This window comes from Hahella sp. CCB-MM4 (assembly GCF_002260525.1).
Classification (GTDB): Bacteria; Pseudomonadota; Gammaproteobacteria; order Pseudomonadales; family Oleiphilaceae; genus Hahella.
The window spans coordinates 57,672-114,462 of record NZ_MRYI01000019.1; the positions used below are offsets into that span (position 1 = coordinate 57,672).

General features: G+C 50.6%; 55 protein-coding genes (2 of these 55 only partly in view). 35 read left to right on the forward strand and 20 right to left on the reverse strand.

Translation table 11 applies throughout. From position 1 onward, the window contains the following. From BTA51_RS24350 to BTA51_RS24370, 5 genes are all read left to right on the forward strand, one after another. On the forward strand, positions 1–1,382 hold the 3' portion of the coding sequence (locus tag BTA51_RS24350; RefSeq protein ID WP_094711681.1) for a cytochrome c oxidase subunit II. 100 nt of this gene lie to the left of the window's left edge; the window shows 1,382 of its 1,482 coding nt (coding positions 101–1,482); the start codon falls outside the window, past its left edge; its stop codon occupies positions 1,380–1,382. Between the two features lie 73 nt (positions 1,383–1,455). Continuing rightward, positions 1,456–3,261 (forward strand): cytochrome c oxidase subunit I, encoded by a 1,806-nt coding sequence (gene ctaD, locus BTA51_RS24355; RefSeq protein ID WP_094711682.1) that lies wholly within the window; start codon positions 1,456–1,458, stop codon positions 3,259–3,261. Further along, entirely contained in the window at positions 3,261–3,944 is a 684-nt protein-coding gene (locus BTA51_RS24360; protein WP_246841177.1) for a cytochrome c oxidase subunit 3, read from the forward strand. The genes ctaD and BTA51_RS24360 overlap by 1 nt, the downstream gene beginning before the upstream one ends. Before the next feature lie 4 nt (positions 3,945–3,948). Then, the gene (locus tag BTA51_RS24365; RefSeq protein ID WP_094711684.1) at positions 3,949–4,632 is read left to right on the forward strand and encodes a heme-copper oxidase subunit III family protein; all 684 of its coding nucleotides are present in this window, start codon (positions 3,949–3,951) and stop codon (positions 4,630–4,632) included. Positions 4,633–4,736: 104 nt separating this feature from the next. Then, positions 4,737–5,081, forward strand: coding sequence for a cytochrome C oxidase subunit IV family protein (locus BTA51_RS24370; RefSeq protein ID WP_094711685.1), 345 nt, complete (start codon positions 4,737–4,739; stop codon positions 5,079–5,081). Positions 5,082–5,103: 22 nt separating this feature from the next. Here BTA51_RS24370 and BTA51_RS24375 read toward each other — a convergent pair whose 3' ends face one another. From BTA51_RS24375 to BTA51_RS24385, 3 genes are all read right to left on the reverse strand, one after another. After that, a complete protein-coding gene (locus BTA51_RS24375; RefSeq protein ID WP_094711686.1) occupies positions 5,104–5,658 on the reverse strand; it encodes a hypothetical protein in 555 nt (184 codons plus the stop codon). A 232-nt stretch (positions 5,659–5,890) separates the two neighbouring features. Then, positions 5,891–7,021, reverse strand: coding sequence for a hypothetical protein (locus BTA51_RS24380; protein ID WP_094711687.1), 1,131 nt, complete (start codon positions 7,019–7,021; stop codon positions 5,891–5,893). A gap of 159 nt (positions 7,022–7,180) precedes the next feature. Next, positions 7,181–8,962 carry a thiamine pyrophosphate-binding protein gene (locus BTA51_RS24385; RefSeq protein WP_094711688.1) on the reverse strand — a complete coding sequence of 594 codons (1,782 nt, stop codon included), beginning with the start codon at positions 8,960–8,962 and terminating at the stop codon, positions 7,181–7,183. Between the two features lie 358 nt (positions 8,963–9,320). On the opposite strand from BTA51_RS24385, the gene BTA51_RS24390 reads away from it, so the two are divergent. Further along, a complete protein-coding gene (locus BTA51_RS24390; RefSeq protein WP_094711689.1) occupies positions 9,321–9,902 on the forward strand; it encodes a DUF6624 domain-containing protein in 582 nt (193 codons plus the stop codon). Positions 9,903–9,951: 49 nt separating this feature from the next. Here the strand turns inward: BTA51_RS24390 and BTA51_RS24395 are convergent, their stop codons facing one another. Beyond that, positions 9,952–11,184 (reverse strand): NADH:flavin oxidoreductase/NADH oxidase family protein, encoded by a 1,233-nt coding sequence (locus BTA51_RS24395; protein WP_094711690.1) that lies wholly within the window; start codon positions 11,182–11,184, stop codon positions 9,952–9,954. A gap of 98 nt (positions 11,185–11,282) precedes the next feature. Here BTA51_RS24395 and BTA51_RS24400 point away from each other — a divergent pair, with 98 nt between their 5' ends. Next, complete coding sequence (locus BTA51_RS24400; RefSeq protein ID WP_168188281.1) at positions 11,283–11,735, forward strand: MerR family transcriptional regulator; 453 nt, start codon at positions 11,283–11,285, stop codon at positions 11,733–11,735. Between the two features lie 40 nt (positions 11,736–11,775). Here BTA51_RS24400 and BTA51_RS24405 read toward each other — a convergent pair whose 3' ends face one another. Continuing rightward, positions 11,776–12,840 (reverse strand): AraC family transcriptional regulator, encoded by a 1,065-nt coding sequence (locus tag BTA51_RS24405; RefSeq protein WP_094711692.1) that lies wholly within the window; start codon positions 12,838–12,840, stop codon positions 11,776–11,778. Between the two features lie 383 nt (positions 12,841–13,223). On the opposite strand from BTA51_RS24405, the gene BTA51_RS24410 reads away from it, so the two are divergent. The 5 genes from BTA51_RS24410 to BTA51_RS24430 all read left to right on the forward strand — a co-directional run bounded on the left by BTA51_RS24410 (position 13,224) and on the right by BTA51_RS24430 (position 18,136). Continuing rightward, positions 13,224–15,035, forward strand: a complete 1,812-nt coding sequence (locus BTA51_RS24410; RefSeq protein ID WP_246841178.1) for a choice-of-anchor D domain-containing protein — start codon at positions 13,224–13,226, stop codon at positions 15,033–15,035. 196 nt (positions 15,036–15,231) lie between these two features. Continuing rightward, on the forward strand, positions 15,232–15,858 hold the full coding sequence (locus BTA51_RS24415; protein ID WP_094711694.1) for a DUF6160 family protein: 627 nt from the start codon (positions 15,232–15,234) through the stop codon (positions 15,856–15,858). A 126-nt stretch (positions 15,859–15,984) separates the two neighbouring features. Beyond that, a complete protein-coding gene (locus BTA51_RS24420) occupies positions 15,985–16,782 on the forward strand; it encodes an AraC family transcriptional regulator (RefSeq protein WP_094711695.1) in 798 nt (265 codons plus the stop codon). Between the two features lie 191 nt (positions 16,783–16,973). After that, on the forward strand, positions 16,974–17,726 hold the full coding sequence (locus BTA51_RS24425) for a transglutaminase family protein (protein ID WP_094711696.1): 753 nt from the start codon (positions 16,974–16,976) through the stop codon (positions 17,724–17,726). After that, positions 17,723–18,136: a hypothetical protein gene (locus BTA51_RS24430; protein ID WP_094711697.1), complete on the forward strand. Its 414-nt coding sequence runs from the start codon at positions 17,723–17,725 to the stop codon at positions 18,134–18,136. The genes BTA51_RS24425 and BTA51_RS24430 overlap by 4 nt, the downstream gene beginning before the upstream one ends. Positions 18,137–18,230: 94 nt before the next feature. Here the strand turns inward: BTA51_RS24430 and BTA51_RS24435 are convergent, their stop codons facing one another. Together BTA51_RS24435 and BTA51_RS24440 are read right to left on the reverse strand one after the other, a co-directional pair. Next, entirely contained in the window at positions 18,231–19,217 is a 987-nt protein-coding gene (locus BTA51_RS24435) for a lipin/Ned1/Smp2 family protein (protein ID WP_210404914.1), read from the reverse strand. Between the two features lie 294 nt (positions 19,218–19,511). Then, positions 19,512–20,267, reverse strand: a complete 756-nt coding sequence (locus tag BTA51_RS24440; protein WP_094711698.1) for a hypothetical protein — start codon at positions 20,265–20,267, stop codon at positions 19,512–19,514. A 493-nt stretch (positions 20,268–20,760) separates the two neighbouring features. Between BTA51_RS24440 and BTA51_RS24445 the strand changes: the two genes are divergently transcribed. Continuing rightward, positions 20,761–21,495, forward strand: a complete 735-nt coding sequence (locus BTA51_RS24445) for a YdiY family protein (protein WP_094711699.1) — start codon at positions 20,761–20,763, stop codon at positions 21,493–21,495. A gap of 77 nt (positions 21,496–21,572) precedes the next feature. Further along, positions 21,573–22,343, forward strand: coding sequence for an MBL fold metallo-hydrolase (locus BTA51_RS24450; protein WP_094711700.1), 771 nt, complete (start codon positions 21,573–21,575; stop codon positions 22,341–22,343). A gap of 81 nt (positions 22,344–22,424) precedes the next feature. On the opposite strand, the gene BTA51_RS24455 is transcribed toward BTA51_RS24450, so the two are convergent. Next, the gene (locus BTA51_RS24455; protein WP_210404915.1) at positions 22,425–22,832 is read right to left on the reverse strand and encodes a GFA family protein; all 408 of its coding nucleotides are present in this window, start codon (positions 22,830–22,832) and stop codon (positions 22,425–22,427) included. Between the two features lie 95 nt (positions 22,833–22,927). Further along, positions 22,928–23,605 carry an HTH-type transcriptional repressor FabR gene (fabR, locus tag BTA51_RS24460; RefSeq protein WP_094711701.1) on the reverse strand — a complete coding sequence of 226 codons (678 nt, stop codon included), beginning with the start codon at positions 23,603–23,605 and terminating at the stop codon, positions 22,928–22,930. 196 nt (positions 23,606–23,801) lie between these two features. Between fabR and BTA51_RS24465 the strand changes: the two genes are divergently transcribed. The 6 genes from BTA51_RS24465 to BTA51_RS24490 all read left to right on the forward strand — a co-directional run bounded on the left by BTA51_RS24465 (position 23,802) and on the right by BTA51_RS24490 (position 29,715). Next, positions 23,802–24,971 carry a ferredoxin reductase gene (locus BTA51_RS24465; protein WP_094711702.1) on the forward strand — a complete coding sequence of 390 codons (1,170 nt, stop codon included), beginning with the start codon at positions 23,802–23,804 and terminating at the stop codon, positions 24,969–24,971. Between the two features lie 137 nt (positions 24,972–25,108). Continuing rightward, a complete protein-coding gene (locus tag BTA51_RS24470) occupies positions 25,109–26,206 on the forward strand; it encodes an acyl-CoA desaturase (protein WP_246841179.1) in 1,098 nt (365 codons plus the stop codon). Between the two features lie 55 nt (positions 26,207–26,261). Then, positions 26,262–27,293 (forward strand): hypothetical protein, encoded by a 1,032-nt coding sequence (locus tag BTA51_RS24475; protein WP_094711703.1) that lies wholly within the window; start codon positions 26,262–26,264, stop codon positions 27,291–27,293. 259 nt (positions 27,294–27,552) lie between these two features. After that, a complete protein-coding gene (locus tag BTA51_RS24480) occupies positions 27,553–28,551 on the forward strand; it encodes an amidoligase family protein (protein WP_094711704.1) in 999 nt (332 codons plus the stop codon). Continuing rightward, positions 28,530–29,228, forward strand: a complete 699-nt coding sequence (locus BTA51_RS24485; RefSeq protein ID WP_094711705.1) for a gamma-glutamyl-gamma-aminobutyrate hydrolase family protein — start codon at positions 28,530–28,532, stop codon at positions 29,226–29,228. The genes BTA51_RS24480 and BTA51_RS24485 overlap by 22 nt, the downstream gene beginning before the upstream one ends. A 49-nt stretch (positions 29,229–29,277) precedes the next feature. Continuing rightward, positions 29,278–29,715 (forward strand): YqaA family protein, encoded by a 438-nt coding sequence (locus BTA51_RS24490; RefSeq protein ID WP_210404916.1) that lies wholly within the window; start codon positions 29,278–29,280, stop codon positions 29,713–29,715. 50 nt (positions 29,716–29,765) lie between these two features. On the opposite strand, the gene BTA51_RS24495 is transcribed toward BTA51_RS24490, so the two are convergent. Continuing rightward, a complete protein-coding gene (locus BTA51_RS24495) occupies positions 29,766–30,671 on the reverse strand; it encodes an aldo/keto reductase family oxidoreductase (RefSeq protein WP_094711706.1) in 906 nt (301 codons plus the stop codon). A 446-nt stretch (positions 30,672–31,117) separates the two neighbouring features. Here BTA51_RS24495 and BTA51_RS24500 point away from each other — a divergent pair, with 446 nt between their 5' ends. The 3 genes from BTA51_RS24500 (at position 31,118) to BTA51_RS24510 (ending at position 36,000) form a co-directional block, all read left to right on the forward strand. Next, the gene (locus tag BTA51_RS24500) at positions 31,118–32,344 is read left to right on the forward strand and encodes a multidrug effflux MFS transporter (RefSeq protein WP_094711707.1); all 1,227 of its coding nucleotides are present in this window, start codon (positions 31,118–31,120) and stop codon (positions 32,342–32,344) included. A 52-nt stretch (positions 32,345–32,396) separates the two neighbouring features. After that, positions 32,397–33,188, forward strand: coding sequence for an SDR family oxidoreductase (locus BTA51_RS24505; RefSeq protein ID WP_094711708.1), 792 nt, complete (start codon positions 32,397–32,399; stop codon positions 33,186–33,188). A gap of 163 nt (positions 33,189–33,351) precedes the next feature. Continuing rightward, positions 33,352–36,000, forward strand: coding sequence for a response regulator (locus tag BTA51_RS24510; RefSeq protein ID WP_246841180.1), 2,649 nt, complete (start codon positions 33,352–33,354; stop codon positions 35,998–36,000). Positions 36,001–36,031: 31 nt separating this feature from the next. Here the strand turns inward: BTA51_RS24510 and upp (BTA51_RS24515) are convergent, their stop codons facing one another. The 3 genes from upp (BTA51_RS24515) to BTA51_RS24525 form a co-directional block, all read right to left on the reverse strand. Further along, positions 36,032–36,688, reverse strand: a complete 657-nt coding sequence (gene upp / locus BTA51_RS24515; RefSeq protein WP_094711709.1) for a uracil phosphoribosyltransferase — start codon at positions 36,686–36,688, stop codon at positions 36,032–36,034. A gap of 80 nt (positions 36,689–36,768) precedes the next feature. Next, positions 36,769–38,061, reverse strand: coding sequence for a DUF1688 family protein (locus BTA51_RS24520; RefSeq protein WP_168188282.1), 1,293 nt, complete (start codon positions 38,059–38,061; stop codon positions 36,769–36,771). Between the two features lies 1 nt (position 38,062). Next, positions 38,063–39,316: a GTP cyclohydrolase II gene (locus BTA51_RS24525; RefSeq protein ID WP_094711711.1), complete on the reverse strand. Its 1,254-nt coding sequence runs from the start codon at positions 39,314–39,316 to the stop codon at positions 38,063–38,065. 730 nt (positions 39,317–40,046) lie between these two features. On the opposite strand from BTA51_RS24525, the gene upp (BTA51_RS24530) reads away from it, so the two are divergent. The 3 genes from upp (BTA51_RS24530) to BTA51_RS24540 all read left to right on the forward strand — a co-directional run bounded on the left by upp (BTA51_RS24530) (position 40,047) and on the right by BTA51_RS24540 (position 43,869). Beyond that, complete coding sequence (upp, locus tag BTA51_RS24530) at positions 40,047–40,685, forward strand: uracil phosphoribosyltransferase (protein ID WP_094711712.1); 639 nt, start codon at positions 40,047–40,049, stop codon at positions 40,683–40,685. A gap of 2 nt (positions 40,686–40,687) precedes the next feature. Next, on the forward strand, positions 40,688–42,004 hold the full coding sequence (locus BTA51_RS24535; RefSeq protein WP_094711713.1) for a uracil-xanthine permease family protein: 1,317 nt from the start codon (positions 40,688–40,690) through the stop codon (positions 42,002–42,004). Between the two features lie 443 nt (positions 42,005–42,447). Then, positions 42,448–43,869, forward strand: a complete 1,422-nt coding sequence (locus BTA51_RS24540; protein ID WP_305794074.1) for a M28 family metallopeptidase — start codon at positions 42,448–42,450, stop codon at positions 43,867–43,869. 60 nt (positions 43,870–43,929) lie between these two features. On the opposite strand, the gene leuA is transcribed toward BTA51_RS24540, so the two are convergent. Then, entirely contained in the window at positions 43,930–45,612 is a 1,683-nt protein-coding gene (gene leuA, locus BTA51_RS24545; protein WP_094711715.1) for a 2-isopropylmalate synthase, read from the reverse strand. On the opposite strand from leuA, the gene BTA51_RS24550 reads away from it, so the two are divergent. The 3 genes from BTA51_RS24550 to BTA51_RS24560 all read left to right on the forward strand — a co-directional run bounded on the left by BTA51_RS24550 (position 45,598) and on the right by BTA51_RS24560 (position 47,058). Further along, entirely contained in the window at positions 45,598–45,816 is a 219-nt protein-coding gene (locus BTA51_RS24550; RefSeq protein WP_094711716.1) for a hypothetical protein, read from the forward strand. The two genes, leuA and BTA51_RS24550, sit on opposite strands and share 15 nt — an antisense overlap. Before the next feature lie 131 nt (positions 45,817–45,947). Then, entirely contained in the window at positions 45,948–46,433 is a 486-nt protein-coding gene (locus tag BTA51_RS24555) for an Lrp/AsnC family transcriptional regulator (RefSeq protein ID WP_094711717.1), read from the forward strand. 184 nt (positions 46,434–46,617) lie between these two features. Beyond that, a complete protein-coding gene (locus tag BTA51_RS24560) occupies positions 46,618–47,058 on the forward strand; it encodes a VOC family protein (RefSeq protein ID WP_094711718.1) in 441 nt (146 codons plus the stop codon). A gap of 4 nt (positions 47,059–47,062) precedes the next feature. Here the strand turns inward: BTA51_RS24560 and BTA51_RS24565 are convergent, their stop codons facing one another. Next, positions 47,063–48,103 carry a hydrolase gene (locus BTA51_RS24565; RefSeq protein WP_094711719.1) on the reverse strand — a complete coding sequence of 347 codons (1,041 nt, stop codon included), beginning with the start codon at positions 48,101–48,103 and terminating at the stop codon, positions 47,063–47,065. A 145-nt stretch (positions 48,104–48,248) separates the two neighbouring features. On the opposite strand from BTA51_RS24565, the gene BTA51_RS24570 reads away from it, so the two are divergent. Further along, positions 48,249–48,686: a nucleoside deaminase gene (locus tag BTA51_RS24570; protein ID WP_094711720.1), complete on the forward strand. Its 438-nt coding sequence runs from the start codon at positions 48,249–48,251 to the stop codon at positions 48,684–48,686. 239 nt (positions 48,687–48,925) lie between these two features. Then, the gene (locus tag BTA51_RS24575; RefSeq protein ID WP_094711721.1) at positions 48,926–50,578 is read left to right on the forward strand and encodes an acyl-CoA dehydrogenase family protein; all 1,653 of its coding nucleotides are present in this window, start codon (positions 48,926–48,928) and stop codon (positions 50,576–50,578) included. A gap of 108 nt (positions 50,579–50,686) precedes the next feature. Here the strand turns inward: BTA51_RS24575 and BTA51_RS24580 are convergent, their stop codons facing one another. Then, positions 50,687–51,100 carry a hypothetical protein gene (locus BTA51_RS24580; RefSeq protein ID WP_094711722.1) on the reverse strand — a complete coding sequence of 138 codons (414 nt, stop codon included), beginning with the start codon at positions 51,098–51,100 and terminating at the stop codon, positions 50,687–50,689. A 7-nt stretch (positions 51,101–51,107) separates the two neighbouring features. Continuing rightward, entirely contained in the window at positions 51,108–51,416 is a 309-nt protein-coding gene (locus BTA51_RS24585) for a hypothetical protein (RefSeq protein WP_141215671.1), read from the reverse strand. A 51-nt stretch (positions 51,417–51,467) separates the two neighbouring features. Between BTA51_RS24585 and BTA51_RS24590 the strand changes: the two genes are divergently transcribed. Continuing rightward, complete coding sequence (locus BTA51_RS24590) at positions 51,468–52,250, forward strand: ABC transporter substrate-binding protein (RefSeq protein ID WP_168188283.1); 783 nt, start codon at positions 51,468–51,470, stop codon at positions 52,248–52,250. An 18-nt stretch (positions 52,251–52,268) separates the two neighbouring features. On the opposite strand, the gene BTA51_RS24595 is transcribed toward BTA51_RS24590, so the two are convergent. Further along, positions 52,269–53,162, reverse strand: coding sequence for a hypothetical protein (locus tag BTA51_RS24595; protein WP_168188284.1), 894 nt, complete (start codon positions 53,160–53,162; stop codon positions 52,269–52,271). Positions 53,163–53,329: 167 nt separating this feature from the next. Beyond that, positions 53,330–54,088, reverse strand: coding sequence for an SDR family NAD(P)-dependent oxidoreductase (locus BTA51_RS24600; RefSeq protein ID WP_094711726.1), 759 nt, complete (start codon positions 54,086–54,088; stop codon positions 53,330–53,332). 222 nt (positions 54,089–54,310) lie between these two features. On the opposite strand from BTA51_RS24600, the gene BTA51_RS24605 reads away from it, so the two are divergent. Beyond that, complete coding sequence (locus tag BTA51_RS24605; RefSeq protein ID WP_094711727.1) at positions 54,311–55,240, forward strand: LysR family transcriptional regulator; 930 nt, start codon at positions 54,311–54,313, stop codon at positions 55,238–55,240. 16 nt (positions 55,241–55,256) lie between these two features. Here the strand turns inward: BTA51_RS24605 and BTA51_RS24610 are convergent, their stop codons facing one another. Next, positions 55,257–56,147 (reverse strand): LysR family transcriptional regulator, encoded by an 891-nt coding sequence (locus tag BTA51_RS24610; protein WP_094711728.1) that lies wholly within the window; start codon positions 56,145–56,147, stop codon positions 55,257–55,259. Positions 56,148–56,301: 154 nt separating this feature from the next. On the opposite strand from BTA51_RS24610, the gene BTA51_RS24615 reads away from it, so the two are divergent. Together BTA51_RS24615 and BTA51_RS24620 are read left to right on the forward strand one after the other, a co-directional pair. Next, entirely contained in the window at positions 56,302–56,595 is a 294-nt protein-coding gene (locus tag BTA51_RS24615; RefSeq protein WP_094711729.1) for a putative quinol monooxygenase, read from the forward strand. Between the two features lie 2 nt (positions 56,596–56,597). Next, positions 56,598–56,791 carry the 5' portion of a DUF2798 domain-containing protein gene (locus tag BTA51_RS24620; RefSeq protein ID WP_094711730.1) on the forward strand. It continues 64 nt past the right edge of the window, so 194 of the gene's 258 nt are visible here — the first part of the coding sequence; the start codon lies at positions 56,598–56,600; its stop codon lies off the right edge, out of view.

Sequence of the window (56,791 nt, forward strand, 5' to 3'; positions counted from 1 at the left end):
CAATTGATCATGCGTTGTTGATAACGATCGTGATAACGGGGATTTTCTTTGTGGCGGTTGGGATTTTTGTGGCGGTGGCTATATGGCGCTTTCACCATAAGCACGGTAAGCGCGCGGCCTATGAACCCGAGAACCGTAAGCTTGAGTGGTGGCTGATCATCATCACTTCTATCGGCATTATGGGGATGCTGGCGCCAGGGTTGGTGGTTTATAACGATTTTGTTCATGTCCCGGAGGATGCTGCCATTGTTGAAGTGTTCGGGCAGCAGTGGCAATGGTCCTACCGATTGCCCGGAGAGGACGGGGAGCTGGGCACTTCGGAAATAAAGTGGGTATCGGCGGACAACCCTCTTGGGGTGAGTCCGGAGGATCCTAAAGGACAGGACGACCTGATTGTTGTCAGCAATGAGATCCACCTTCCGCTGGGGCAGCCTGTGAAGGTGTTGTTACGATCGAAAGATGTTTTACACAACTTCTACATCCCCCAGATCCGCTCCAAGATGGACATGGTTCCCGGACTGGTGTCCTACTTCTGGTTCACACCTACCAAAGCCGGTAAATACGAAATTCTGTGCGCGGAATTTTGCGGCGTCGGACATTACAACATGCGCGGCATCATGTGGGTGGATGAGGCTGAGGATTATCAGCAATGGTTGGGAAATCAAACCACCTTTGCTTCCTCTCAGAGCAGCAAGTCGATGGCGGCCTCTTCCAATCGTCAGATACAGGGGCGGCAGCTGGCAGAAAATCTGGGGTGCACGGCCTGTCACAGCCTGGATGGAAGTAACAGCCTGGGGCCAAGCTGGAAAGACCTCTACGGCAAGACAGAAACGCTGACGGATGGTTCTACCATTGTTGTCGATGAGGACTACATCAAAGAGTCCATCTCCCAACCCAAGGCCAAAATTGTGCAGGGATTCCCTCCTGTGATGGTGGCCTACAACCTGGACGATGAGAATCTGGCGGCATTGATAGCTCTGATCAAGTCTCTGGCTCAGCCGTCGGAAGAGAGTAAGGATTCCGGTTCACAGGGAGCTACTGATCAGAAGGGTCATGGAGAGAAGACGGACCCTGGAGAGCTGGTAGGTCATGGAGAGCAGGCGGCTCTTGGAAAACGGCTAGTGCAAAACCTTGGGTGTACTGCCTGTCACTCAACTGATGGTCGTCAGGGTGTCGGGCCGACCTGGAAAAATCTGTTCGGAAAGAGTGAAACGCTGGCTGACGGAAGTACGGTGATAGCGGATGAGCAGTACCTTGAGGATTCCATCCTCCATCCTGGGGCTCAGGTGGTGAAAGGGTTTTCTCCAGTGATGCCGACATACTCCATGAATGAAGAGGATCTGGCTGCTGTGCTTGCCTATCTGGAGTCATTAAGCGAGTAAGCCGAAACCTGATTGCAAAAGTTGTGGAAAAGGAGACGAATCAGACAGGGGCATTTGAGAAGAGGACGATGTAATGGCCTATGCAGAACTTGCGGAAACTGAAGAGCTTCACGAACCGAAGAGCTTCATTACCAAATATATCTGGAGTCAGGATCACAAGGTGATCGCGATACAGTACTCCCTGACGGCGATTTTTGTCGGGCTGATTGCATTGGTGTTGTCCGGACTGATGCGCATGCAGATCGGTTTTCCCGGTAGTCTCGAATTTATGGATGCCTCCACCTACTATCAGGCCATGACCATGCACGGCATGATCATGGTGATCTACCTGCTGACGGCGCTGTTCCTGGGTGGATTCGGCAACTACCTGATCCCCTTGATGGTCGGTGCCCGGGACATGGTGTTCCCCTACGTCAATATGCTCAGCTATTGGTTCTATCTGGTTTCGGTTATTGTCCTGATTGCCAGTTTCTTTGCTCCGGGAGGCCCCACTGGCGCAGGCTGGACATTGTACCCACCCCAGGCGATCACGCAGGGAACGCCCGGTGCGGATTGGGGAATCGTTCTGATGCTGGTGTCCCTGGCCATATTTATCGTGGCTGCCACCATGGGAGGGCTGAACTACGTGACGACTGTCCTGCAGGCGCGAACCCATGGAATGACCCTGTTTCGTATGCCATTGGCGGTATGGGGAATATTTGTTGCCACCATTCTCGCGTTACTGGCCTTTCCTGCATTATTTGTCAGTGCGGTGATGATGTTGTTCGACCGGTTGTTGGGCACCAGTTTCTTTATTCCCGCGATCATTTCCCTGGGGCAACCGCTGGATCACCAGGGAGGCAGCCCGATTCTGTTCCAGCACCTGTTCTGGTTTTTCGGACATCCGGAGGTCTACATCGTTGCGCTGCCGGCGTTTGGTCTGGTCTCCGACCTGATCAGCACCCATGCCAGAAAGAATATTTTCGGGTACAGGATGATGGTATGGGCCATTATTGCGATTGGCGTGCTGAGTTTTATTGTGTGGGCGCACCATATGTACGTTAGCGGGATGAATCCCTATTTCGGATTTTTCTTTGCTACCACCACGCTGATTATTGCCGTACCAACGGCCCTGAAGGTCTATAACTGGGTATTAACGCTGTGGCGGGGAAGTATCCATCTGACCGTGCCCATGTTGTTTGCTCTGGCATTTATCCTGACCTTCCTGGTCGGTGGCCTGACCGGTCTGTTTCTGGGGAATGTCATTATTGATGTGCCCTTGTCAGATACCTATTTTGTCGTGGCCCATTTTCATATGGTGATGGGAGTCGCCCCGATACTGGTGGTGTTCGGGTCCATATATCACTGGTATCCCAAAATTACCGGCAGAATGCTGAATGAGAGACTGGGACAAGTGCATTTCTGGATTACCTTCCTGGGGACTTATGCCGTCTACTTTCCCATGCACTACCTCGGATTTCTGGGCATGCCCCGTCGCTACTATGCGTATGAAAACTTTGAATTCATTCCCCAATCAGCCCATGACCTGAATGCCTTTATTACTGTCGCAGCGCTGATTGTCGGCGTCAGCCAGATCCTGTTTTTGTTCAACCTGTTCTGGAGTTTGAAACACGGTCGGAAGTCCGGCGGCAACCCCTGGCATGCCAACTCTCTGGAATGGCAGACACCGGAAACACCACCCAAACATGGTAACTGGGGATACAAATTGCCGGTTGTGCACCGCTGGGCATATGACTATAGCGTGCCGGGAATTGAGCAGGATTACCTGCCACAGACCGTATCCGAAGAAGAGTTGATACGTCTCAGGGAGAGTGAAGGCGGCCAGAAATCAACGGACCAGGAAATGACAGGAAACGCAGATTCCGAGGGAGGTGAATAATGGCGCATTCTCCTCAGATGCGAACCCTGGATCTTGGTGAGCCAGGGGGATGGTCTTCGCCAGACCCGGCGGGCGGGTTGTTATGGCGTTTTCAGGCGACAAAGGTGGCTGTCAGAATATTGTTGGCGGTTGTCACGTCTCTGTTCATGCTCTTTGTGGTGACCTTTATCGGCCGTTCCCAGTTCAGCGACTGGCAGAGTCTGACGGGGCCTCTCGGCCCGTTGGGGAATACCTCGGCATTATGGGTCAACACGGCGTTTCTGGTACTCGCCAGTATCAGTATTCAGGTGGCACGGATGGCCTCCAGGAAACACCTCCGGTCAACGGTGGCTGCCGCAACCGTGATCGCCGGAATGATGGCGGCGGCCTTTATTGTGGGACAGGCAATACTGTGGGGGCGGCTGGCGGAGTTTGGATTTACCGTATCCGTGAATCCGGCCATTAGTTTCTTCTATCTGTTAACCGGGCTCCATGCCATCCATATTGCCGGTGGCCTGATCGCCTGGATGCGCTCTATGGAAAGGGTCTGGCAGCGCCAGGCCATGCCGGTTGTCAACGCAGGGTTAGAGCTCTGCGCAATCTATTGGCACTACTTACTGTTCGTCTGGCTGGTTCTGTTCGCTTTACTGACCAGTAAACCGGAAACCTATGCAGCCATTGCGGCTCTTTGCGGATTGAGGTGAGATCATGGCAGCAGATTCCACTTTGAACCCTTCTACCAGCTCAGGCTGGAAACAGTTATCCCAGGATTGGGCTTCCGATAAAGAAGCCTTTAAGGGAGTACCCTGGGGTAAAGCCATGATGTGGATATTCCTGCTGAGCGACACGTTTATCTTTTCCTGTTTCCTGGTGGGGTACATGTCCGTCCGGATGACGACCACCGATCCCTGGCCGATCCCCAGCGAAGTCTTTGCCCTGGATATCGCAGGACGATCCATTCCCCTGATCCTGATTGCCATTATGACATTCGTCCTGATCTCCAGCAGCGGCACCATGGCTATGGCCGTCAATTTCGGTTATCGGCGGGACCGCCGGAGAACGGCGGCACTCATGGTGATCACCGCGATGTTTGGGGCGACGTTTGTTGGCATGCAGGCGTTCGAATGGAGCAAGCTGATCGCCGAAGGAGTTCGCCCCTGGTGGAATCCCATGGGCGCGGCCCAATTCGGCTCATGTTTCTTCATGATTACAGGATTTCACGGTCTGCATGTGTCCATTGGCGTTATCTATCTGTTAACCGTCGCTTTCAAGGTGTTTCGCGGTGACTATGAGCGACGGGGCAACTACCAGATTGTCGAAATTGCCGGACTGTACTGGCACTTTGTGGATCTGGTATGGGTGTTTATTTTTGCATTCTTCTACCTGTGGTGACCCAGGGAAAATCTGGTAGTTCTGTTCACTCGGGATTAGGAAGACTTCTCTAAGGTTAGATAAAGGGAGACTTCTAAAAGGTCAGAAAAGAGGAGGGTAAGGTGATGCCACATATTGAAGGCCAACAGCACCCCATCGGTCTCTACCTGAAAATCTGGGGATTATTGTTCGTGTTGAGCACCATGTCCTATCTGGTGGACTATTTCCATTTGCATGGAATGCTGCGTTGGTCGCTGATCATCTTGTTCATGTTGCTGAAAGCGGGATTGATCGTTTCGATCTTCATGCACATGGCTTGGGAAAGGCTCGCCATCATTTACGCCATATTGATCCCACCGCTATGCCTGTTGGTACTGATTGGGTTGATGGCGTCCGAGGCGGACTACATTTTCTGGGCACGAGTCTTCTTCTTTGGACAACCCGCCGAGGCGTTGGCAGGTCATCCATAAGAAGAGATTTAGCGGCAGGTTCTTATATCAGTTGTTTGAACTGATGCCACTTGTGTTGCCAGAACACGGCCCAGTGAGGGGAGGCCGCGCCGGTACCGGCGACCTGAAGAGAATGATGATGGCTGACGACCCGGTCCAGAATCTCTTCCTGGGAGGGTTCTACATCCACAAAGAATATATGTTTACCTTCTTTCAGGATCTTCTGGAATTTGCGGAAGTGCTCATTGGGTTCCTGTATGCCGCGTAATCCGCCTTCCCAGATAGAGAAGCCCAGAATGACGATTGACAGGAATATAAACGGAACCCAGCCTGCTGCGGTTTCCGTCAGTCCGGTCAGATAGGCTCCAACCAGAATTACGATGGCAAGGCTGACGCCAACGACGGCTCCAATCTCACCTGAGTGGACGACATCCTTTTTCATAAAAGATGTAACGTCGTGAAGATGGTGTTGTTCGACTTCGGCATCGTTTTCGCTAAGAACATGGATCTGTTCCGTATTGATACCATTAGCTTCCAGTTCGTCTTCAACGCTTTCGAGGTCATCCAGGTCATCGCTGATGTAATAGTGCCGATTCATGACACACCTCCCATCGCATATTTTTAATGATAACCCTGCATCCAGGCGTCTTTATGGTCTTCAGGTTCTCACCGTCGCCCAAAGGCCAAAGGTGCACAACGACGTCGGAATTCACTTTCCTGTGTGCCCTGTATAAGTCTAGCACCACCCTGAACGATTGTCAGAGTGGTGCTGGGGCGTTGAACTGCCGAAAGCCCTATAGTTTCTGGGGCTGGAGCTGTTCTTCAAGTGTTCAGGAGCGGCACTTATTGAAAGCTCCGACTGCAGCCCGCAGATCCTTCAGGTTGATCTCAGTGTGCGTCACCCTGGATTGCAAGTCTCCAATCATTACGTAGAGATGAAGCTTTTGGCTCTTCGCCAGCCGATTGATCAGATCGTCTGACAACACTGCATGCGAGGGAATGGCTTGACCGGTAAAGGGAATCAGCTGTCCTTTATCGAGCCGGACGCCGCTGCCGCTGGCATTCAGATGTATCTCGGAAGATGCGTTGAGAATTAAATGCTGTGGCTGAACGGAGACCCAGATTTGAGAGGTAAACCGGTCATCATCCACTTGAATGGTGTGGGTGCTCAGACGGCAGCCACTTTCGTTGCCGTTCCAGACCTTGCGCAGCTCCCATATTCCGTAGGTTCCCAATATCTGGTCCGGCTTGGAAGGCTGTTCCAGGTTTTGCAGCAGTTTGTGCAATGAGTCCTTGGTATTCTGTTTAGGTGCCGCCGCCTGGGCCACGGCCTCTTCAGTTACTGCGTCCTGCCCGGCATTGCTGGAGGGCATGGCAGTAATCGCCTGTCCTGCCGCAGGTGCCGGAGCACTATTCAGATCTTTGATAATCTCACGATTCTGAATACTGTCTTCCTCCGATGCAGAGGATACCTGCGTCGTGGAAGAGGTTGTTTCATGGGGGCTTTGGGTGGAGGCTTGAGCCGTTTCAGGCGCAGTAGCCACAGACACATAAGTCAAAGCCTTTGCGATGTCTTTTGAAGTGGGCTCCGGGATTGTTGGATCCGCGGCTGCGGTCTTCTCAGTGACAGCATCTTCAGGCTTGTCCGGCGCGGGCGCAGGTTGAGAAGAGACTTCGACAATCGTTTCCTGCGTCGGCTCGTTGTTGGTGTCTTTGGATACCAATGTTTGAGAGCCGACGGTTTCTGTTGTAGCCGGAGCAGATGAGACAGGAGTCGCTTCTTCCAGGATCTGTGCCTGGGATGACTCTGTCTCGATTCCAGGCGATTCCTGGAACAGGCTGCACCCTTGCAGGGTGTTTAAGAACATACCACCGGCCAGCATCAAAAGTGATGTGCGGACATATGGGATAGAGATGGTGTTGATATAAACGGATACAGCATTATTTGCTTCAGACTTCATCCTGACCGTCTCCAGCTGGTTATCGAACTTCGTTATTGTTGAGGTTGTCGGGAGTCGTTTACCACATTGATAACTTCCCTAACATGGCAGGCTATCACCTGTTAGGGCATAAAAATGTTGTCTGTGTCTCAAAAAGTGCGAGAAACGACTGGTTTTTGATCAGACGGGTTTTACCTTGCTGTCATTGCCTGCTCCCCGTCCCAGTGCATTGATTCGTTGTCCTATTGGAGGGGCAACATCGCCATTGATCACCAGATCCAGAATTACCGGATCTCTCTGATTGAGAATCGCTCCCCAGTTGATCTGTCGGAGCTGGTCCATCGTGCAGACACGATAGGATTCGATTCCCATTGCCCTGCCCATCAGGGCATAGTTGACTTCAGGCAGCGTGTTGGCGGTGTTTTCAAAGCCCCGTAGTTTCTGTCCGTGACGTATCGTCCCGAGACTTCCATTGTTCATCACCATAAATACAACATTGAGACGATTCTGCCCCGACACCGTAAATTCCAGGCTGGACATCAATACCGAGCCGTCCCCGGTTATACAGAGTACCGGGGCTTCCGGGTGACCGAACTTGCAACCGATGGATGCGCCAATTGCCCAGCCCATGGTGGCGAATCCCATGGATATATTGACCAGGTTATGTGTCGTGAAGTCGGGAATATTCTGCATCCAGTAATGGGTCGACCAGTAGAAACTGTTACCGGTATCCACGTACACCCGGGTATTGCCGGGAATCTGGCTGCTGACGTAAGTAAATACCTGGCGTGGATTCAACGGGCTGGCATCCGTAATACAATCCTCCCAATGCATGACAGAAAAGTTGTCCGGTTTTTCCCGGGGATTGGGAGGGATCTGTGTGGGTCTGCTTTCCGATTGCCGGTTCAGCTTCATATCTTTTACCAGAGTGTTGAATACCACTCTGGGGCTTCCCAGAACATTCAACCTGGCCATATAGGAACGGGACAGCTGCTCCGGATTGTTACTGACGTGGATCATCCGGGAACTCAGAATGGTGGTGCCGTCCCACCCACAGGTCGCGGTCTCATCCAGGTCCGCGCCCACAACAAATACCAAAGGAGCGGATTCCCGGGATAACGCCAGACGAGCCGATTCGTGCCCGGCGGTTCCGAAGACACCTCGAAACAGGGGGTGGCGAGCGTTAATCAATCCTCTCGACATGGGGAATGTCACGATCGGCCAGTTCAGGGTTTCTGCGATTTTAAGTATCGAAGACATGGCTTCTTCAGCCCCTGGACCGAGAGCAAACACCGCTTTGGAAGCGCCGCTGATCAGGTTTCTCAGCTGATTTAGCAGCTGTTTATCCGGCGTCGCCTCCATTGGGCGGTTGATATAAGGATAATCATTGAATGCGGCTGAGATCGGCATGGTCAGAATGTCGGAAGGGATGCTCAGATGGACTGGCCCCGGAGTCAGGCCCAAAGCGTTGGACAGGGCCAGATGCAGCTTGTGAATCAATTGATCCGGGTGCGATACCAGCGAGTTGTAACGGGTACAACCTTCGAACATCAGCATGCTGTCTATGCCGGCACCGCTGGTTTCCTGCATGGCACCCCGGCCAAAGGTACTGATCGGTGTCTGGGCAGTGATCGCAAGCAGCGGGATATTGTCGACAAAAGCATTGGCAATGGGAGTCAGCAGGTTGGTAGCGCCGGGGCCGGAGGTGGTTCCACATACGCCGATTTTGCCGGTTTCCCGGAAATAGCCGTCAGCCATATAGGCTGCTCCAGCTTCACTGCGTGTCAGAATCCAGCGGGGTATTGGTTCGGCACGGCGCTGCGCCAGCCGGTGACAAAGCGGGTCAATGTTTCCACCCGGGACGCCAAAGATATAGCGAATATCAAGTAAAGAGAAAAAGTCGATCAGGAGATCCGTACAGGTTGAAGACGGAGACTTCATAACACGAGGCAATGGTTCCATGGTTACTCTCCTTTGCCGCAATTCCCGGCATGTCGCAACCTTTGGTCGGAAATGGTGGGCCGACCTTCGGATGTAACACCTATAGGCAGTTTAGCATAGTCTTTTTGGATTACTCGCGAAGCGCAAAAATACCTAAATTGTGAAAATCGATGAACTGATTTGATGTCAGTATGACTGCCAAAGCTGGATTGTTTTGCTTTTGCCAGAGCCAGATAAATATGATCGTGCCAATGCCCTAATGCAGACATGGATGAAGTCGGAAGCTATCATCCCCCCCCCAAGGATAATTATTAAAAGTATAACGATTAAAAGCACGAAGACTAAAAGTACGACAATTATATGAAAAAGGAGTGATTTCATGCGTGTTATGTGTGGTTTGATGATTCTACTTGCTTCATTTTGGGCACAAGCCCAATTGAATTTAGAGCTCCAGCAGGAGCTGCTAAATATGGAGACGGAGGATCAGGGCATTAGAAAAGTGTTTGAAGAGAAGGGATGGGAGAATATTTCAACTGAGCTGCATGAAGAGATGCTCAGGATTGACGAGAAAAATACAAAGAGAGTGAAGGAAATACTGGATCAGCATGGATGGCCCACCAAGGACCTGATTGGCGAGGAGGGGATGCTGGCGGTATTTCTAATAATCCAACACTCTCCGGATATTGATTTTCAACGCTCTATGCTACCACTGTTAACATCGTCCTACGAAAACAATGAGGGAATCAGTGGGCAGGACGTTGCCTTGCTAACTGACAGGGTTCGGGTGAATCTGGGGCAAAAACAGCTCTACGGTACACAGCTTGAAGTTGTTGAGGGCAGGCTCGTTTTCCTCCCCATTGAAGACGAGGAAAACGTGGACCAGCGTCGGGCTAAAATGGACATGATTCCGCTGGCCGAGTATCTAAAGATGGTGGAAGAGGTTTATCAGTCCAGGGAGTGACTGAGAATTCTCGTCATCAGAAGCTGTTTATGCAGGATATCTCTCCCTGTCAGGAGGCTTGCGCTAGTGTCCGGCGATATCGCCTGACTAACTTTGCTGCTCTGAACTGATCAAAAATCAGGCTGGTCAGAGGATCAAGGGATTTATGATGCTTGTTCTGGCTCCAACGATTCAGGTATCGACGAATGGTCGACATGACGGCAAGGCTGCTCATGGTTTTGTCCTTCCAGGCAGGGCGGGGAATCTCCGGGGTAAAACCGCTATTCCTTTGCCATAAATTGGGCAACTCAGGACAAATCGCCAAAGCGCTGGCAATTCCGGCGAGATCAACACCGGCTGCGATCACTTTTTCTGCCGTCTCGTGGCGGCTGATGCCGCCGGTACTCATCACAGGAACCTGGCTGACCGTGGCGATATCTTTAGCGAACTCCAGAAAGTAAGCTTCTCTGGCCAGCGTTCTATCGTCGGCAGTGCGTCCTTGCATTGCAGGGGCTTCGTAGTTGCCTCCGGAAATTTCAATCAGGTCAACGCCCAACGGATTGAGCATGGAAACCACGTTTTTGGCGTCTTCCAGATCGAAGCCTCCCCGCTGAAAGTCCGCAGAGTTGAGTTTTACCGCCACGGCAAAACTTTCAGGTACCGATTTCCTGATGCCACGGACAATGTCCAGAAGTAGTCGGGCTCTGTTTTCGAGACTGCCACCCCATTGGTCATTACGTTGATTCGTCAGTGGAGAGAGGAACTGATTCAACAGGTAACCGTGGGCAGCATGCACTTCGACACCATCGAAGCCGGCTTGATGGGCTTTCTTCGCGGTCGTGATAAAGCGCTGAATCACATCCTGGATTTCCTCTTCGGTCATCGCCCGGGGAGTATCGAAGAGCCCTGAATGTTTACCCAGATCCAGTGGTACCGCGGAGGCTGACAGTGCCTTTCCTCCCATCTTCTTAAATACCTGACGGCCTGGATGGTTGATCTGCATCCAGACCCGGGTGTCATTCTGCTTGGCTGACTCAGACCAACGCTTGAAACCTTCCAGTTCAGTGTTCGCTTCCAGAGCAACCCCGCCGGGGCCTGTCATGGCGAATCGGTCTACCATGACATTTCCGGTGATGATCAGGCCCACTCCGCCTTGAGCCCATTTACTGTAGAGGTTGACCAGCCGCCCATCTGGAACCAGAGACCGGTTGCCAAGATTTTCTTCCATTGCGGCTTTCACCAGCCGGTTCTTGATTTGCTGTCCATTAGGCAGAGTGATGGAGGAGAAAACGTTTGATGTCATGGGCTGATTCCACAGGGTTGTTGGTCATGGTGGTGAGGATGTTAAACTTGAAGTCAGGTTTAAATTCAAGCGAAAATTAAAATCGAATGAGCAGCCAAATGAGCAGCCAAATGAGCAGCCAGTCTGCCGGGAGTCACACCATGATGAGAATCGGTCAGCTTGCCGAAATGACCGGGGTACCGGCATCTACCATTCGTTACTATGAACGGTTGAACATTTTAACCGGTATACAACGGACCAGTGGGGGAGATCGCCGTTACACTGAAGAAGCTGTATTGCGATTGCAGATGATTCGTGGAATGCAGTCTCTTGGATTTTCCCTGGCCGACATACCGGTTCTGCTAAAAGATGAAGGTAAAGAGCTGGATCATCAGCGGGTCATGCAGGCCATCGATATCAGGCTGCAGGAACTTGGAACGTTGATCGATGAATTGACGGCAAAGCACAGTACGCTCGCTGGTATCAAACAACTGCTGCAGAAAACCTGGGCCAGGGGAGGCTGCTTGAGTGACGCTGAACTGAGAGCTCTCACCAACGGTCTTCCCCTGTAAGCTATTTGTTTAGTTGGACATCAGCTTGCTCAGCTGGACGTCAGTGAGCTGTACTCTTGGCCTGGCGCCTGTAGTCTCCCGGTGTGTTCCCGGTCCAGCTCCGGTAGGCCCGGGTAAAACTGGCCTGATCACTGAACCCCAGTTTACGGGCAATGTCCTCCAGGGGAACCGGTGTTTCTGCCAAATAAAGATCCGCGTAGCTGCGGCGTATTTCATTGTGCATTTCACGAAACGATGTACCGGCGTGGGACAGGTGATTGCGTAAATTGCGCGCACTCATATTAAGTTGCTGGGCGGTCCGCTCCAAAGTCGCTCTGCCGGGTGACTTCAGAATATATTCCCGCACCTGGATGGCAATTTCGCTGCTTTCCTTTCTTTCCCTACTTTCATTTCTTTCTCTGCTTTCACTTCTTTCTCTGCCGATGGAGGCATTCTCGCGACAGCGTTCCTTGGCCAGGGAGTAGGCAACCCGGTGATGGTCTACCTGGCTGTGACGTCCAATGAGTGGAAGAGTGACCTGATTGTATTCGCTGCCAAACTGCCAATCGGCATCAGGTGCGATGGCATGCCAGGCGTCGCCGTCCAGTTCACTGTCAAAATCAAACTCGAATCTCATGTTGCGGGAGATTTGAGAGGCGACAGTGTAGATGCTGCCCATGTAAATCTTGGCAAGAAAAGGTCGTGCTTTGCCCATCTTCCAGGTGTCGTGCAATCGGATTCGGGCGTCGGTGCCAACAATGCTGAATTCCATGTCTATGAGAGGCAGGCAAACCCGCAGGTGCTCAACGACCATCTCGACGAGTTTGTAGTAATCGTCCCTGCTCAGCAGTACGTATCCAAACAGCCCGTGGGCAATCAGATCCAGTTGTTGTCCGAACTGGAACGCGGCTCGTTCATCCGCTACCAGCCATTCTGCATGTTCAAGAACCCTGATAACCTGATTAACTGACAGGAATGCATCGGGGTTGTTGAGAGTATCAGCGTCTACCTCGCTGTTGGACAGGAGTACATCAGCGCTTACACCTTTTGATTCCATGAAACGCAGAAATCGGCGTGCATACCTCGTGGAAACGAGAGGAACATCATAGGTTAAAGCGTTAGTCATAATTCCGTTTTCAATAAGTCCTGGTTACTGGGGGCGTTATGCAATACCGGAAGCCGGTATGATTATTTTTATGGTACCCATGGCCAGATTCTAGTGCCCCGACTCTTCAATTGGAAAGGACTCTGTCGATTTTTTCATTTTTAAAATTTGATCAATTTCACGAAACCGGAGATCAGTCCCACAGGTTTCCGTTTTTAACAAAACCCCTGCCGTTTAAGTCAATGACCACAACCTTTGCCTGTCGGCTTAATAGTGGCACTGGTCTGGTTACTTCAATACAAAATCTTGTGTCTGTTTGTGGCACCCATAGCAAGGCACGCAGCAGATGGCATGTCGTATCGCTACCTGTGTTTCATAAAAAAATAGAAAAGAGAGGATGAAACATGAACCATACAGCAACTCCCTTCCCAAGGAATCGATTACGAGCGGCAATAGCCGGCGTCGTCTTGATGACGGCACATGGTGCAGCCAATGCCGATCCCGTTTCACTGGTTCTGCAAATGCAGTGTCCGTTCCCGTTGATTGGCGATCAGCCCATCCTCGCGACCATTAATGCGGACTATCCGGCAGAAGTTAAAGTGGGCGAGAGTCTGGGTCCTATCACGGTCAGCACGATTACCCGGGTTAACGATACCTCTCGACAGGGGCTGTCGCTCATGCAGGCTAAGACTGTGACCGGCGAGGCTACCAGTATTACAACGATTTCCACCGTTAATCGTGATATTCCAAATGAAGTGCTTCTGACGATTGAGCCAACTGCGGTGCCAGAAGTCACCGGAGACTTTGATGTGCCGGCCGTAGGTGATGCGCCGGCGGTTGATTTTACCCTGGCGGATGTGGGCACGGCCAAACTCACGATTGATGATCTGGTTCTTGATCTGGTTAATCTGAAAAGTGACGGTACTCCCGCGAATCCTCCGATTGGCGAGTTCACCTCTGACTGTACTGTCGAGGAAGGGCAGAATAATGTACTTCACACGTTTGAGATCGTCGAAGGCGATGTGAATATTCCTCAGGATATCAGCGTAGATCCGGCTTCTATAGATTTTGGCGATGTACAGCTGGGCATGTCTGAACAGACGGATGTGACGGTCAGCAATAAAGGCGGAGATATTCTTGGTATCAATGGTGTGACGCTTTCTGGCGCGGATGCCAGTGAATTTGTCCAAACCAACAACTGTACCACTCTGGCAGCAGGCGAAAGCTGCAACATCAGTGTCACCTACGCCGCTTCAGAGGAAGGTGCTCAGAATGCTGTCTTGAGCATTGCGTCTGACGATCCTGATACGCCTAATGTCACGATTGATCTAAGCGGCAATGGATTGGTAGAGCCCGTATCCGATATTGAACTGAGCGCAGAGGAAATCGACTTCGGTGTCATTGAAATCGGTAACTCAGCCGAACGTACCCTGACGGTGACAAATACCGGCGGTGCCAGTCTGAATGTCACCAGTGTCGCGTTGGCCAATAATGGTGATTTCATTATCACCGGTACGGATTGCGACATTGTCGCTCCAGAAGGTAGCTGCTCCGTGACAATGACCTATACTGCCAATTCCTCCGATGCCAGCAGTGATGTCCTGACGATTGAATCCAACGATCCGGATGAAGCTTCTGTCGCCGTTGCGCTGAGCGGTAGCGGAAGAGACCCGGTGGACAATACATTGCCTATCGTCATGGATGTGGATGGCAGTACCTATGTGGCTGCATCGGACAACACACTGTCCTTGACCGGCACCATTGACAGCATATTGGACCTGTCCACCGGTATGATCACTGCCGATATGATGCTGAATCCTACTAGTGGCACTTTCCATATTTCCCAATTGTTCCGTAAGTTGACTGCCACGGCATACGTTGAGTTTGAACCCGTTGGGCAAACCACCGGAAGCCTGGTAAACGGTAAACTGACAGCGGACTCCACCGCCTATGTCAAAGTACCGAAAGTCACCGTGAATATCTTCGGATTGCCCATTCCAATTGGCGGAGGCGACAGCTGCCGCACCATGGATCCGGTGACCTTTACCGTGGCAACTCCTGATGGCGAAATCTTCCAGCCTCTCAATGGCGGAAGACTCGTGGGTAACTACGAGCTTCCAGCGCTGGATAACTGTGGATTGCTGACCAGCGTTCTCAGTCAGTTCCTTGCCGGTCCCGGAAACTCTATCGACCTGGACCTGAAGCCGCAGCAGTGAAGGAGACTATTTAAGTGTAAGGCCGAGGCCGCTCGTTGAGTCCTCCCAGCTCTGTATGAGCGGCCCTTTTTTTCAGGAGTGAGAATTCATCAGGGAATTGCACAGGCAGTTCCTGGGTGACGACGCCACGGGCAAGTGCTGAATTTGGCCGGGCATAATAAAAACTAAGATAAAACAATAGATTGGAGAACAGAAAATGAAAGGGCTGAGAAAAAGTGTGTTGTTACTGACAGCCGCTGCGGTTTCTTTTACTGCACAGGCCGAACTCAAATCCATTGATGACACTAAATTGGCGGATGTTACCGGTCAAAGCGGGCTGGTTATTGAAGCCGGATTTGGTTCCATTTCAGGTGTGGATGCCAGCACCGGGGACTTTTATGGCATTGACTGGAGTGGCGCCGGCATCACGATTGATGCTTTCAAATGGATTGTCGACATCGAAGGCGGTTGGGATCAGGACACCAACCTGGGCGTGAATACCCGCCTGTTGCCTCTCCAGGACAGTCTGGTTGAAACACCTTATGCTGGTTTTCTGGCTGAAGATATTTCTATTGCCGGTTCGGTGGATATGACCATCGACGCCACCGCTGACCTGGCCAACGTGATTGGAAACGGCGGCGCGGTGTCTGAAGGCGATGGTGGTATCGGTATTACCTTTGCCAACTCGGATATTAACTTCAGAGTGGGCAATATGGGCGTGTTCGTTGAAGATTATGACGGCCTTCAGATTGTTGGTCATGAGGTCAGCAGCTTTGGCGGCGTGGAATTGATCGGAATGAATATTGATGGCCTGAGTCTGGTGGTTCGAGGTAACGGGCTCTAAGCAATTCGTTTGAGACTCCTAAGCTTTTTATAAACTCTTTAGTCACCCGTTTCCCGATGGATTGTCCGATCCATCGGGTTTTTTCGTTTCAATAGGCCTCTTTAGTTTCTATGGAACAGCTCTATCGTGATTGTTGTTCATGCAAGAGATGCCAATATTGATCAGGATAGCTATCATCACACCATGGATAGTTCATTCTGGATTAAACCGGGTCTTCTGGTATTTTGTGGTGAGGCATTTGATGTGTCTCCTCATGCTCATCATGCTCTACAGGTGGTAATTCCTGAGCCCGGAGCCGATCTGTCGTGCCGATTTGAAAACAGTGTAGTCAGTGGAGGGGTGGTGATAGCGGCGGCCGTCACTCATGAACTGCGTATGTCAGGAGGCTGGATTATTCTGGTCGAACCGCAGAGCCGGCTGGGCCGTAAACTATCAACCTTTTTGGCGACAATGCCCTATAAGCCTGTCAATGATTCCCTTGTTGAGATGTCGCGTTCTAAAGATCCGATGCTCAATCTGGATAGCTTTTTCAGGTTTCTGGATTTGAAGCAAGATGAGATAGCCGAAGAGTTAAGGTCAGATCATTCGCTGGACTCCCGATTGCAAAAATTGCTGTCCCGGTTGGATGCCTGTTTCCAGGGGGAGTGTCTGAAACCTTCCCATTGGCGCGCTTCGGAAATTGCCGGTGAACTGGCGCTATCCGAGAGCCGCTTCCTGCATCTGTTTCGCGAACAAATGGGAGTTGCATGGCGTCCTTATCTGCTATGGAGAAGGTTGATCTGTGCTGTGCAGGCTATGCGGCTAGGAGCAACGGCAACAGAAGCGGCCTATAAAGCAGGGTTTTCCGATAGCGCGCATTTGAGCCGCAACTTCCGTCGACATTTCGGAATCAATATTCGCGAAGCGACCCGCATGTTTTCCTGAAAGCGCCAATTTCTCTAGTGAGAAGCCCAATGTCTTGTGATAAACCTGGTCTCCTGAAAACAGCTGGTCTCCTGAAAACAGCTGGTCTCCTGAAAACACCTGGTATCCAGAGAAGAGAATAGCCGGTTTATTCAATTCACTCATTCCAGAAAGACTTATTCTCTAGCTTGATTATCCAACCGGAGAAAGACATGAACCTGGACGACAGAGAGTATTTAATACCAACGCGAATGCTGGACTATCAGCATCCACAGATGCAGAAGCTGGTGGAGGGGAGAGGTTGGAGAAAGCTGGCGCCGTTCGACGCCATTGGTGCAATATATGCCTTTGTCCGGGATGAGATTCGATTTGGCTACAATAGGGACGACAGCATACCTGCCAGCGCAGTATTAACGGATGGATATGGCCAATGTAATACCAAGGGCACCTTACTGATGGCGTTGCTGAGGGCAGTGGGTATTCCGGCTCGAATTCACGGTTTCACCATATATAACGAACTGCAAAGAGGGGCGATCCCAAATTATTTGATGCCTTTGGCTCCTGAGCGAATTATCCATAGCTGGGTGGAAGTGCTGCTGGAAAAACAGTGGATTAACCTGGAGGGCTATATTATTGACCGGGACTATCTTGACCAGGTGCAGCGGACATTCGCAGACCAATGTGATGAGTTCAGTGGCTATGGAGTCGCCACAACATGCCTGAAGCGCCCTCAGGTAGACTGGTCTGGAAAAGATACTTATATCCAGAAAGAGGGGATCGCAGATGATTATGGTGTGTTTGCACAGCCTGATGAGTTTTATCAAAAATATGGTAGTAATCTGTCAGGTTTGAAGCGGCGGCTGTTTCGCTATCTGCTGCGCCATCTATTGAACTGGAATGTGGATAGGATACGCCGAAAGGGCCTGCCGGTTAGAAAGACAACATCTATAGGGAGTACACATTGATAGCAAAGATTCTGATGATCGCCAGTGCAGGCGTTATTCTGTTATTGGGGGCGATACACCTGTTGTATACGTTTTTCGGTAGTAAATTTGACCCCCGGGATAATGCACTTAAGGCGGGGATGGAACAGGTCGCACCGGTGATTACACGTCAAACGACGATGTGGAGGGCCTGGATTGGCTTTAATGCGAGCCATAGTATGGGAGGCATCTTGTTTGGTTTGATATACGGGTATCTGTCACTGTATTACGACACCCTGTTATTTCAATCGTCCTTTTTACTCGCCACGGGCCTGGCGATGCTGATCGGATTACTGGCTCTGGCGAAGCGTTACTGGTTCCGGATTCCCTTCACCGGCATCAGTATTTCACTGGCTTTATACATTGCCGGAATCATTATCGCATTGGCTTGAGCCAGGACAGAGACTGTAGATTCTTTAGAGCGTGTGGGTATACCCACACGCTCTTTTTGTTCTCGCCTTTTGTTCACATAGCGCCATTCTACTCTTAACGCCAAGTACAACCGGAGGCGGGAGTGTCCATGACGATAGTTGAGTAGTGGTAGGAATAGTCCCCGTCAATCGGTTGTGTACCGTCATGACCCGCTTCAGGCCCGATAATATAGGTTTCGGATTTGGGCAGTCCGGCATCGGCATAAGCAGCGATATCAGTATCTGCATTGCCGTAAGCTCGCACAATGTCCAGGTTTACATCGTTGAGCAAATAGCGGATGTAGTCAGTTTTATACGCTTGGGTTTGCGGTGAAAGCGGATTTTCAGCATTGCTGTCTGTCCGCAAATGCCATTGGAATAACCCTTTGGAGTTGAACCACTGACGTGTGGTTTTGGCCATCCAGTACTGACGGCCAGTCAGATAAATAATCTGGTAACCTTTCTCGACATAGTCCCAGACGACCTCTGAGGCATAAGCGTGCATTTGGGCCGTATCGATGCCCAGATAGTCTCCCACCGCTTCAAAATCATTCAAGGTCAGGGTTCCGTCAATATCAAACAGCACCGCTTTACGGCCAGGCTGTACAACCGTCAGGTAGCCCGTGGCTTCAGACAGATCGCCTTCCACGACCATGCGGATCTGATAGTCACCCTCAGGCTTGTTGACATCCACATAGATTTTGCCGTCACCGTTGGTGCGGTATTCACCCAGATATTCCCAGTTGGTCATGCCTGAACCGTAGATATAAACGTGAATATCTTCGTCTTCCAGATCCTTGTGATAAATACTGGAGTAGTCGAACTTTCCGATCACGGTGGTCGACGTGCCTGCTTTGACAATTTGGTCATGGACCATGTGAAAGGGACGGTGGAAGCTGGATAACCAGCGGCTACCCCAATGGCGGAAGGATTTTTGGGAGGGGCCCGCCAGAGAGGGGGAGTTCACTACGCTGTTGTAGTCCGGACAGTATTCTGCAGAGGAGGTTCCGCTCAGGCTGGTGGCCAGTACTCCGCAGGCAACCAGTGAAAGTGCTTTGTTCATTCGATATATCCTTGCCTGGTCTCATTGTTTTTATGGTTAATCGGCAAAGCCAATTTAACCTTGTTCAGTGATGAAAGAATGTGAAAAAGACCGGATTTTTACAGGAACATGTGAAATTTGGATGAAACCCTGAACTCTTAAGGTTAACTGCCGGGCGGCGTTGGATAAATCGTGATTAAGGGATAGGAATTATGGGTGGGTCTTTAGGGGCAAGGGGCAAGGGGCAAGGGGCAAGGGGCAAGGAGCGGAAAATCCAGGCGAGTCCCGGGACCCGCCTGGAAAGATAAGGATGGATCAGGCTGATGCCATCTTGGAAAAGATCCAGTAGCCTGCCTCATCGCTGTCCATAGCCTGAATAGCCTTCATCTCATCGGGGCTCCACAATTCAGACACAATGTCTTCTGCCAGATTACAGGTGCAGGAAACCAGGTGCACAGTCAGTGCCTGTGCCATGTGGTGACGCTGCTTGCCACGATTCCCACTGAGCCGCTTATAGACACTGCGCACGCCTTCTTCGGCGGTGGTTAACGCGCTGCCGAGCAGTGGTACAGTTTCTTCACCCTTCCGGCGCATTTTGCGTTTTTTCTGTTGGATGATGTAAGGCAAAACCACACTCAATATGTATTTGTGCTGTTGATTTTCACCATCACAGAATTTAACGCCCTGTTGAAGCTGTATTTTCTCCAGGTTTCTGATGTGCTCCAACGTTTTGCAGAATGATACACCGGCGGCAACAGAGCTTCCTAAAGCGACTGCTCCGGCAGTGGCGACAGCGCCAATACCTGTTGCCGATAATGCTACTGCACCCCCGGTTGCGGCCCCATAGGCCAGGGTGCTAAATCCGGTGTTGGTTGCAGTACTGAAAGCGGTGGAGCCGGCATTGATGAGGCCTTTGCCTACCATCTTGGCCATTCCCCAGTCGCCATGAACGTGATCACAACGGTGAACGCTCTTAACGTGTCCCCAGTTGTGCATGTCTACACTAGATCTGTCGAACCATTCCCTGTCGACGTGGTTAAAGGCGTTGTAAATTTTGTCACCGAGTCCCATTAAATACCTCCGGGGCGTGAGACAGATTTATAGAATAGCCAGTGTCAGTGACACAACCGGTGAGTTGTTGTCGATAGACGTGAATGGATATAGTGTTCATGATGCCTAGCGCCAATTTCAGCGCAATCCCGTCATTGTAAATGATGTTTTGTTTTGTATTGCCTGTTTCAAACATAAAAGACTGTCAAATCTGAGCGGTCACCGCGACGGATAACCCTTTGTTCTGCAAGCCGGAGGAAGGAATATCGCGAGCGGGCCACATTGCGAAAAAGACACTTAACTTGTTCATCCTCCTGACTTATTGTTGGCTACCAAATACGGCACCCAGAAATTCCAATAATTTAACGCCTGTCCTGATATCGACACCAACAGCCTGCGTGGACGATGCTCCGCGTCTGAAACAAAACCGAACGCTTCCGGATTGAAATGATCAAGCATGACTGCCGGCCATATACAGGTCGGGGCATGCCTGATTGAACGTTAAGGAGTTAACATGCGGTTAGTTCATACGGCTGTGGCGGGTGTTTTGCTGGCCATGTCGTTCTGTGTTTGTGCGCAAACGGGAAACTGGGAAGGGGAAACGGAACTGGGAGTGTTGGTGACTTCCGGTAATACCAGGCAAACCAATGTCAAGGGGCATGTTGCCTTGAAGCATGATGATGCTCCCTGGAGAAACAGCGCAGATTTGCGGGTGATATACACCGAAGCGGAAGGTCGGACAACCGCGGAAAAATACCGCGGTGAATTGAAGACGGATTATAAATATACCGACAAAAAATACTGGTTCATGCATGAAACCTACGCCAACGAACGATTTTCCGGATATGATTTTGAGGCCTCTGCCACCCTAGGGCTGGGGTATCGGTTTTGGCAGAGTGGTAAGCGGTCGGGTCTGGATGTGTCGGCGGGTGGCGGATACCGGTTTGGCAAATTGGAGTCTGCACAGGTTAACGGAAGCCGGAATGAGCATGAGGCCATTGTCAGGCTTGCGGGTATACTTGATTTTGAGCTTTCTGAATCTGCTGTTTTCCGCCAGAAGGTCAGCTCTGAAATGGGGTTGGAAAAAGAAGATGTGGTGACGGAGTCTGAGACTTCATTGCTGACGAACATTACTGATAGTTTGTCCATGAAGCTTTCATACTATGTGAAATACCGCTCAGATCCACCGGCCGGATCTGAAACAACGAATACAGAAACCGCATTAACGGTATTATATGTTTTTTTGTAGAAAACCATGGAGGGCGGTTGGTGCGCTTGTACTGCCATTCGCCATAGGATTTGCTGTCAACGTAAGGGATGACATACATGCATCAACTAAAAATTGTCGGTAATGGGGAAGCCTTTTCGGCGACCAACTTTAATACCAGTTATCTGTTCAAATTGATAAAAGGTTCAATCCTCATCGATTGTGGATACCAGATTCCTGCACGGTTATGGTTAACCGGCGACCATCAGGAAATTGACCTGATTCTTTTGACTCATTTTCACGCGGATCATGCCTTCGGTATTGTGCCTTTGATGGTCAGGTATCTGGAGGAGAAGAGAACGCGTCCTTTGCATATCTGGGGGCCGGTGGGGGTCAGGAAGTATGTCATGGAGCTCCTTCAGATGGGGTATCCCAATGTGTCCAAGTATTTTCAATATCCCCTTGAATTTGCTGAGTTTCAGGAAGAAATTCAGGACCATCGGACATTTGGGGGGATCAGCATCAGGAGTGCTCCGGCGATTCATTCCATCACCAATCTCGTCTATCGGCTGGATTTTGATGCGGGCTCCTTCTCAGTATCCGGTGATGGAAAGCCCACGGAACTGGCAAGGGAGCTCATTGCAGGGGTGGAAATTCACTTCCAGGAAACCTATGAGATGGAAGATAGAATTCCCAGTCACTGTTCATTTGAGGAGGTGTTGCAGCTGGTCGAAGCCAACGTCTGTGCAGCGGTGGGGATTTCACATATCGCGCGCCATCAGATTGAAGCTATGACTAAGGAATACCGAAGGCTGGTGGAGAATGAACTGATTTCGGAAAGACGATTGTTCATGACCTATCCCGGTCAGGAATTTGAGTTTAATAGCTGACACCTGGGGCGACCATTCCCAGGTATCAGTGAAACCAGATCAGGTATGTGGAAACCGGTTTCTGGTATGTATGAAACGAGACTAAAGATGTCGGGTTTCCGGTGGCGACAACCGCCAGGCGTCATTTCTTCCATCAAAGAATTGTACCGGTGCTTCAGCCAACTCTGAGGCATCGATATCGTCCAGACAATTCAGGCTGACAGAATAGAATGCCCCGCCTACTTCCTTAATATGGCCGTGAACAAAAGTCTTAACACCGCACGTACGACAAAACTGGTGATGGGTGAGGCGGCGGCTGAACTGGTAGTCTGAAAGGGCGTCTTCGCCCGCCAGTAGTTTGAAATCTTCTGGTTTAACCAGGATTCCCCAAAAGCGGCTTTTGGTGCAAATGGTACAGTTGCATTTACCCGTGCCTTCATTGAGATCCATCGCTACTTCGAATCTGACCCGGCCACAATGGCAGCTTCCATGGTAAGTCTTTTTCATCATCCTTAATCCCCTGACATGCAGATAAAGCAGATTTTAGGAGAGGGCTGCTGACACCCTGGTGTCAGTAACTGTCCTGGTCTTTTCCAAGGCAGAGTTCAGTCACTTACATGAGTCCAGGCGTTTGCACCGAGCCAGATCAGGCTGAGTTTTTTGACCACAGCCAGAGAAAACTCCTGGCGAACATTCGGGGACTGATCAGTCAGGTCCAGAAGATCAATGGTGGCATCAGCGACGGTAGTGACGATTAACTGGCAGACAGTGTCCAGGTCCTGGCTGGATATTCCCGGCAACAGTGTGGTCTGGCGGACGTCTGAGGCCAGCTCATGGGCAAAGAACCTCAGCTCGTTACGTATGGCATTGCGCAAGGCCGGTGTGCCGGCGGTACGGCATTGGCACATGAACGTGAAGTGATTGCGGTGCTGCAAGACGAAATCAATGTAGACATCAACCGACTGCCGCATCAATTCCTTGGGAGGCAGGTCAGGCTGCCGTGCTGCTCTCATCAGTTTCCTTAACAACATGCCCAATTCGTCGGCCAGGTTGAGCCCCAGTTCCTCCATATCGCTGAAGTGTCGGTAAAACGATGTGGGAACAACGCCGGCAGTCTTGGCAACCTCTCTCAAACTAATGCTGGTAAGGCTTTCTCCTTTACCCAGGAGATCCAAAGCCGCTTCCATTAACGACTTCCTCGTTTGTAGCTTTTTCTCATTGCGGCTCATGCTGCGGTCGGTTTTGGAGAGAGAAGCCTCAGGTTGTTGGTTTTTTGTGTTCATGTGTTCACTTAAAAATATCGGCTCTGTGTAGATGGCTTAAATCAAATTCAGTCTTATATATAGGAAATATAGTCTATTTGGTCACATAAGCTATAAATCTGGTGAGAAAGTTCAGTGTACAAGTGTTGACTGAAAATTTTCTCTGGAGTACTTTGTGTACAGTTGTTCACTCAATCTAACCACGTCAGGCGAAAAAATGAAAATTTATCCTTCTGCCTCATACCAGGAACCAGCGGGCATCAGCATGTTACCTGTGAGATTGCTGCGTCTTGTGACCGCCGTATTCAAGAACCTGGATGAACAATTCTGGCGACGCCGGGGGTTAATACAGGACTGGCTGGAGCTGGCCCTGTGCGGAATCGATCCATTGCTCAGTCGACAGCGAATGGCGGCTGAAGTGCTTCAGGTGCTAAATGAGACACCGGAGACTAAAACCCTGGTTTTGCGTCCGCCCTCACGCTGGAAGGGGTTTACTGAGGGGCAGTACCTTCCGGTGGAAGTGGATATTAACGGTGTTCGTATGCGTCGTTGTTATTCAATCTCTTCCACATCCCAACAGTTTCGCCGGGAAAGTCTGATCAGTATCACAGTTAAGCAAGTGGCTGGAGGTGTGGTATCCAATTTTCTCAACCACCAGGTTCGTGCCGGGGATATTCTTTATATCGGCGATGCGGAAGGGAAATTCACTCTGGACTCTTCATTGCCGGGAAGAAAACCGGTGTTTATCGCAGCCGGCAGTGGCATTACACCGATGATGCCGATGCTGGAAGCGTTATATGCAGAACATCCCGAATTTGCCGCGACACTGATTTATTACGCCAGAAACCGGCAGGAGCTGATATTTTCAGAGCGCTTAAAGAGGTTGGAGCAGCGTTATACACAGCTCTCTGTACATACACACTTTACTGAGGAAGAGGGGCGTGTAAATAAGACTCATCTGTTACGTGACTGTCCGGATATCGGCTCTTCCGAAGTATACCTGTGTGGCCCTGAGCAATTTATGGCGACAGTCAAAAGCGAACTTTGTGCATTGAGCGATGTTGCGCCGCAAATCCATCAGGAAAGCTTCGGATCTGCTCATTCCATGTCAGCCGAGTGCCAGGACATCGAAGCGAGTGTCAGTTTTGGCCTTTCCGGCAAAGTGGTTCAATCCGGGGGAGACAAGTCCCTTCTGGAGCTCGCGGAATTAGCTGGATTGCAACCTAAATTCGGATGTCGGGGCGGTGTATGTCACGAATGCACTTGTGTCAAAACCCATGGTCGGGTGATGAACCGGTTAACCGGCGAAGTCCTGCCGGATGAGCAGGAATATATTCAAGCTTGTATAGCGATTCCCGTGGGGGAGGTCTCCATAGGCAACTGGTAGCCGAATCGCTGTGGTTGATCCTTCCAACGGGACAGCTTGTGAACAGACTCTAAGTAACATCATTAATTCGGCAGACAAGAACTGCGCAAGCCATTTCTTGTCTCATGCGTCCACTGATTTGATCTGGAGATTTACTTATGGACATGGCATCAGGAAAAGCCCCCAGGATGACGACCGCAGAATTGGAGAGCCTGGGTGAAGCATTGGATCAACTCCGCCAGGAAATAAAAGACGACCTGGGCCAGAGAGATGCGGATTACATCCGGGCGATTGTGCGCAAACAACAGATGGCAGAGATTGCCGGCCGGGCATTGCTGCAGTTCAGCTTCAATCCGGTTTCCTGGGTATTGGGTGTGGGGTTGTTATCGGTTGCCAAAATTCTGGAGAACATGGAGATTGGCCATAACATCATGCACGGCCAGTATGATTGGATGAATGACCCCAAGTTCTATTCTCAAACCTATGAGTGGGACACTATCTGCGATGGTGACTCCTGGCGTCGGACCCATAACTTTGAGCATCACACCTATACCAATATTCTGGGTATGGATCGTGACTATGGGTATGGCCTGTTACGCCTGACCGACAATATTCCCTGGAGGCCCGGACATCTGTTTCAGTTTATCAATTACGTCCTGCTGTCGGTGTTGTTTGACTGGGGGGTGGGGCTGCATGAACTGGAGGTGGAAAAAATCCGCTCGGGGAAAATACGCCTGCGTGACAAGTGGCCGTTTTTGAAAAGTTTTTTGAAAAAGGCCCGAAATCAGGTGGCGAAGGACTATGTGATTTTTCCTCTTCTGGCTGGCCCTTTGGTGATCAATGTAATGTTGGGGAACCTGTTGGCGAATCTGATACGAAACCTGTGGGCGTCGACCATTATCTTCTGCGGTCATTTTACCGAAGGGGCGCAGACCTTCAGAAAACAGGATTGTGAGAATGAAACCCGTGGAATGTGGTACTACCGCCAGTTATTGGGATCCAGCAATTTTACCGGTTCCAAATGGCTTCATATCATGAGCGGCCATCTGAGTTTTCAAATTGAGCATCATTTATTTCCGGATATTCCAGCCCATCGTTACCGGGAAATGTCTCCACGGGTCAGGCAGATTTGTGAAGCCCATGGGATTCCCTATAACACGGGGAGTTTCGGCCGTCAGTTGATGACCGTCTGGGCGAGAATCATCCGATATTCACTGCCGGAAACAGGATCTGCCGGGATTCCGCAAACCCGTTAGCGGATATTGTTGTCAGGCTCGTGTACCGTATACCTGTATCTAGTGGAGCCTATCTATGCAGAATCATGGCAATTCCCGCCCCAGCGCGCAGCAACTTCTGGAGCTCCATCTCAAACACGAGATGGATGCCTTTGACACGGATCGGTTTATGGCGTGGGCGGATGAAGAAATAAGACGCCTCTATGTCTGGCTATCAGCGATTCCACTGAACCACCTCGTGGATGCCGACCAGATTAAAAAGGAGATTGAGAAAAATGTGGTGGAACGGGACGTTCCCCCTGCGGTGGCTGAATGTGCCGGTGAGGCGTCCACCCGCCTGTTTACCTCTGAAATGCATGGAAACACCAAGGTTCGTGAGATTTTTTCCACCAAGCTTTTTGAGGAATTTATCGATAAATTGCTGGAGCTTCAGGAACAGCGCCATAACGGTCTGAACACCCTGATCGATCTGCCGATTTATAAGGAGTTGATTTCAAACGTCTTATATCAGGCTATTTTGCGCTATATCTATGAAACCAACTTCCTGAGCAAGAACGTTCCCGGGGTGTCCTCGATGGTCAAGATGGGGCGCAAAGTGGTCAACCGGACAGCACCCAAATTGGAAAATACAGTTGAAGAGAGCGTTAAATCCTATATTGCCTCCAACCTCGGTTTTTTACTGCGAAAGAGTAAAACGTTTCTGAATGAATCGATGACCGATGAGCAGCTGAAATCGTCGGCGATGGACCTTTGGGATCTGGTTGAAGATAAGCGCCTGGGTGATATTCAGCAGGGGATGGATAGCCTGGATTTGTCAGAGTTTGTGGTTCTTGGATATGAATTCTGGCTGGCCTTCAGAAAGACGTCGTATTTCAGAGACAGTTATGAACTGGTTGTGGATTATGTTTTTGAAAAATATGGCGAGTCTGAACTTGGCTTGCTGTTTGAGGATTTCCAGATTACGCCGGAACGGATTCTGGAGGAAGTGGAAAGATTTGCTCCCCGGTTGTTAACGGTAATGAGGTCAAGTGGGCATTTGGAAGGCGTTATCCGGCGGCGCCTTGAAAGCTTTTATCATTCAGTTGAGATTGAGGCATTGCTCTCCTGAGTCACGTGATTTCAGCGCTTTTTGCACACCTTACTGTGTATATCTACCTGCTGCCTTTCGGGTCAGCAGGATATCTGCATTTTTCATTCATCTTGAGATATGCGTCGTCACCAAACCAATACAATGAAGTTTAATCTCCGTAATCATTGACAGTGCTCCCATAAATACATCAATTTGAACCCATCATATTGCCAACACCTAAGCCTTAACAGGCTTTATGCGAGAGTCTTAAATTCATCAAGACAATGGCAGGATTAGCATGACAAGGGGAACCTTCAAGAAACCAGGGCAGCTGCTAAAAAGTGACGGCATGGAACGTCGGGTCGGCATTGAAGTTGAAATGTCCGGAATTGAATTGCTGACCATTGCCGAAAAAGTGGTGGAGCAGTTTGGAGGGACAATTGCCAAACGCTCGCCCTACGAATATGACGTGGAAGGTACTGCTTTCGGCAAATTCAAGGTGGAGCTCGATTTCGGGTATTTGACCAAGTATGGACGGGAGCGTCTGTCTCCGGGAATGGATAAAGCCGGTGAACTGGAGTTAATCGCATCAGACGCCTTGGGAGCCTTGGCCAAGAATATTGTTCCCTGTGAGCTGGTGGCGCCGCCTATAGAGATCAGCTACCTGCAGGAGCTGGATGGGGTGATTGAGCGACTGCGTAGTGCCGGTGCCCAAGGGACTCGCGAAAGTGCATTGTTTGCTTTTGGTGTCCATTTGAACCCTGAGCTACCGGACCTTCATTGCCAGACAATACTGCATTATCTCAGAGCATTTCTGTGTCTGGCCGATTGGCTGGTATACAAAGAGGAAGTGGTTCTGAGCCGTAAGCTATCCCCGTTTATCCGCGCATTTTCCAACGAATATATTGAGATGGTGCTGGATGAAGCTTACAACCCGAAATTGACCGAACTGATTGATGATTACCTGGAATTCAACCCGACCCGGAATCGGGTAATGGATATGTTGCCGTTGTTTGCCTATCTTGACGAAGAGAGAGTGGTGAATATGGTTGGCAATCAGAAACTGCGCAAACGTCCCACGCTTCATTACCGGCTGCCCAATTCGGATATCGATAATCCCCACTGGGGAATCTGGAAATGCTGGAATGACTGGTGGCAGGTGGAAGAGTTAGCCAATGATCCAGCCAGATTACGCCAGGTATGTGAAGGATATTTCTATAATCATAAGCTGTTGTCCAAAGAGATCATGACGCCCTGGAAGGAAAAAGTTAAAACATGGCTGATCGTCCCGACATAGGTGTTACCGGCCCTGACGATAAATACCCGCTTTCCTGGTGGGCCACGCGGATGGCCGTTTCAATGGCCGGAGGCAATGCCGTGCGGCTGACACCCAACACCTACCGGGAGCATCAGAAAGAACGTTTTCGAGGCATTATTATCGGAGGCGGAAGCGATATCGATCCTTCGTTGTACGGCGGTGAGGATAACGGTCTAAGTAAGATCGACAAAGCCCGGGATGATTTTGAAATTGAGATGATTGAGCATGCCCTGGACACCCACTTGCCGATCATGGGTATTTGCCGGGGTGCGCAACTGATTAACGTTGTTCTGGGGGGCAACCTTCATCCTGACATCCGGCCAATACGGAATCGTACTTCCAACCGTAGAACGCCATTTCCTATGAAAACTGCGATTTGCACGGATATCGGTAAAATCCACGCGTCCATAAAAACGGAGAGATGGCGCATTAACAGCTTGCACCATCAAGCGGTGGACGAGTTGGGAAAAGGATTAAGAATTGTGGCCCGTGATCTCGATGATTTTGTGCAGGCAATAGAATCAGATGTGCATCCCTATCTCATCGGAGTTCAGTGGCACCCAGAATATTTGCAATATATTTCCAAGCAGCGCCGTCTGTTTCGCCGGTTAGTGGAAGAGGCTATGGGCTCCAGGGCAGAGGTGCTATATACCTGAGCCTTATTTCTGTCCACGCGTAATTTCTGTGCATGTGTAATATCGGAACATGATTGTGTTTGATTATTTGCTGATTTTTTCCAGCGCCTTTCTGGCGGCAACGTTACTGCCTTTCTACTCAGAAGTGTTGGTTGTCGCCCAGTTGATGAAGGAACCCGAAGCCTGGTTCATGATTCTGTTGGTCGCTTCAATCGGCAACACGCTGGGGGCTGCGGTAAACTGGCTTCTTGGGCGTTATCTGCTGCACTATCAGGATCGTAAATGGTTTCCGTTCAAAACCAATCAGCTGCAAAGGGCTCAGCAGTGGTTCCAGAAATATGGTGTCTGGTCATTGTTGATGGCCTGGGCGCCGGTGGGAGGAGATGCACTGACGTTCATTGCCGGCATCATGAAAGTCAGGTTCTGGATATTCTTTCTGTTGACGTTTACGGGTAAAGCCGTGCGCTATGCCGTAGTGATCTATTTTACCAATCTGACACTGTTCTAGTGCCTGCCCACACTCTGCGATCAGCTTTGCATGGGCAAGGTCTGTGTGTCCTAAGGCAGTTCCTGACCGGCAGATGCTTCGTAAATCTGGTACCAGTCTTCCCGGGACATTTGCAGTTTGGCTGAGGAGACGGCACTTTCAATTCGCTCCCACGAACCGCTGCCGATGATAGGCAGGATATTGGCGGGGTGTTTTAGAAGCCAGCTCAATGCCACCTGGTCCAGGTGTGCTCCTCCAAGATTGTTACCCACTTCCTCCAGTGCCGTGCGGACATGAGACGCCCGGGTGGTGGTGTCACTGAACAGGCGACCGCCTGCCAGACTGGACCAGGCCATGGGGCAACGACCCAGCTGTTGAGCCTGGTCGAGGGTGCCGTCTGTCAGTGGCGGAAGATGCAGCACAGATACTTCCACCTGGTTCGTGACCAGGGGAAAAGCAAGTCGGGACTGCAGCAGATCAAACTGCCGCGGTGTGAAATTGGACACGCCAAAGTATTTCACTTTACCACTGGTATTCAGTTCACTGAAGGCTTCAGCGACTTCATCTGCACACATTAACGGGTCAGGGCGGTGGATAAGCAGAACGTCCAGATAATCCGTGCTCATCTCCTTTAAGGAGTTTTCTGCAGACTGAATGATATGAGACTTGGTGGTGTTGTAGGATTTGGATTTATGCTGAGGACGCCGGTCAGACACCAGCTGTATTCCGCATTTACTGACCAACTCAATTTTCTCTCTCAAATGAGGTGCCTGTTTCAGTGCCTGTCCAAACAGGGGCTCGCAGGCAAAGTCACCGTAAATGTCGGCATGGTCGTGTGTGGTTATGCCCAGGCTCAGACAGTCTTCGATGCGTTGCTGGATATCGGCCGCAGACATTTTCCATTCCGCCAGTCTCCACCAGCCGTAGATGAATCGGGAAAAAATCGGGCCGTTATGGCATACGGGAATTCTTTGCATGATCAAGCTTCCATATCTGCAGGGTGAGCCTTAATTACCCGGAACTTCCAATACCCCGGCCTACACTTCGCAGGCTCAATATTTGATGTCTGTTCAAGGTCTTAGTTTAGCTCTAATACAGCTTAAAGCGCTGAAACATCCTGAGCTTCAAATAACCTGAAGCTCAAAACCAGCATAAAGCTTCAAACGGCCTAGGCCTCAAACGATAATAGACGTAAAAGTCCGGGACTAACTTATGAATAAGTATAACCACTTAGCGAGAACCTTGGGTGAATTTCTCATGTAACAAAGTCTTTCAGGCAAGTGGACTAAGCTCTTGCTGTGTATCTCCGGACCGAAAGATCCGTTTGAAAAAACTGAATTGAATTTATCCGTAAATACTCTAATCTTTTTTGTCCTTTTAAAGTGATCGGCCACTCAGGCTGACGAACTCTTTTGGTATTTTAATGTCTGTAGCTCCCCCTCTTTCTTCCAGTAGCAAAACAGTATCCACTGCCAAGCTAACTTTTATGTTGGCCTCGGCTGTGGCGATAGGTCCTTTTGCCATTGATACCTACCTGCCGGCTTTTCCCAGTATCGCTGAAGGAATAGGTATTGATATTCATGAAGTCTCCCTGACAATCAGTGTATACATTTTTTTCATGGCCATAGGCCAATTGCTTGGTGGACCGGTATCAGACCGTTATGGCCGGAGACTGGCAATGATGGTCGGGTTGATCATCTTTATTGTATCGAGCCTGATGCTGGCAATGAGTCATTCACTCGCATCGTTATTGTTCTGGCGTGCCCTCCAAGCCTTTGGGGGAGGTTGGACATCCGTATCGATACCCGCCATTGTGAGGGACCGATGCAAAGGCAAAGAGGCCGCGAAGCTGTTTTCCATGATCGGGTTGATCATGATTATCGCCCCGGCGATTGCTCCCACTGTGGGCAGCACTATTCTGGCGTTTTCGGGATGGCGTAGTATTTTTATTTTCCTCGCTCTATATGGCGCAATCGTCGCCGTTAGTCTTTGGTTTGGCTTGTTTTCGAAAGTTCCACCCAGTCGACCCAAACACCAGGAACGACTTCTACGCAGCTACTGGAACGTCATACTGCAGCCTATGGCTGTCAGGTTTATTGTGATCCAGGCGATGGCATTCAGCGTCATGCTGACCTTCCTGACCCATGCATCCTTTATTTATCAGGAATGGTTCGGTTTATCGGCTTATGCCTTTTCCCTGTTGTTTGCCGGCAATATTGTGATCATGGCGGTGATGAATATTGCGGGGCGAAAACTATTGGCTGTTTTTGAGCCGGTGCAGGTGGTTAAATTTGGCGTGTCTGCACAGGTGCTGGCAGTATCGATGCTGGTGGTGTCAGCCCTCTGGCTGCCCAGTCTCTATCTTTTTGCACCGGCACTGATGCTGGCTGTGGGCTCTCTTGGGGCCGTGGCACCCAATATCCAGGCCAGTTATATGCATTTCTTCGAGCACAACAGTGGCACGGCTTCGGCTCTGTTGGGGGCGATTCCCATGATACTCACCGGCCTCATTAGCGGGCTGTCCACGCTGTTGTCAGACGGCACCCTCAATCCTATAGTACTGCTTATGTTGGTCTGCACGATTACCGGGCTGGTGCTGGTTTGGAGAGCCCCTGTTTTCTATCGAAAAGAGCTGGCCAAAGAGTCTTGAGGCCCACACACACTGGCCGATTTATCAAATTGTATTGTCAGGAGTCAGGGTTATGGATATGGGGTTACAGGGCAAAACCGTGATGGTGGCGGCTGCCAGTTCAGGGCTGGGCCTGGCGATTGCACGCCAATGTGCCCGGGAAGGGGCTAACTTGTCGATCATGAGCCGGTCGCAGGAAAAAATTCATGCAGCAGCAGAGAGTATCCGACAGGAAACCGGTGTGACTGTACTGGCACAAGCGGTGGATGCTCTGGACCCGGAAGGCATTCAGGTATGGTTCGACAAGACGGTAAGGGATCTCGGCACACCGGATGCCGTGTTGGTGAATGCCGGGGGACCACCTGCCGGACAGTTCGATGATTTTGATGATGTTGCCTGGCAGGCGGCTTTCGACCTGACGTTGATGAGCAGTGTACGAATGATTCGCTGTGCGCTGCCGCATATGCGTAAGGCGGGCAGGGGCAGTATTGTCGTGATTACCTCATCGTCGGTGAAAGAGCCGATTGATATGTTGTTACTGTCCAATGTTATGCGTACCGGGGTGACCAGCCTGGTGAAAAGCCTCTCACGGCAGTACGCGGGAGAGGGCGTTCGACTGAATACCATTATCCCGGGTCGTATTGATACCCCCAGAGTTCAGGCGCTGGATATTACCGCTGCAGGCAAGAAAGGAATCTCCGTTGAGACCCAGAAGACGGCTTCGGAAGGGGGAATACCTCTTGGTCGCTACGGAGACCCACAAGAATTTGCCCGGGCGGCCTGTTTTCTGCTCTCAGAGGCCTCCAGTTATATCACCGGTACGGCTCTGGTGGTGGACGGAGGATCGATGAAATCGTTATTTTAAGCCAAGTTAAAGAATTGCGGTTACACTTAAACTTATAATGCAGCTCATTTGCAGACAGTGGCCCGGTATCTTATCTGTAAGTGACGGCAGCCTGCTGTACAAATAACTACTTGCTGTACGAATAACTACCTGCTGTACGAATAACTATTAGGTGCGAGTTTAGGTGATTAGAGCGATTGTGGCACTTTACCGGCATGGTAAAGAGGGGGCGGTTGTCCACGCCCATCCTCTACGGGTGCTGGCCTGTCTGATTGTTCTGCTGATGCACTGCGCCATACTGGGCACCAGTGTGTCGGTTGGCTTGTGGTCTATCCTTCTGATTCATACCCTTCTGTATCCTCATATTATTCATCTATTCACCCGCACCGAGCGGGATGAGCGTCGAAATATTCTGCTGGATAACTTTGCCTACGGCGCTTCAATTGCTATCTGGGGTTTTAATCCGCTGGTAACCGTGGCCATGGTCAGCAGTGCCACGATGGCCAATTTCAGCGCCGGAGGTTTACGTCTGTTGTTCTCCGGCACCGTCGGCATGTTGCTGGGAATGGCGATGGTTGCTGCCACCTACGGCTTCTATTTCCGTGAAACTCTTTCCCTGTTTGCCACCATCCTGGCCTGTTCCGCGCTGTATATCTACATGCTGAGCCTGGGTGGGATGTTCTATAAAGTGAACCAGAAGCTGATACGGGTGAAAAACCGTCTTGCCAGGCAGAAGGAGACCCTGCAGGACATCAGTGAGCTGGCGCAGCGGGTGAATGCCCATCTGGAGCTGGACGACATCATGAAGCCCGTCCTGGCCACGCTCCGGCAGATGTATTCCTTTGAGCAGGTATACCTCACGTCTCTGAGTGATGATGGGCAATGTGTGTATATTGAACGCAGCTACGGATCATACGTCTCCCAGGACATTCTTGAAGAAGTGGTCGGTATGGGCTTCTCCACCGAAGAACATGCCAGAAGCATATTTGTATGGCCGCTGTTGAAAGACCGGGAAGTCTATATTCCTAAAGCCATCCGTCCTGATCCGAATATTGCTCCTCCGATTGATATGGAGCTCTATGAACTCAAAGCGCCGATTTCTGTTGCCTATTTCCCTCTCCATGTGGAGAACAAGGTGATTGGCGGTTTTGCCATATTCAACTATGACCAGCCCCTGGACCTGGATGACCTGGCCTTTCACACCATTGGCGAATATCTGGTTCAGGTTGGGACGGCGATCCGTAATGCACGTTTGCTTGAACGGGAAAGAGTGGCTCGCGAGCAAGCGCTGCAGGCGCAATATGCCGCAGAGGAGTCAGAGAAAGCCAAGAGTCGTTTTCTCGCCAACATGAGTCATGAAATTCGAACGCCCATGACAGCGATTCTGGGCTATGCCGAATCTCTGCTGGACCAGAACATCAGTCTCAAGGAGCGGCGTCAGTTTGCATCGACGATCATTCGCAGTGGCCGGCACCTGTTGACCATCATCAACGATATTCTGGATATATCCAAAATTGAAGCCGATCAGCTGGAAGTAGAGCGAATTGACATCAACATTGCCAATCTGGTTGAGGAGTTAAGATCCCACCTGGGGATGCGGGCGAGTGAGAAAGGACTTACTTTTTCAATTACGCCGGTCTTTCCATTGCCGAAGATGTTTGTCTCGGACCCCACCCGTCTCAAGCAGATCTTGTTCAATCTCGGTTCCAATGCCATCAAGTTTACTCATCAAGGCAGGATTGATATTCGGATCGCATACGATCAGGCCCGACATCTGCTGTCTTTCGCGATAGAGGACACTGGCATCGGTATGACGACCGAGGAACTGGATAAAGTATTTGAACCCTTTGTTCAGGCAGACTCCTCAACGACCCGGCAGTATGGCGGAACCGGTCTGGGTCTCCATATCTCACGGGAACTGGCAAAACTGCTGGGAGGAAAAATTATCGCCAGCAGTCGTAAAGGGCAGGGCAGTTGTTTTGTGCTGACGGTTGATCCGGGGCCGGCAATAGGAATGAAATGGCTCAAGAGCTATGAGGAGCTAGAGCAGGCAACAGAAACCACATTGCTTGAAGCCGATCTCGTCATTCCTCAATTAAAAGGCAGGATTTTGTTAGCCGAGGACAACGAGGATAACCAGCAATTGATTTCCCGGTTGCTGAAGCAGGCGGGGCTGGAGGCCAAAATCGTCAGCAATGGCAGGGCGGCAATTGAGGCAGCAGAGCAAGAGAGTTTTGATCTGATATTACTGGATATTCAAATGCCCGAAATGGGAGGTGAGGATACTGCAAGGCAGCTGGTGAAAATCCATACCCGTGTTCCGCTGATCGCCATTACGGCGAACGTCATGAAGCATCAGGTGAATGACTATCTGAAAGTTGGTTTTGATGACTACATCGCCAAGCCGATCAACCGCAGGCACTTCTATCAGGTGATCAGCGAACACTTACAGCCCAAGACCTATGAAAAATCCTGCAGCATTCTGATTGTGGAGGATAACATCACCAATCAGATGCTCCTCAAGCGGCAAGTGGAAGGCGCTGCTGCCCATGCCGAGATCAAGGTGGCCGTGAATGGTCATGATGCGGTGGATATTGCCTCCAGATACCCCCAGGATCTCATCATCATGGATATTCAGATGCCTGGCATGGACGGTATGGAAGCGCTGAAACTATTGCGTAAGCAGGGATATACCAGGCCAATCTATATGCTTTCCGGCAATGCGGCTCCCTCGGATATACAGGCATCCCTGGAAGCCGGTGCCAATGGCCATTTGTGCAAGCCCGTATCGCGAGACGAACTGCGGCAGGTATTGTTCCGCCACTTAGGGTAGTGGGGTAGTAGGATAGTAGGCTAGGTCCGGGTTACTTGGTCCCGTAGATACGGTCTCCTGCGTCACCTACGCCGGGTCTGATATAAGCATGATCGTCCAGATGATTGTCGATGACACCAGCAAAAACCGGGACATCAGGATGCTCCTCCCGGAACAGGGCCAAACCTTCCGGCGCGGCAAACAGACACAGGAAGCGGATTTCACGCGCCCCCATTTCCTTGATCTTATGCACGGCAGCGGTGGCTGAATGTCCTGTGGCCAGCATGGGATCAACACAGATCACCGTGCGCTGATCCAGATCCGGTGGCATCTTCACGTAATACTCTATTGGCATCTTTGTCTGCGGATCACGATAGAGCCCGATATGTCCGACCCGGGCCGAGGGGGAGAGCTTGAGCACCCCTTCCGCCATGCCGTTGCCGGCTCGCATGATGGTGACCACGCACATTTTTTTTCCTTTCAGGACCGGGCTTTGTGTTTTTTCCAGCGGCGTTTCAACCTCGATCAGTTCGGTTTCCAGATCACGGGTTGCCTCGTAGCCAATGAGAATGCCGAGCTCTTCCACCAGCATTCTGAATTCCCGCGTTGGAGTGTGCTTGTCGCGAAGGCTGGTCAGTTTATGTTGCACAAAGGGATGGTTGACCTGGTAAACACCAGTAAATTTTTCCACCAGGGAAGTCAGCGTCATATCCGTGCTCTCTTATCGGTCAAAGGTAATGAACCACATCGAGGTGGTCTGGTTCTCTTCTATCGTTCATTTTTGTCCGGTTAGAACAAAGTGCCATCGGCTCGATATTTGATGGGGGGATCTCCATTGGGGGTTCGGGCGAAAGCCAGCCGGCGCCCTGCCGTCCAGGTGCCGCCTTCCAGAATTTGGGCCTGAGACAGTTTTATGCCTAGGCCGGTCAGACGTTCGTTAATCAGAGGTGAAAGCTCATCAATGACGGCAACCGTCATAGCCCGCAGTTCCACAACCTCGGGATCGGCGGGGTTGAATTCCAGTTGGCTGAAGTCCTCTCTGCGCGGTTTGAGAACCCCCATATCCAACAGCAGGCCTCCGTTGCGGTATTCCGCCAGGGCCGTAAGAACATGATCATCCGTCGTGGTAATGCCGGTGAGATGCCAGGCTTCGGTTAATGAATACAGCATCCATTGGGTGAGTTTATGAAAGGGGATTAAGTTGGCACCGGGCTCGTTTTTGCCCACTCCTGGATATTCCCAGACATCGCCCAGAGGGACTTCTCCCGGGATTCGTTCCGGCCAGATGACAGCCAGCAGTTTCAGCAGTTCCTGGAAAGCGACATCAATCGATAAAGGCTCCTGGGTCATGCTCTTCAGATAGTCGACCAGTCGTCCCAGGCGGCCTTCACGGCCGAATATCGCAGGGCAGGTGGCAACCATTCGTCCTAATTGATGCAGCAATGACAAGCGGGCTTCGAGGCCGATGAGAGGGTTGTCGTCCGATACCTGGAAACATTCCGCCAATTGCTCCAGACTCAGGGAAGTTAACCCCGAAGCGTCGATATGGTAAGGCTTGCGAATGGAGGAAAGGTAGCCGGAACCATAGAGATCCAGGCTTGCAAGACCCAGCCCTTCCGAACGTGAATAGGTATCAGCGGCGGATTTGTCGTTTGTAGAATAATCACGATAGCGCCAATCAGCGCCGGCGCCGGCATCCAGCAATACGCTGACCATGGTCAGCTCGGTGGCACTGCGCTGCAATTCGCTGGACTCGTTTGAACCTTTTTTTTGAGCCGGACTATCGGTAATTTTCTGGGCGATCCCCGCCCAGCGGTCCACGCCGCCAGCGGAAAAATGGCGCCAGCGACTGTGCGGTGGTACTTCCAGATCAGGGTAGTTATCTCTCGCTACCTCAATGACGTAGTCGGCCACCGCCGGGAGCTTTTCGGGGAAGTATTCGTAACCGATCAAGTCTCCACGGCGGGCTATCTCCAGTACTTCACGGCATCGTGAGCGGATGGTGTCGGCACGCCACAGATGCAACTGCACATCGCTGTAGGCGGTGTTGTCGTTAGCTGCCGGTCTATCCGTCTGATTCATATTAATAAGCCTCCAGGTCACGGCCGAATTTCTTGTCCAGATTTTCGTCGCTGACAACTTTACCGTCGGAAAAGTACCCCGCGGCCATCTTGGCATCTATCTCGACTTTGGCATCCTCGGGAATCATATCGTCCGGGATGGTGATGCGGTTTTTGATCTGAATACCCTGGCTGGTCAGAGCGTCAAACTTCATATTGCTCATGGAAGCCATGTAATCAATTCGGGTGACGCCCAGCCAATGCAGCGGGTCAGGCATCAGCGGCTGAAAGCGCATATCCTCCACCCCGGCAATACATTCCGTTCTCTGGAAGTAGGCTGATGCGCGGTCTCCTCCAACCTGACGCTTACGGGCGTTATAAACCAGGAACTTGGTGACCTCGCCCAGGGCGCGGCCTTCCTTGCGGTTATAAACAATAATGCCGACGCCACCCTGCTGAGCGATGCGGATGCAAACTTCTATGCCATGAGTCAGGTAGGGCCGACAGGTACAGATGTCCGAACCAAACACATCAGATCCGTTACATTCGTCGTGCACCCGGCAGGCAACCTCCCGGGAGGGATCCTGAATAGCCGTATGATCTCCGAACATATAAATGGTCGTGCTGCCGATGGGGGGAAGGAAAACGGATCGGTCCGGCCTGGTTATCAGCTCTGGAAACATCCCGCCGGTATGTTCAAACATGGCTTTGCGCAAAGTGGTTTCATCCACGCCGATACGGCGGGCGATCCCTGGCAGATGCCATACGGGTTCAAGTGCGATTTTTGTGACATTGGCCTCACCACTGGGCAGCAGAATCTGGCCGTCTGCCTTGATCAGTCCCTGGCGCACTGCATATTGAATCTCTGGTATGGTGATACGCGCCTTGGTAATGGCGATGGTCGGCCGGATATCCATTCCCAGTTGGATCTTGTCTTTGAAGTCAATGGCTACCCGGTGTCCCCAGGGATCAATGGAAACAATCTTGTCCTGCTCACTCCACTGAGGGTGAGGTCCTAACTCTATGACCGGTTCAGTATTGGTCAGATCAGGCTTGTGCAGGGGGGAAAGATCCCCTTTGGCGACCGCCATGGCTCTGTAAACACAATAGGAGCCCGCATGGGAACCAATGGTGTTTTTATCTGCGGGATTAGTGATCGTGCCGATAATGGGACCCCGATCCAAGATATTGGGTGCCCCCCAGAGTACCGGATGCTTTACACCACTGTGAGTATGTGATGTTAACGAAATGGCTCGAACATTTTTGTTTACTGCCATAGCCCTATCCTCAGCTGATCGGTGCGCCTTCACCGACATGATTAGTCGTTTATTACCCCTCAGGGAAACTGCCGTAATGACTTCCTGGACTGCTCCTTTTTCTTGCCTGTATGTTTTATGTACTACTTTTTTACTTCAATGTCATGACTTCAGCTCGAAACATTTCGCGCTGCATTTTTTATTCCAATCCTTGACTGTTTGGTCAGGATTCAAAGAATACTCCCTCTATCAGCTCATTGAGAGACTATTGTAAAGCCTCTTAGGCCGTCACTAAGTTGTCGATTTAGTCAGTTTTGGTGATTGAATACGCTAAAATGCACCGCAATCGGGCGCTTGGTTGAGTGTGGCGTTTGTCCGCAAACTCTGAGCGGCGCTGCGAGCGCCTGGTGGAGCCTGTTCTGAATAAGCATGCTCTGTATAAGTGAGCTAACATCAAGGGCATAACTATTGCTGTACTCCTTAACGGATAAAGTCTTCACTCACTCCATATTAACCCGGCAGCGTAGCTGGATTAATATTCAGTGAAAGCCCAGTGCTTTATTACAGTATAGTTCTTCTTGATCAAATAGTTCCTGTTGATCAAATAGCTCTTTGTGATCGAATAGCTCTTTGTGATCGAATAGTTCCTCTTGAGCAAAGTGGCCGGTTAGCCAGTTGGTGTCTCTGAATGTCTGATGACTGTCTTCAACCTGCGCCCATGAAAAAAAGCAAAAATGTCCGGAGAATCCATATGCCTGTCTACGAAATTCAACACCCCCTGATTCAACACAAAATTGGCCTGCTACGAAGGGAAGATATAAGCACCAAGAATTTTCGCGAGCTGGCGCAGGAAATTTCCGCTTTACTGACATACGAGGCAACCAAGGACTTTGCGTTGGAATCAGAAACGATCAAAGGATGGGCGGGTGATGTCGTCGTACAGAAGTTGTCAGGTAAAAAAGTGACCGTCGTGCCGATTCTCCGGGCGGGCCTGGGAATGCTTGATGGGGTGTTGTCGCTGATTCCCGGCGCTAAGGTGAGCGTGGTCGGCCAGGTTCGAAATGAAGAAACGCTTGAAGCCAGCACTTATCTTGAAAAGCTGGTTGGCGAACTCGACCAGCGGCTGGCGATGATTATTGATCCCATGCTGGCGACAGGTGGTTCGCTGAATTCCACCATCGACTTGCTGAAGAAGGCCGGCAGCGCGGAAATTCGAGCGCTGGTCCTGGTGGCGGCACCTGAAGGCATTAAAGCTGTGCAGGACAGGCATCCTGATGTTGATATATATACGGCCGCAATTGACAGTCATTTGAATGAGAAGGGGTACATTTTACCGGGCTTGGGGGATGCGGGCGATAAAATATTCGGTACCAAACAGAAGGATGTTTAACAATGAATGACTCCCAGATACAGTCGCCTGTTAACTCAGGGGTTATTGATGACAGGCACCTGAATGATCCTTTGTGGAAGCAGCTATTGGCTGGAGCCCAAATGTTGTTCGTGGCGTTTGGTGCTTTGGTCCTGATGCCGCTGATCACCGGATTGGATCCTAATGTCGCACTATTCACTGCCGGTGTCGGTACGCTGTTGTTCCATATCATTACCGGAGGACAGGTGCCGATCTTCCTGGCCTCGTCGTTCGCATTCATTGCTCCGATCATTGCGGCAAAATCCACCTACGGTTTACCGGCGACACTCGGTGGTCTCATGGCGGCCGGACTGGCCTATATGGTGTTTTCTGCGGTGATAAAAATCCGGGGCACCGATATCCTTGACCGGATACTGCCACCGGTGGTGGTCGGCCCGGTCATCATGTCCATCGGCTTGGGATTAGCGCCGGTCGCCGTGAATATGGCAATGGGGAAAGCCGGGGACGGCTCCGCACAGCTGGTTCCCTATAACACTGCGTTGATGATTTCCATGCCGGCGTTGCTGGTGACCCTGGTGGTTGCTGTCGTGGGCAAGGGAATATTCCGTCTGGTGCCGATTCTGGTGGGCGTCGCCTTTGGTTATGTCCTGGCTGCGCTCTTCGGTGTGGTCGATACCGGTGTCGTAATGCAGGCAAGCTGGCTGGCGCTGCCTGAGTTCGTCGCTCCGGAACTCAACTGGAGTGCCATACTGTTTATGATCCCGGTCGCCATTGCTCCCGCGATTGAGCATGTGGGAGATATTCTGGCCATCGGTTCTGTTACTGGAAAAGACTATCTGCAGAAGCCGGGTCTTCATCGCACGCTGTTGGGGGATGGGGTGGCAACTGCGACTGCCGCAGCTTTTGGTGGCCCTCCCAATACGACCTATTCGGAAGTGACCGGGGCAGTGATGCTGACCAAGAACTTTAATCCGAAGATTATGATCTGGGCCGCCGTCATCGCCATACTATTGGCCTTCGTCGGGAAATTTGGCGCTGCACTGCAGACCGTTCCGGTGCCTGTCATGGGAGGCATTTTGTGTCTGCTGTTTGGTTCCATTGCTGTGGTGGGGCTGAATACGCTGATCCGGCATCAAGTGGATTTGAGCGAGGCCCGTAATCTGGTAATCGTTGGCGTCACTCTGGTCTTTGGAATTGGCGGAATGGTGATCGGGCAGGGGGATTGGAGCCTCAAAGGTATCGCTCTATGTGGAGTGGTGGCGATTCTTCTGAATCTGTTGCTGCCGGTACCGAAGGGGACAACTGCACACCATATTGAGAAAGTCGACGATCTTGTCTGAATCGGGATAGTTATTTACGTTTTATCTGACGCCGGTTTAATCCGGCGTTTTTTATTTGATATAGGCAAAAAGTTGTATCGGAAATTACTTATGCCAAAAGGCTTCTAAAAAAAAGAATGCAGGTTCACCATGAACTCCCCTGCATTGCCTAACCAGCGAAGTAAGAGGTATGGGCGTAGTAATCAGGCCAAGGAAGTAGGTCGGCCACAAGCCGACGACATAAAAAAAACACATTGCATAACATGCAATATAAAGGAGTTCGACTGATGATAATAAAGTCTAAGTACATGTCTTTCGCTCTATCTTCCGTCTTTCTTTCGACAGCTAGCAGTGCTTTTGCGGATAGTGGCAATTTTCTGGACAGATATTGGAGTGGCACTCCCACTCAATTCGAATGCAAATTCGGACGGCTGAGCCATAGTCCAATTGGATTGCCCCGTTGTATGACCGCCGAAAATATCAAGCAGCATCTTGAAATGCTGAATGATATTGCCCGCGCCAATAACGGAACCCGGGCCGCTGGCCTGAAGGGTTATGATGATTCCATTGAATATGTCATGAACACCCTGAAGAGTGCCGGATATGAGCCCAAGCTGGATACCTTCCCATTCAATGCGTTCTATCCACAAGGTCCTGGAACACTGAAAACTGTTGGTGATTCGGGTGTTGAGTATGTCTTCGAAGAAGATTTCAATTATCTGACCCAGACTGATGCTGGTGATGTCACCGGTATGGTGGAAGCGGTTGATCTGGATCTGGGTGCAGACAACGGTTCTACCAGTGGTTGTGAGCCGGAAGACTTTGACGGATTCACTGCTGGGAATATTGCTTTGGTTCAGCGTGGAGCCTGTAGCTTCCAGCAAAAAGCTGAAAACGCAGCAGCTGCTGGTGCAGTGGGTGCCATCATTTTCAATCAGGGCAATACTGATGACCGTAAAGGGTTGATCAACGCAACCTTAAGCGATGATTACTCCGGCAACATTCCGGTATTCTTCGCCACCTACGACAATGGCGTGGCCTGGTCCGAAACAAAAGAGCTCTCCATGAACATGGTGGCTGATGTGGTTCGCGTACAAACTGAAACTGTGAACGTCATTGCAGAAACCCGTGGCGGCGATCCCGACAACGTGGTGATGATCGGTTCTCACCTTGACTCTGTGTTTGAGGGTGCCGGCATCAATGATAACGGTTCTGGCAGCGCGGCCAACCTGGAGCTGGCAATACAAATGCGTGATGCCCGCGTCCATAACAAGGTCAGATTCGCCTGGTGGGGAGCTGAAGAGGCTGGTCTGGTAGGTTCAACTGATTATGTTCAGAATCTGCCTCAGGAAGAGAAAGACAAGATCAAGGTTTATCTCAACTTTGACATGATCGCGTCTCCCAACTATGCCTACATGATCTATGACGGTGACGGATCTGACTTCGGCCTGGAAGGTCCAGCAGGTTCTAAAGCCACTGAAAAGTTGTTCGAAGAATACTTCAAGATCCGCGGTCTGCCATCTGAAGGCACTGAAATCAGTTTCCGTTCAGACTATGCCCAGTTCTTCCAGGACGGTATTGCCTTCGGCGGATTGTTCACTGGTGCTGAAGTGCCCAAGACTGAAGAGCAGGCTGCAAAGTATGGCGGTGAGGTAGGCGTTGCACTTGACCACTGCTATCACCAGGCTTGTGACGATATCAACAACATCGACATGGAAGCTCTGGAAATCAACGGTGACGCGATTGCGTTTGTCACCAGCTGGTTATCCCGCTCCACCAGATTGCTCGACGAGGAAATTGAAGCAGCAAATGCACCCACCATGTTCCGCATGATGAAGTCTGTTGCTTATGACAATGACCACTGGGGCAAATACTGGATCAAGTAAGCGTTTTGCTTGAGCAATAAAAAAGGGCCATTTGGCCCTTTTTTTTGTGTAGTTTCCCGTTTAGCCGACTTTGAGCTCCAGATTGGCTCCCCACTCAGTTTCGTAGCGGCCGACAGCAGTTAACAATGCCTGCAAGGTAGCTGTGGTCGTGTCTTCCGCCAATGCGGCAGCGGTAATCACCTGATCGTTGATTTCCACATTGATACAAGCCAGTGCGTTGGCATTGGTGCCTTCGCTCAGGGCATATTCATCATAGGCATCGACTTTGATCGTTACATGGAAGCGGTTTTGGATTGCTTCTGCCAAAGCTTCGACAGCGCCATGGCCGAATCCTCTCAGTCCGGAGACAATTGCATCCTCTCCAAACTCAACCTGGGCCTGAACGCCTTCATCGGTACGGTGCAAATCATAGGTGCGCAGACGCCAGCCCTTCGGAATGTTGAGGTACTGTTCTTCGAACAACCGATGGACCGTGTGCGAATCGATTTCGCCCCCGGTTTCTTCAGCCGCTTTCTGAACGACTCGTGCGAATTCTATCTGTAACCAGCGGGGCAGGCTGATGTTGTAGTCCCGTTCCAGAATATGGGTGACGCCGCCCTTTCCGGACTGGCTGTTAATGCGTACCACTTCCTCATATCGACGTCCCAGATCCGAAGGGTCGATAGGCAGATAGGCGACATTCCAGATATCGTCCGGCTTGCGTCGGTGCAGACACTTCCGGATGGCGTCCTGGTGGCTTCCGGAGAAAGCCGTAAAGACCAGCTCTCCAGCATAGGGGTGGCGCGGATGTGTACTGATTTCGGTACAGGACTCTACCGTCTCTATAATCTCGGCCATGTTGGATAAATCCACTTCAGGATCCACTCCCTGTGAGTACAGGTTCATGGCCATGGTGACCAAATCCATGTTGCCGGTACGCTCACCATTCCCCAGCAGTGTCCCTTCAATACGGTCGGCACCCGCCATGACGCCGAGTTCCGCCGCGGCCACACCGCAGCCACGGTCATTATGGGTATGCAGACTGATCACAACATGTGGGCGATATTTCATGCTGTCACATATCCATTCAATCTGATCCGCATAGACATTGGGGGTTGCCATCTCGACCGTGGCCGGAAGGTTGATAATTACCGGTTGTCCCTGATCGGGGCGCCAGACATCATTGACGGCATCCACGACTTCCACTGCGAAATCCAGTTCAGTTCCGGTAAAGCTTTCCGGTGAATATTCAAAAGTCCATTCTGTATCCGGATAGTTCTCAGCATGGCGCTTCACCTCACGAGCACCCTGTACGGCAATGCTCTTGATGCCTTCACGGTCCAGGCCGAATACCTGTTCGCGCTGAACCGTGGATGTGGAATTGTAGACATGAACAATTGCTCTCTTGACCCCTTTAAGGGCCTCATAGGTGCGGGCAATCAGTTCGGGGCGTGCCTGAGTCAGTACCTGAATGGTCACGCCTTCGGGAATTCTGTCTTCTTCAATGAGTTTGCGGCAAAAGTCGAAATCCGGTTGGCTGGCGGCCGGAAAGCCGATTTCAATCTCTTTGAAACCGCATTTTGCCAACAAATCGAACATCCGTTGTTTCTGATGAACGTTCATGGGCTTCACCAGTGCCTGATTACCATCGCGTAGATCCACGGCACACCATAGCGGCGCTTTATCGATCACTTGATCAGGCCAGCGACGGTCGGTTTTGCGGATTGGTGTAAACGCTTGGTATTTGCGATGGTCAAAGCTCATGGTCAGATCCTTGTAATAGATTCACTCAATTATCACTATGTCGTGGTGTTACTGGTGGCGGGTGGCTTCCCATCCCGCCTTTCAGAAAGCAAGACCGCTTATGGCAATGTTGTTTTCCGGCGTGCATCCGGCTTGTGGCCGTGGCAACTCTATTCCCTGGTAATTCAAACACCTGGCCTGACTGATAGTCGGGTAGAGGAATAACTTTCACTTTGTGAGTGTGAGGCATAGTGTAAGAAAAGCTCTGCGCAATGTGTTTGCGAACTTTGTTCTGTTTGGATTATATTTGGCATTAAATTTCGTCTATTGACAAAAAATTGGAATTATCTGTCTCTATGTCTGAGAAGCTTGTCAAAATCGATCGTATAGATCGTCGTATCCTGGAATGTCTGCAAAAGGATGGGGGGCTATCCAACCAGGAGCTTGCCGAGAAAGTCGGGCTGTCTCCCTCTCCCTGCCTCAGAAGAGTGAAAGCGCTTGAAGAGGCGGGAATTATTCTGAAGCGGGTAACGCTACTGGAACGCAAAAAATTGGGCCTGGCACTTACCGTAGTCCTCTTGATTGGCATGGACCGCCATACGCCGGAGAGATTTGAGGAATTTGAAAGGCGGGTGGGGGAGCTGTCGGAAGTTCAGGAATGCTATCTGATTACAGGGCAGGACGCGGACTACATGCTGAAGGTAGCGATCCCGGATATGGATGCGTACCATGTTTTTCTGCTAAACAAAATCACCCGAATCCCCGGGGTCAGCGGCGTGCATTCCAGTTTCGTGCTGAGGCGGGTTATCGACAGTACAGAGTTACCCTTGGAATACTGTTAAACAGACATATTATCAAGCAGATAAGAAACACATTAATGGTTCTGCTTGGCATGAGTAAGCCAAGTTGGAATGCAAACCAAGCGAGCATGAATATACTGTTGCTCTGAATATATTAAGTCGGCCCGAATTAACGGTTGGTCTAAGTAAGCTGCTGGCCTGAATAAAAACTGAGTTGGAATGAATGATGGAATACCTGCATACCATGGTGAGAGTGTCCGATTTGGAAGTCTCCCTGGATTTTTACTGTAACAAGTTAGGACTGGTTGAAGTCTCCCGTAAAGACAGTGAAAAAGGACGTTTCACCCTGGTCTTCCTGGCGGCTCCCGGAGACATTGACAGTGCCCGTGAAAATAAGGCTCCTATGGTGGAACTGACCTATAACTGGGATGCTGAGGAATATACCGGAGGGCGAAACTTCGGACACCTTGCCTATCGGGTGGACAATATTTACGACACTTGCCAGAAGCTGAAGGACAATGGTGTGATTATCAATCGCCCTCCCAGAGACGGCTATATGGCCTTTGTCAGGTCCCCCGATAATATTTCCATTGAGCTGCTGCAAAAAGGAGAACCTTTACCTCCTTCGGAACCCTGGCTTTCCATGAAAAATACCGGATCCTGGTAAACGATCAGGGAAACACTTCCTGGCGAATCGTTTCCGACAGCCATTTGGGAATGAAATCCTCCAACCAGAATTCGGTTTTCCACGGAATCCAACTGCCGGTCACGAATCCGACGTGACCGCCGAAAGGCGTCAGCACCAGGGATACTTTTTCAGGGCATTCATCAGGTGTTGGCGCTACATCATCCGGCATGAACGGGTCGTCAATCGCGTGAACCAGTAATGTCGGGGTCTGTATATAGGGCACATATTGCCGGGCGCTGGAACGTTCATAGTAATCCGTTGCCGAGGTGAATCCGTGTAAAGGTGCCACCACTCTATTGTCAAATTCCCAGAAGCTTTTCACATCGGACAAAGGACCGAGATTCTCCAACGTCTGCCAATGTTGATGTTGCCCTGTATGGAGGAACATCGACTTCTTTTGTTCTATACCTTCGGTGAGTTCTGTGATCAGCCGCTTGCGGTAAACCTTGGAGAACCCCTGATCCAAACGGGTGGAGCATCTGGCCAATTCGTAAGGAGCTGAAACAATGACGGCTGCATTGATGATGCTCTGTTTTTCCTGCTCTCCCAGCCACTTACACAGGGCGTTTGCGCCCAGTGAGTAACCGATGGCGATGATTGGCCGCTTAGGGAATCTCTGCCGCATTGTGGTTAGCACGAAATGGATATCGCCTGTCTCGCCGGAGTGGTAGGCCCTGGGCAAACGATTCGGGCGGCCGGAACACCCACGAAAGTTTACTGCGACTGAAGTCCAGGTTTGTTCCAGCAGCGCCTGTTGCATTCCGAGTATGTACGTACTGCTGCTGGAACCGGTCAGACCGTGAAACAGGACGACCAGTGGGCAATAGTCAGTGCCACAATAATAGTCAGTGTCAGAACGCGCTTTCCCGGTGGGTAGGTGATACCAGTCCAGGTCAAGAAAATCGTTATCAGGGAGTGTCAGACGTTCTCTTTGTCGGAACAAATCTGGTGGCTTGCGAAACAGGGGCGCCCAGAGAGTCTGAAGGTGCGCGTTGCGCAACCAGGGAGCAGGTTGGAAAAGCATGAGGAATCCGACTTGTCCTTTTGAGTCTGTTGTCAGTGTGGGGTTCAAGCATACGAGTCACGACCCAAAAAATCATCCTTTGTTTTAATCATGAATCCAGCTACATTCATGAAGTATCCAACGATTTGAAAACAGGAGATATTTTATGGATCCATTCATGCAGGCGGCGATCGAAGAGGCCCGAAAAGGATTGGAAGAGGGAGGCATTCCTATTGGCTCCGTCATCGTTCATGACGGCAAAATTATTGGTCGGGGGCACAACCGCAGAGTACAGCAGGGAAGTGTTGTTCTGCATGGGGAAATGGATGCCTTTGAAAATGCTGGACGACTGCCGGCCAAGGTATATCAGGAATGCACACTCTATACGACGCTGTCGCCATGTCCCATGTGCTCGGGAGCAATACTCCTTTATGGCATACCCAGGGTTATTGTGGGAGAAAACAAAACCTTTATGGGGGAAGAGGAATTGCTTCGGTCCCGTGGGGTTGAAGTCTCGGTACTGCAGAATGAGGAATGTATTGGGTTAATGAACGAACTGATTGAGAAAGCACCTGAGTTGTGGAATGAGGACATCGGCGAATAGCGTTCGTTTGTGGATGACAAGCTGCAGGTTGCCAGGAAAAAACTGCAAAGGTTCCGGAGAAGAGTTTTCTGAGGAGAATCAAACCTATCAGAAGTTGAGCTGAAGGCGACTTCTGTGAGTAACCATGATGGATCATTGGTTGCTCTTTATTTAAAAAGTGAATCGCTATTCAACTTTTGAAAAGGCCGGACTATAATGGCGGGAACTGACCATTGAATAACCAGTAAGCGAGCCCTCTTATGACCGGCAAGATACCGATGGCTGAAACCCACGAGGTTTTCAATCAACCGACTCCCCTCGAAAACTACAATGCTTTCAACAGTGATCGTGTATTGCAGAACTACGTTGAAAAATTTGGCGGGGCCTGGGGGCAGGATCAATTAGCTGCGTACGGCGATAAAGTCGGTCATGAACTGCTGAGAGCGGGATTTGACGCAAACGGCCATAAACCGGAGTTTCAATCCCACGACCGGTTTGGTCGCCGGATTGACCAGGTGAACTATCATCCGGCTTATCATCAGCTGATGCAGTCTGCGATTGAAGCCGGTCACCACAGCCTTCCCTGGACCCATTCCGTTCCGGGAGCCCATGTCGTAAGAGCGGGTATCGAATACATGCACAGTCAGGCGGATCCTGGAAGCGGCTGCCCTCTGACCATGACGTTTGCCAGTGTTCCGGCACTTCAGCATCAACCGGATATCGCGAAGCAATGGCTGCCTAAAATCCTTGTCAATACCTATGATCCCCGCAACGTTCCGTTCTTTGAGAAACAGGGCCTGACGATCGGTATGGCAATGACGGAAAAGCAGGGCGGGTCGGATGTGCGGGCCAATACTTCGAGAGCCCGTCCCATCGGACAAGCGGGTCCAGGGCAAGCGTATGAGATCGTGGGGCATAAGTGGTTTTGCTCGGCGCCGATGTGTGATGCTTTCCTGGTGTTGGCTCAGACTGACGGTGGCTTATCCTGTTTTCTGCTGCCGCGCTGGCGTCCTGACGGCAGCAAAAATGCCATGTATGTTCAACGTATCAAGAACAAGATGGGTAACGTCTCCAACGCCTCTTCAGAAGTTGAATACCGTGGAGCTTTTGCCTGGATGATCGGGGAAGAAGGGCGGGGTGTTCGTACGATTCTGGAAATGGTGGCCATGACAAGGTTTGACTGCATGGTCGGATCTTCGGCCATCATGGGGCTGGCAACCGCACAGGCGATTCATCATACCGGCGGACGAAGTGTGTTCGGCAAAAATCTGCATGAGCAGCCGTTGATGCAGAATGTACTGGCGGACCTCGCCATTGAATCTGAAGCGGCACTGGCCATCAGTATGCGTCTGGCCCATGCGCTGGATAATCCGCAGGATGAAGCAGAACAGCTGCTGATACGCATCGGCACAGCCGTCGGGAAGTACTGGATTTGCAAGCGGGCTGCCCAGCACACTTATGAAAGCATGGAGTGTATCGGCGGTGTCGCGGTGGTGGAAGATAATGTCCTGGCCCGCTTATATAGAGAGTCGCCCATCAATGCTATTTGGGAAGGTTCCGGCAACGTCCAGTGTCTCGATGTGGCAAGGGCTATACAGCGGGAACCCCGGGTTGTGGATGCCTTTATCCAGGAATTGGAGAAAGCGAAAGGCCACTATGAGGAATTCGATACCAGCCTGCATGATCTGAAACAGGTGTTTTCACAACCAGGCGTAGAGGAAAGCCAGCTGCGTCGGGTGGTGGAAAACATGGCGCTACTCTGGCAGGGTGTGACACTCATTCAATATTCTACAGCCGAGGTTGCGGGGGCGTTCATACAAAGCCGTCTCCGTGATGGAGGTCATATGTACGGAACGTTAGGGCAAGGCGCGGACCTTGGAGCAATTATTCAGCGTGCAAGACCAGGCTTATAGCAGAATATTTTGAGCGCGATTTAATTTGCGCAAGCTCTCAACGACATTAGTCTTCCGACCGGTGAGGATCCTGCCGGAAGACTTCGTGAGTCAAGGGGCTAGTCTTTTTTACTGTTTATGGCACTGGAGTGCGTCAAAGCTCTCTTTTGTAACCGGTAACTCGCACTCCAGTAGAACTGAGCCGCCCTCAAGAAAGTAGTAATCAAAAAGTATATTTACGTGATTATTTTCAATACTGATGTCTTCCACGAATGCCCCGCTTGAATCCTTTAAGCTCAGCATCTCACCATCATAAGGGATCTCGCTAATCGTCAGGGTTTGTATGGCTTCAAAGTTAGGACGGGAAAGCAATTCAAATTGCACGGTAGGGTTGAGTTCCATATTGTGCTGGATAATTCTGACAATCTGACCATTCACAATTTCGGTTTGAACCTGGCTTACAGAAGCCGGAATCCCTGTCGTTTCAGTCAGTGCTGAACAGGCGATTGGAGAAAGTAGAAGTAAACAGAAAAGTCGTCTCATATGTTGCCTACTTGGCTTTTTCTAAGTAAGTATTGCGGCGATTAAAGCGGTCTTTGGGGACTGCCGGCCAGTTAGTTTTGCTCTTTAGCTGTGTTTTAAAGTCTGCAAGACTATTGTCCGCAATGCTCTTCTGAAAGTTGTTGATTGCTTTAATGAGTTTTTCGTCGCACTTTTCCTCAACTGTGAATGTATCTTCTTTACTAATGCGAGAATACACATTGATTAAGGCTTTGATTAGCTTGACGTCTATTGATGCATTTTTACCGTCTTTGCCGACAGAGTCTCGTAGCTTGAGAGAGCCCATGAAGGTTGACATGCGTCCTTGCATCGCGTTTATTTGGTAGCGATGAGAATACAGTGTCGTATTATGCAGAATATTCGTTCCCTGATGTGGCCGACTGGTGTGTTAAACATGCTGGCGTGGTTGGCGTTTATTGGATTCTGGACTCCACTCTCTGCTGCCGCATGTGAAAAAATCAGGGTGGTTGGCTCTGATCAATGGATACCCTTCGCCTACACCTCTCCTGATCAACCGGACAAGCCTATTGGTATTGCTTACGATGTGGTACGTCTTCTGGGAGCTGATCTGGGAGTGTCGGTTGAAATCGATGTCGGGATTCCATGGCGGCGGATTGAGCTGGAAATGGACAATGGAACTGCAGATTTATTGGCGGGGAATTACTGGACGGAGCAGCGTGCCAAACGCTGGGCTGTCACCCGTGATTTTGCGTCCGATAAAGTTCATGTATTTGTTCGAAAAGGGGAAGAATTCAGTTACTCCAGCCTGTCTGACCTGATCGGCAAGGCTGGCGTTATTCCTGCCGGAATTAGTCTGGGTCAGGAGTTTGACAGTTTTAAACCCAATCTCGATATTTATGAGGTCAAACAGCACACCCAGATGATTGAGATGCTGATGAAGAGGCGTCTGGACTATATGATTCTTCCTCTGTATAGCGGAAACCTGAAAATCAAAGCACTTGGTTATGGGGAAGGTATCTCCGTGCTACCCACGCCGGTGAGTGTCAATTCCGTCCATTTGTCCCTGTCTCGAGAGTCGTCATGTGTGGTACTGCTGGAGAAAATGAATAGGCAGATTGAGCGTCGTGTCGCCGACGGGAGCATTCAGGCCATTATTTCCGCTTATCAATAGCGTTGTCACTGAGGCGAATCAGTTTATTCGGTCGAATGAAATCGTTGGTTTGTCGTTCATGCCAGGGCACTCGTCTGAGAAATACCAGACTTTACCTTCTTGCAGCCCAACAGTGCCGTCTACCAATTCAAAGCAGCTGTTTTTCCCTACTTTGACAAACTGCCGACCCATATGATCCTCGTAACTGACGATTTGGTCGTCAGGGTATTGGCCGGGTTGATTGTATATCTTTGCCTCCTCAATGGCTTTGGCTACACGCCGATCAAAGTGAGCGGTAGTCGATTTGTCTTCTTCCACCGCGATTTCGCGGGCCATCGTCAGGGCATTGTCCAGTAACGAGGTTCCCAAAGACTCTTCGGAAGCTCTCTCATGATCCGCTTGGCTCGATGAAGGATAAGAGGGAGAAGATGATAGTGAAGGTGGGTTGGCGGGCGGTGGCTGATCGATCGTTGGCACTTCAATGCGCTCTTCATTCGTTGATGCAACCTCAGGATTATTTTCTTCTGCTAAGGGCAATGCTTCAGCGGCAGGAATGTTCTGTTCACTTAAAGGTTGAATCGTAGAAAGAGGTTTGGCAGGTGACGAATCAGTCTGCACCCGGACGTTTGCAGTGTTGGTGTTTTGGCTGGACGGTTCGCTTGTTTCAGGTCGGCTGACCGGCATGTCTGAACCCCAGCCAAGCTCGATTTCCAAGGTGGATTTCGTTGGATCGGTGCCATGGCCGTCAGACGTTTTGAAAGGAATGCTCAATGCCAAAATATGCAAGAGCAGGGCGATAACCAGCGTCCACTTGAGTACGACAGAGCAAGCGCGAGGCTTTACAAAGTCGTCGTTACCCTGTTGTTCAGAAAGGTTCATCCAGGAGTTTGTGGGAAAGTTAAGGTCGCCATCCATATACGGCAATAGATCCATTTCTGAAAGCCGACATTTAACCTTATTGGAACGCCGACAACAACCTGTCCTGAAATAGAAACGATTACCGGTCAGATAGACCGGTAACCTCCCGGTAATTAAAGATTAAGGGATAAAAAATAAGTGATGAAGGATTAAATGTCATAGACGCGATGGAGGTTTGGGCGTTAGAGGAACATACCGCCAGAAGCTTCCAATCTCTGGGCGTTTACCCAGCGGTTATCTTCCGTCAACAAGGAGGCGATGACCCCGCCGATATCATCCGGCAATCCGACTCGGCCCAGTGCGGTCTGTGATGCAATAAACCGATTGAGATCTTCTGAATCCCGTACCGCACCTCCACCGAAATCGGTCTCAATTGCGCCGGGGGCGACGACATTGACGGTGATACCTCGGGGACCAAGTTCCTTGGCCAGGTATTTGGTCAGGATCTCAACTGCCCCTTTCATTGCGGCATAAGCGCCGTAGCCGGGAATGGCAAAGCGGGTCAGGCCGCTGGAAATGTTGATGATGCTTCCTCCATCTTTTATGACGGGAAGTAACTTCTGTGTGAGGAAAAACACACCTTTAAAATGAACATTTGCCAGTTGGTCGAATTGTTCCTCAGTGACGTCCGCGACTTCAGAATGAATGCCGATACCCGCGTTATTGATCAGGTAATCAAAAGTCTCCCGCTGCCAGGTTTGGTGAAGTTCGGTTTTCACGCGTTCCACAAAAGATGCGAAGCTGGCGGTATCGGCAACATCCAATTGAATAGCCACAGCTTTACGGCCAATCCGTTCTATCTGCGAGACGACTTCGGCAGCTTCACCATGCTGGCTGCGATAGGTCAGGATGACGTCATTTCCTTTTTCTGCCAGATGAATGGCAGTGTTTTTTCCAAGTCCTCGGCTGCCTCCGGTAACGATTGCGATCTTGCTGCTCATGATGGGTCTCCAAGTCAATTTGTTGGGTGATTACAACGACAGGATCAGTTTATTGTTGTGATTAATTTGGATAAATATGCTAAAAATGATTTGACTGTTCGAAAATCGATAACAATGGGCCGCTTGAGGACGCTTCACATGACGCTGGAAATAGGCGCTGTAAGTGGGGCAGGAAATAGAAATTGGATATGTTCAAAGGGGATCAGCAGGGGGAGATGATCGATGGACAGATTTGAAGCCATCAGAGTATTTCTTCGGGTAGCCGAGTTGGAAAGTTTTACCCGCGCCGCGGAAGAGATGAATATTCCCAAGGCCACGGTATCCAACTCGATACAGCAACTGGAAACGCAAGTCGGTGCTCAGTTATTGCATCGGACGACGCGCAGGGTCAGGTTGACTCAGGACGGAACGTCATTTTACCAAAGAGGCAAAGACCTACTGGAAGATTTTGATGAACTGGAGTCAATGTTCCAGCAATCTCCTGCACACCTGGGAGGTAGAATCCGGGTGGATATGACTACCGGGCTGGCCAAGAATCTCGTGATACCCAATCTGAAGTCATTGTTGGATCAGTATCCAGGCATTGAGCTGGAGATCAGCAGTACGGATCGTCGGGTGGATATTATTCAGGAAGGATTTGATTGTGTGATTCGTGCCGGAGCGATGTCCGACTCCAGTCTGGTGGCCAGATTTCTGGGGGAAATGCGCATCGTGACCTGTGTCAGCCCCGGCTATATCGAAGAATACGGTGAACCTGAATCGTTGGAGCAATTACCCGAACACCGGTTGGTTCACTATGTTCCTGTATTGGGAAGTAAGAAGGAGGGGTGGGAATACTGGGATGGTAGCCAGTATCAATCCATAGAAGTACCTGGAGCAGTGACTGTTAATAATGTCGAAGCATATAGCTACGCCTGTTTGGCGGGATTGGGAATGATTCAATCCCCAGCGGTGGGTGTTCGCAAATATCTCGACGGTGGTGCTATGGTCGAAGTACTAAAGCAGTATCAGGCGGAACCGATACCGGTGTATCTGGTCTATCCTCACCGGCGCAACTTGTCCAAACGTGTGCGGATATTTATGGAGTGGCTGGCAGAGCTGATCAAAGAGTACATAGAACAAAGTCCGGATGACGCTCGTATCAAACCATAGCTGTGCTTAAGCGTGATTAGTCATGAAACCAGGGCTTGCTGTGCAAATAACCGGAGAGGGAAGTCATGAAAGCTTTGGTTCTTACTGAAACGGCGCGCCTATAGGGCCATACCAGTGAGAAATGCCGGTCCTGCCCCTGCCATTTGGGCATCACCCGCACCAGATTTCCGGCTTGTAAATCCTCATATACTGCACTGACCGGCATCAGCGTGATGCCGCCACCTGCCTTTACAATATTGATGACCAGCGACAGATCGTTGGAGATATAGTGATGAGGCTTTTTCAGAACAGTTTTGCTGCCGTCTTCATGAGCGAGTTCCCAATGGTTGAGAACATGGGTGGCAACCGTCGGCCAGTTTTCCAGATCGTTAATGGATTCTGGTAGCGGGCGACCATTTCTATCCGGTGGTGCCGATACCAGAATAGTATTGATGTGACCGAGAAACTTCTGTACCAGTGTTGAATCCGGTAATTGGCCAATACGAATAGCAATATCAGCCTGAGCCTGTTTGATATCGATGAAGTCGTTACTCAACTCTACGGACAGCTCAATTTCCGGGTATTGTCGGATGAATTGTTGCCAGAAGGCATCCAGCGGGCCGACAGCCAGGTTGGTAGGAGCTAAAACTCTTAAGGGGCCGGATAGACTGTTGAGCGTGTCATTCAGGCTGTCCATCCGTTGATCGAGAGAACGGATAAACTCAGCACATTCGTTAAAGTAGGTTTGTCCTTCCTGAGTCATGGACAATCCCCTCGGGGAGCGGTGCAGCAGGCGGCATTTCAAATGCTCTTCAAGGCTGCTGATGCGCCGTGATACCGTGGCCACGGTCATATTCAGTCTGGCAGCGGCGGCTGTGAGGCTACCTTCCTCCGCGGTGATAATGAAAATTTTCAGCTCATCCAGCATCTTTGCAAATATGTAAAATAGGTTTGTTGAAATGGCTATTCTTGCATAAATGATAGATTGGTATTCTGTGTCTGTACATGATGACGTGTGAATTCATCAGGAAAATGTACGGGATAAATATGCACTAGATAATGCACTAGATAAGGAAAACCCTATGAATGCCTATTGCCTGACAGCACATATCCGGGTTTCGGATGCTGAACGTCTTGAGCTTGCCCGCCGTGAGCTGAGTCATTTGGTACAGCATACCCGGCAGGAAGAAGGGTGTGCGGAGTTCAGGATATTTGAGGATGCAGATGTACCGGGAGAGTTCTGGCTGTGGGAAGTCTGGAATGGGGAAGAAGGATTTAAGGCACATATGGATGCCGCTCATACAAAGCGGTATTTCAACCTCAACCTGACAGAGGTTCTTGAGGTAAAAAGAGTCAATGCACTGGAGGATAAATAGCCATGACACTTCAATACCGACTGATTTTCGCACTGTTCATGTCGTTGGCATTGTCAATTCTGATGACGGCCTGGGTTACATGGATCAACCTGGGACTGGTGGATGGATTTATATTCAAGTGGGGAACCGCCTTTATCACCGCCTGGCCGGCTGCAGCGGTAATATCATTTCTGGTTGGCCCCAGGGTTCATTTATT

What these genes read in the sequence shown, in the direction of transcription:
- fabR (WP_094711701.1), bottom strand. Translation starts at nt 23,605, where the DNA reads ATGAACACAAAAAACCAACAACCTGAGGCTTCTCTCTCCAAAACCGAC.
- BTA51_RS24600 (WP_094711726.1), bottom strand. Translation starts at nt 54,088, where the DNA reads ATGAGCAGCAAGATCGCAATCGTTACCGGAGGCAGCCGAGGACTTGGA.
- BTA51_RS24575 (WP_094711721.1), top strand. Translation starts at nt 48,926, where the DNA reads ATGACCGGCAAGATACCGATGGCTGAAACCCACGAGGTTTTCAATCAA.
- BTA51_RS24390 (WP_094711689.1), top strand. Translation starts at nt 9,321, where the DNA reads ATGCGTGTTATGTGTGGTTTGATGATTCTACTTGCTTCATTTTGGGCA.
- leuA (WP_094711715.1), bottom strand. Translation starts at nt 45,612, where the DNA reads ATGAGCTTTGACCATCGCAAATACCAAGCGTTTACACCAATCCGCAAA.
- BTA51_RS24480 (WP_094711704.1), top strand. Translation starts at nt 27,553, where the DNA reads ATGACAAGGGGAACCTTCAAGAAACCAGGGCAGCTGCTAAAAAGTGAC.
- BTA51_RS24395 (WP_094711690.1), bottom strand. Translation starts at nt 11,184, where the DNA reads ATGACATCAAACGTTTTCTCCTCCATCACTCTGCCTAATGGACAGCAA.
- BTA51_RS24370 (WP_094711685.1), top strand. Translation starts at nt 4,737, where the DNA reads ATGCCACATATTGAAGGCCAACAGCACCCCATCGGTCTCTACCTGAAA.
- ctaD (WP_094711682.1), top strand. Translation starts at nt 1,456, where the DNA reads ATGGCCTATGCAGAACTTGCGGAAACTGAAGAGCTTCACGAACCGAAG.
- BTA51_RS24505 (WP_094711708.1), top strand. Translation starts at nt 32,397, where the DNA reads ATGGATATGGGGTTACAGGGCAAAACCGTGATGGTGGCGGCTGCCAGT.
- BTA51_RS24410 (WP_246841178.1), top strand. Translation starts at nt 13,224, where the DNA reads ATGAACCATACAGCAACTCCCTTCCCAAGGAATCGATTACGAGCGGCA.
- BTA51_RS24610 (WP_094711728.1), bottom strand. Translation starts at nt 56,147, where the DNA reads ATGCTGGATGAGCTGAAAATTTTCATTATCACCGCGGAGGAAGGTAGC.
- BTA51_RS24605 (WP_094711727.1), top strand. Translation starts at nt 54,311, where the DNA reads ATGGACAGATTTGAAGCCATCAGAGTATTTCTTCGGGTAGCCGAGTTG.
- BTA51_RS24445 (WP_094711699.1), top strand. Translation starts at nt 20,761, where the DNA reads ATGCGGTTAGTTCATACGGCTGTGGCGGGTGTTTTGCTGGCCATGTCG.
- BTA51_RS24470 (WP_246841179.1), top strand. Translation starts at nt 25,109, where the DNA reads ATGGACATGGCATCAGGAAAAGCCCCCAGGATGACGACCGCAGAATTG.
- BTA51_RS24535 (WP_094711713.1), top strand. Translation starts at nt 40,688, where the DNA reads ATGAATGACTCCCAGATACAGTCGCCTGTTAACTCAGGGGTTATTGAT.
- upp (WP_094711712.1), top strand. Translation starts at nt 40,047, where the DNA reads ATGCCTGTCTACGAAATTCAACACCCCCTGATTCAACACAAAATTGGC.
- BTA51_RS24540 (WP_305794074.1), top strand. Translation starts at nt 42,448, where the DNA reads ATGACCGCCGAAAATATCAAGCAGCATCTTGAAATGCTGAATGATATT.
- BTA51_RS24585 (WP_141215671.1), bottom strand. Translation starts at nt 51,416, where the DNA reads ATGTCAACCTTCATGGGCTCTCTCAAGCTACGAGACTCTGTCGGCAAA.
- BTA51_RS24425 (WP_094711696.1), top strand. Translation starts at nt 16,974, where the DNA reads ATGAACCTGGACGACAGAGAGTATTTAATACCAACGCGAATGCTGGAC.
- BTA51_RS24360 (WP_246841177.1), top strand. Translation starts at nt 3,261, where the DNA reads ATGGCGCATTCTCCTCAGATGCGAACCCTGGATCTTGGTGAGCCAGGG.
- BTA51_RS24380 (WP_094711687.1), bottom strand. Translation starts at nt 7,021, where the DNA reads ATGAAGTCTGAAGCAAATAATGCTGTATCCGTTTATATCAACACCATC.
- BTA51_RS24580 (WP_094711722.1), bottom strand. Translation starts at nt 51,100, where the DNA reads ATGAGACGACTTTTCTGTTTACTTCTACTTTCTCCAATCGCCTGTTCA.
- BTA51_RS24455 (WP_210404915.1), bottom strand. Translation starts at nt 22,832, where the DNA reads ATGATGAAAAAGACTTACCATGGAAGCTGCCATTGTGGCCGGGTCAGA.
- BTA51_RS24555 (WP_094711717.1), top strand. Translation starts at nt 45,948, where the DNA reads ATGTCTGAGAAGCTTGTCAAAATCGATCGTATAGATCGTCGTATCCTG.
- BTA51_RS24520 (WP_168188282.1), bottom strand. Translation starts at nt 38,061, where the DNA reads ATGAATCAGACGGATAGACCGGCAGCTAACGACAACACCGCCTACAGC.
- BTA51_RS24400 (WP_168188281.1), top strand. Translation starts at nt 11,283, where the DNA reads ATGAGCAGCCAAATGAGCAGCCAGTCTGCCGGGAGTCACACCATGATG.
- BTA51_RS24405 (WP_094711692.1), bottom strand. Translation starts at nt 12,840, where the DNA reads ATGACTAACGCTTTAACCTATGATGTTCCTCTCGTTTCCACGAGGTAT.
- BTA51_RS24560 (WP_094711718.1), top strand. Translation starts at nt 46,618, where the DNA reads ATGGAATACCTGCATACCATGGTGAGAGTGTCCGATTTGGAAGTCTCC.
- BTA51_RS24440 (WP_094711698.1), bottom strand. Translation starts at nt 20,267, where the DNA reads ATGGGACTCGGTGACAAAATTTACAACGCCTTTAACCACGTCGACAGG.
- BTA51_RS24495 (WP_094711706.1), bottom strand. Translation starts at nt 30,671, where the DNA reads ATGCAAAGAATTCCCGTATGCCATAACGGCCCGATTTTTTCCCGATTC.
- BTA51_RS24485 (WP_094711705.1), top strand. Translation starts at nt 28,530, where the DNA reads ATGGCTGATCGTCCCGACATAGGTGTTACCGGCCCTGACGATAAATAC.
- BTA51_RS24565 (WP_094711719.1), bottom strand. Translation starts at nt 48,103, where the DNA reads ATGCTTTTCCAACCTGCTCCCTGGTTGCGCAACGCGCACCTTCAGACT.
- BTA51_RS24550 (WP_094711716.1), top strand. Translation starts at nt 45,598, where the DNA reads ATGGTCAAAGCTCATGGTCAGATCCTTGTAATAGATTCACTCAATTAT.
- BTA51_RS24595 (WP_168188284.1), bottom strand. Translation starts at nt 53,162, where the DNA reads ATGGATCTATTGCCGTATATGGATGGCGACCTTAACTTTCCCACAAAC.
- BTA51_RS24465 (WP_094711702.1), top strand. Translation starts at nt 23,802, where the DNA reads ATGAAAATTTATCCTTCTGCCTCATACCAGGAACCAGCGGGCATCAGC.
- BTA51_RS24415 (WP_094711694.1), top strand. Translation starts at nt 15,232, where the DNA reads ATGAAAGGGCTGAGAAAAAGTGTGTTGTTACTGACAGCCGCTGCGGTT.
- BTA51_RS24365 (WP_094711684.1), top strand. Translation starts at nt 3,949, where the DNA reads ATGGCAGCAGATTCCACTTTGAACCCTTCTACCAGCTCAGGCTGGAAA.
- BTA51_RS24570 (WP_094711720.1), top strand. Translation starts at nt 48,249, where the DNA reads ATGGATCCATTCATGCAGGCGGCGATCGAAGAGGCCCGAAAAGGATTG.
- BTA51_RS24490 (WP_210404916.1), top strand. Translation starts at nt 29,278, where the DNA reads ATGATTGTGTTTGATTATTTGCTGATTTTTTCCAGCGCCTTTCTGGCG.
- BTA51_RS24500 (WP_094711707.1), top strand. Translation starts at nt 31,118, where the DNA reads ATGTCTGTAGCTCCCCCTCTTTCTTCCAGTAGCAAAACAGTATCCACT.
- BTA51_RS24525 (WP_094711711.1), bottom strand. Translation starts at nt 39,316, where the DNA reads ATGGCAGTAAACAAAAATGTTCGAGCCATTTCGTTAACATCACATACT.
- BTA51_RS24450 (WP_094711700.1), top strand. Translation starts at nt 21,573, where the DNA reads ATGCATCAACTAAAAATTGTCGGTAATGGGGAAGCCTTTTCGGCGACC.
- BTA51_RS24435 (WP_210404914.1), bottom strand. Translation starts at nt 19,217, where the DNA reads ATGAACAAAGCACTTTCACTGGTTGCCTGCGGAGTACTGGCCACCAGC.
- BTA51_RS24615 (WP_094711729.1), top strand. Translation starts at nt 56,302, where the DNA reads ATGAATGCCTATTGCCTGACAGCACATATCCGGGTTTCGGATGCTGAA.
- BTA51_RS24475 (WP_094711703.1), top strand. Translation starts at nt 26,262, where the DNA reads ATGCAGAATCATGGCAATTCCCGCCCCAGCGCGCAGCAACTTCTGGAG.
- upp (WP_094711709.1), bottom strand. Translation starts at nt 36,688, where the DNA reads ATGACGCTGACTTCCCTGGTGGAAAAATTTACTGGTGTTTACCAGGTC.
- BTA51_RS24375 (WP_094711686.1), bottom strand. Translation starts at nt 5,658, where the DNA reads ATGAATCGGCACTATTACATCAGCGATGACCTGGATGACCTCGAAAGC.
- BTA51_RS24385 (WP_094711688.1), bottom strand. Translation starts at nt 8,962, where the DNA reads ATGGAACCATTGCCTCGTGTTATGAAGTCTCCGTCTTCAACCTGTACG.
- BTA51_RS24590 (WP_168188283.1), top strand. Translation starts at nt 51,468, where the DNA reads ATGCAGAATATTCGTTCCCTGATGTGGCCGACTGGTGTGTTAAACATG.